This is a genomic window from Aeromicrobium alkaliterrae (genome assembly GCF_039529015.1).
GTDB lineage: Bacteria > Actinomycetota > Actinomycetes > Propionibacteriales > Nocardioidaceae > Aeromicrobium > Aeromicrobium alkaliterrae.
Window position 1 is genome coordinate 1 of record NZ_BAAAME010000005.1, and the last position, 47,959, is coordinate 47,959.

The window sequence follows — 47,959 nt, forward strand, 5'->3', positions numbered from 1 at the left end:
AGTAAGCACCTGGAGGCTCTCGGCACCTACCAGGACCGCGAATGGGGCACGGCTTAGGCATCGTTCAGGTCCGTTCAGCGTCACCTCTAGGCATCACTGATGAGGCGTCGCAAACCGGTCCGCTAGTACTGAAGAATGCACGGCAGGGCCTCGGACTCCCTACCGCTTCCGTGGGCACATTTTGGGCACACTCGCCAGTGAGATACCGGGAATCAGACAGAACCGTGTGAGCCAGAACCACTGCAAAAGCGGTCAACTCTCGCATCGTCGCACGTCACGGAAGTACCCGCGTCGAGTTCGAGTCCCACGGGCCTGCTCGCCGTCGGTGCCCGGGTCACCACTCCCAGCGGGCACCGAGTGATCCCGGGCCGAAGTCCGTCTGTCGGTAGTGAAGCCCGGTCGCACCGTCGAGCGCCGCGGGCCAGGCGTGCTGCAGGCCGTCCTCGTCGAACCACACCCATGCCCTCGCCGGCAGGCAGTCGGGGTGGAACCTGACCCAGATCATGGCCTCCTCGAGTCGCTGCTCCGCCACGAGCCCGTACTCGGTCTCCAGGTCGGGCCGACCGTCGACGACCGCCTCGCACTCGGTGACGACCGCTTCACCCTCGCTCAGCGGACGCTCGAACGTGATCGTCGTCCCGATGATCCCGTTGCCGAGACGCGTCGCGTTCTGGACCGAGCAGCCGCTGACGGCCCGCAGCACCACGTCGTTGTCCTGAGTGCCCTTGTCGGGGCCGGCGAAGATCGTGACGCCCTCGACCCCGGCTCGACGAGCGACGAAGATCTGCAGGAGGCGGGCGCGCTGGACCTCCCGCGCAGGTCCCACGTCCACGGTCATCTGGAACACCACGCGGTCGACGTCCGACTCACCGACGAGACTCTCCACGGTCGGCTCCCCCACGAGCTCGTCGAAGGGGCGCGGAAGCTGCGCGCCACCGCGGACGAGCCGGCCGCTCAAGGCTCCCTCGCCCAGGCCGAGCACCCGCTCGAGCTCGGGCACGGCCTCGAGCGAGCGCCGACGTTCCGGCTCGCGCAGACCTGCGCGCCAGTAGGACAGCGACGCCAGCGAGATCGGGTGTCCGACGGCGAGCAGCCGCTCCCGCACCTGTTGGAGCGTCATCCGCCGTCCACGGATCGCCTCGTCGAGCGCGGCCGCGAAGGTCCCCGCACCGGTGACGTCCGCCATGCACAGATTCTGTCGTTCTTTCACTTGCGCCGGGCCAGAAGTGAATTCTTCGTCCCTACCGTCCTCGCGACCCGTCCGTCAGCGAGGAGAACGACATGGCCCTGCGCACCGCACCACCCGGTCGCGCGCCCCGACGCGTGCTCGCCGCGCCGAGCGACTCCGAGCTACTCGAGCGCTGTCGCGCCGCCGACGAGGACGCGTGGAACCTCCTCGTCGCGCGGTACGAGCGCCTGGTGTTCACCGTCGCGCTGCGCAACGGCGCCAGCCGCGAGGACGCCGCCGACATCACCCAGACGACCTTCGTCGCCCTGATCGACTCGCTGCACCGGCTCGAGGACGAGAGCCGCCTCGCGTCATGGCTCATGACGGTCGCCCGGCGCCAGGCTTGGCGGGTCCGCTCCACCTCGCGCCGCGACCTCCCGCTCGAGACCGCCGCTGCGACGACCGGCGAGGACCCGTACGAGCTCTGGGACACCCAGACCGCCGTGCACGACGCCCTCGCGATGCTGGGCGGCACATGCCGCGAGCTGCTGCTCGCCCTCTACTTCGACCCCGAGGAGCCGAGCTACGCCGACATCGCCGCGGACATGGGGCGCTCGATCGGCGGCATCGGGCCACTGCGCGGCCGCTGCCTCGACCGACTTCGATCCGTCATGGCGCAGGACGGTCGGTGACGACCCCGTGTTCATCTCGACCCGGTAGGAGGGAGGCATGATCGAGGCCCTCCTGGCACAGCTGGCGACCAGCCCGTGGGCTCTGTCGATCCTGTTCGTGCTGGTGCTGGGCGACGCGTTCCTCGTCCTGATCCCGGGCGAGGCCGCCGTGGTCGCGATGGGAGCGCTGGCGAGCGCGACCGGCGTCCCACCGCTCGGGGCCGTGATCGCCGTGACTGCCGTGGCTGCCTTCCTCGGCGACGTGGGGTGCTACCTGATCGGCAGGTTGACCGGGCTCGACCGCTGGCGGTGGATGCGCGGACCTCGGATGCAGGCCGCGTTCGGATGGGCACGGGCGCGGCTGGACCAGCGCATCGGAGCGGTGCTCTTCACGGCCCGGTTCGTGCCGTTCGCGAGGCTGGCCGTCAACCTCACCGCGGGCGCCTCTCGGCTCGCGATCGGCCGCTACCTGGCCGTCGCCGCCGGGGCAGCCCTCGCCTGGGCGGCCTACCAGAGCCTCGCCGGGGCGGTCATCTCGATGCTCGTGCCCGGGGGCACCCTCGTCTCGGTGCTCACCTCGATCGTGGTCGCCCTGGCGCTCGGGCTCGCGGTCGACGCCGTGTTGTCGCGGCGCAGGAGGGATCGCCCCACCTCGTGACGGGCCGCGAGCCGGGACCATCACGAGCTCCGGGTCCACCCGGATCTCCACGACGCCCAGTGGGTCGAGCATCGCGTGAGCGGCTCCCGCACAGCACGGGATCCACGGCTGGCCCGGACCCATGACGGCGCGAAGTCGATCGAGCGTCGTGAAGGCGAGCGCGACGCGGACACCATCGGGACGGCGGGCGCAGCGGAACGAGGTGGCACAGACCGTGGTCGCGCTGACCGGGAACACCAGCGTCGTTGAGGAGGGCAGCTCCGACGTCACGACTGCATCTCCGGGGACCGCGGGCTCCGCGCCGCGAGCCGCGAGGCCTCGAGCAGGGCCAGGCTCAGGTCGTGGCACGGCCCGGCAGCACGTCCGTGCTCGCACTGGGTCCCGGCGAGGGCCTGAGCCGCAGCAGCGAGTGACCGAGACCCGTCGACGAAGGCCCGGTCGATCAGGGGCCGCACCGACGCCCGCTCGAGCGTCTCCAGCCGCCGGACCCCCACCAACCGGATCACCGCGGCCGACCTGCAGTCCCCCTCGGCCAGCAGCGGATCGGCGTGCCTGGCGATGACGGACTGGCACAGGCCCGACAGGAGCCGGTTGATGCGCGCCGCCTCGGCCAGGACGTGCAGCGGTCCGTCGACGTCGGGCGATCTCTGGGCCTGGGTCAGGGCGACCTGGATCGCCGAGCGCCTGGCCGGCGCTCCTCGCATGACGCGGCGCGCTGCGGCGGTGTCCTCGTCGAGGATCGCCAGCAGCGCGTCGTCCCACGCCGGGACGAGGTAGCCGATCGCGCGGTGCGTCGATCGAGTCGCTGCGGGAAGGGTCGAGTCGATGGTCACGCCTCCAGCCTGACCGCCACCGGGCGGGCGAGGAGCGACCTTGACGGGGCTCTGACGTGACCTTGTCGCCTTCCTGATGTCGCGGCACGGTCACTCGATTCGTCGTTCTATGTAGGGATGCCTTACCTTTGCAGTCATGCCTGACGCCTCCCCGGTCGAGCTGAGCGCCACCGGCGTGATCTCCGGCTACCGCCGCGCCACCGTCGTCCACGGCGTCGACGTGAGCCTGCGCGCGGGTCGGGTGACCGCCCTGATCGGCCCCAACGGCTCCGGCAAGTCCACCCTCCTGCGGTCGCTCGCCCACCTCCTGCCGCCGACGGACGGTCGCGTCGAGCTGCGTGACGGCACCGCGGTCGGCGACCTGTCGGGCCGCGAGCTCGCGACGCGCCTGACGCTGCTCTCGCAGTCGCGCAGCGTGCCCGGCGGCGTGTCCGTGCGCGAGGTCGTCGAGTACGGCCGCCACCCGCACCGCGGCCGCTGGGGCGGTGCCGACGTCGACGGTCCCGAGGTCGTCGACCGCGTCATGGCGATGTGCGGCGTCACCGACCTCGCGGCCCGCCCCGTCGACACCCTCTCGGGCGGGCAGCTCCAGCGCGTCTGGCTCGCGAGCTGCCTCGCCCAGGACACCCAGGTGCTCCTGCTCGACGAGCCCACGACGTTCCTCGACCTGCGCTACCAGGTCGAGCTGCTCGACACCGTGCGCGACCTGGCTGATGCTCACGGCATCGCGATCGGGGTCGTGCTGCACGACCTCGACCAGGCCGCGGCGATCGCCGACGACGTCGTCCTGCTGGTCGACGGGCGCGTCGCCGCCTCCGGCCCGCCCGCCGAGGTCCTGACCTCGGCCCGTCTCACCGCTGCCTACGGGATCCACGTCGACGTCGGCGTGGACCCGCTCACCGGTCACGTGCGCACCCGCGCCGTGGCCCGGCACCACTCCCGTGCCACCCCCTCGAAGGAGAAGATCACGTGAAGTTCATCCGCGCCCACCGCGTCGCCGCTCTCGCGGCCACGACGCTGCTGGCCACGACGCTCGCCGCCTGCGGCACGACCGAGGACGCCGCCGACGGCTCCGAGGACAACGGCCCGAAGATCACGGTGACCGACTCGCGTGACAAGAAGGTCACGCTGAACGGCCCCGCGACCCGCGTCGGCGTGACCGAGTGGAACGCCGCGGAGTACCTCGTGTCGCTCGGCGTCGACCCGGTCGGCGTCTCCGACGTCGAGGGCTTCAAGACCTGGGACAGCGCCGTCGAGCTGCCCGCCGACGTCACCGACCTCGGCACGCGCGGCGAGCCCAGCACCGACACGCTGGCGACGCTCGACCTCGACGTCCTGATCGTCACCGACAGCCTGACCGGCGACGCCGTCAAGCAGATCGAGAAGGACATCCCGGTCATCGTCATCGCCGGTGGCGAGTCGGGCGACCAGATCAACCAGATGTTCGAGAACCTCGACCTGATCGCGACCGCGACCGGCACCGAGGACAAGGCCGAGGAGCTGCGCACCGCGTTCGACGCGAAGCTCGCCGAGGCCAAGGACGCCGTCGCCGCCTCCCCGCTCGCCGGCGCGACCGTGGCCTTCAGCGACGCGTATGACACCGGAGACGCCGTGTCGGTCCGTCCGTACACGTCGGAGTCGCAGCTCGGCTCGCTGCTCGACGAGCTCGGCTTCGTCAGCGCCTGGGACGCGATCGAGGGCATCGAGCCCGACCCGGCCTACGGCCTGGCCCAGACCGACGTCGAGGGCCTGACGCAGCTGCCCGCGGACACGCACTTCTGGTACATCGCCAACGACTCCGAGACCGACCCGTACACCGAGACGCTGGCGAGCAACGCCATCTGGACGTCGCTCCCGTTCGTCACGAGCGACCGCGTCGTGCGCTTCCCCGACCGCATCTGGATGTTCGGCGGACCGGCCTCGATGACGCAGTTCCTCGACGCCGTCGTCGCCACCGTCGGCTGATCGAGCGCACCACCCGATGACGCTGACGACGGAGCGGCCCGGCACCGAGGAGCAGGTCTCCTCGGTGCCGGCCGTGCCGCCCACCTCGCCGCTGCGGGTCGCCACGGCCGCGGCAGCGCTCCTGGTGCTGATCGGCGTCGTCTCGGCCATCCACGTCATCCAGGGGACGGCCGACATCGGCGTCGGCGACCTCTGGCGCTGGATCACCGGCACGGGCTCGACCCAGGCCACGGCGGTGGTCGTCGAGTCCCGCCTGCCGCGGCTCGCAGCCGGAGCTCTGGTCGGCCTGTCGCTCGGCGTCGCCGGAGCCGTGATGCAGTCGGTGGCCCGCAACATGCTGGCCTCCCCCGACACCCTCGCGGTCAACTCCGGCGCCTACCTCGCGATCACGGTGGGCGCGACGGTCGGCCTTCCCTCGGCCCTCGGCGGCGACCTGGTGCTCGCCTTCGTCGGGGGCCTGCTCGCCGCGCTGATCGTGTTCGCCCTGGCCGGCACCGAGTACGGCACGGTCCGCCTGGTGCTGGCCGGCACCGTCATCTCGATGGGCTTCACCGCGATCTCGACGATGCTCATCATCCTCAACCCGCTGGAGTCGATCGGCCTCCAGGCGTGGGAGGCCGGCAGCCTGAGCCAGAACGGCTTCGGCACCGCCAGGCTCATGGCACCGCTCGTGGTCGTCGTGATCGCGCTCGTGATGCTCTACGCCCGCCGCCTCGACCTCCTGGGACTCGGCGACGACGAGGCCCGTTCGCTCGGCGTGCCCGTGCGCAGCACGCAGCTCACGCTGATCGTCCTGGCAGTCCTGCTGTCCGCCGCTTCGGTCACGCTCGCCGGCCCCATCGGCTTCATCGGCCTGGTCGCCCCCGCGCTCGTGCGGCTCGCCGCCTCCCGCGTCGAGGGCCTGCACCGCCACCGCGCCCTCGTGCCCCTGTCGGGCCTGGCGGGCATCGCGGTCGTGCTGCTCGCCGACGTGGTCGTGCGCGGACTCATGGGATCCCAGCGCGCCGTCCAGGTCCCGACCGGTGTCGCCACGACGCTGCTCGGCGCCGTCGTGCTGGTCGTCTTCGCCCTGCGCCTGCGGGCCTCACGGCTCGACGAGGCGGGCAACGCCCTCGACGTCCGCGGCCTCGGCGTGCGCCGTCCCGGCGCCCTGATCGTCCTCCTCCTGGCGCTGCTGGTCGTCGTCGCCGGGGCCTCGATGCTCGTCGGCGACCGCATGTTCCTCGTCGGCGACCTGCTGAACTGGGTCGTCGGGCGGGCCGGTCCCATCACGTCGAGCGTCATGGACGCACGGGCCCCCCGCATCATCGCGGCACTGCTCGCGGGCGTCGCCCTCGCGATCTCGGGTGTCCTGATCCAGGGCGTCACGCGCAACCCGCTCGCCGACCCGACCCTGCTGGGCGTCTCCGGCGGGGCCTCGGTCGGTGCCGTGATCGTGGTGACCCTCGCCCCGACGGCCACCTACTGGATGATCTCCGGTGCCGCGGTCACGGGCGCCCTCGTCGCCGCGGGACTGGTCTTCGGACTCGCCGCCCGCAGCGGCTTCGCGACCGACCGGCTGGTGCTGCTCGGCGTGGGCGTGGCGTACGCGGCCACGGCCCTCGTGACGGTCCTGATCGTCACGACCGACCCGTTCAACGCCGCCAAGGCCCTGACCTGGCTGTCGGGCTCGACCTACGGGCGCGCATACGAGCACCTGTGGCCGCTCATCGTCGCCTCGGTCGTGCTGCTGCCGCTGTCGTTCCTCGCGGCCCGCCACCTCGACCTGCTGTCGGTCGACGAGGACACGCCCCGGGTCGTCGGGATCAACCCCGCACGCGCCCGACTCGTGCTGCTCGGCAGCGGCACCCTGCTCGCCGCGTCGGCCGTGTCGGTCATCGGCGTGGTCGGCTTCGTCGGCCTGGTCGCCCCGCACGCCGCGCGAGCCCTCGTCGGTCGGCGGCACCGCCTCGTGCTGCCCGTGGCCGCTCTGCTGGGCGCGATCGTGCTGAGCCTGTCCGACCTGCTCGGCCGCACCGTCATCGCCCCGACCCAGCTCTCGGCGAGCCTGCTCACGGCCGCGATCGGCACGCCGTACTTCCTCTACCTCCTGCACCGCTCCCGCCGGGGCTGAGCGGTGCGGCTGAGGAACCCCCTTCGAGGCCGCTCGCCCCTCGCGGCACCTCAGGGGGCGGAACCCGCCGGCCTGAAGGGCGTGCGGTGACCACCGGGGAACAACGGGGGCAGCACTTCGGTTAGGGTAGGTGAAAGTTCAACCACCTAGAGGCAGGACTCCCATGCGCACCGTGCAGTTCGGCATCGACACCTTCGGCGACATCCCGGAGGACGAGAACGGCAACCTGCTCACGCCGGCCCAGGCCGTGCGCCAGGTCCTGGACGAGGCCGTCCTGGCCGACCAGGTCGGGATCGACGTGATCGCCGTCGGCGAGCACCACCGCCCCGAGTACGCGATCTCCAGCCCGGAGACCGTGCTGGCCGGCATCGCGACCCGCACCGAGAACATCACCCTGGCCTCGGGCGTCACGGTCCTGTCCTCCGACGACCCCGTGCGGGTGTTCCAGCGCTTCTCGACGGTCGACGCGCTCTCGAACGGCCGCGCCCAGGTGATCCTGGGTCGCGGCTCGTTCACGGAGTCGTTCCCGCTCTTCGGCTACGACATGGCGCAGTACGACACCCTGTTCGAGGAGAAGGTCGAGCTGTTCTCGAAGCTCCTCGACGAGACCCCGGTGACCTGGAGCGGCACGACCCGCCCCGCCCTGCAGGACGCCGACGTCCACCCCAAGACCGAGTCGGGCCACCTCGACACCTGGATCGGCGTCGGCGGCTCGCCGGAGTCGGTCGTCCGCACGGCCCGCTACGGCCTGCCCCTGATGCTCGCGATCATCGGCGGATCGCCCGCCCGGTTCGCCCCGTACGTCGACCTCTACCGCCGCGCTGCCGCGCAGTTCGGCACGACGGCCCAGCCCGTCGGCATGCACTCCCCCGGCTTCGTGGCCGAGACCGACGCCGAGGCCGCCGAGATCGTCTGGCCCCGCTACAAGGTCCTGCACGACCGGATCGGCGCCCAGCGCGGCTGGCCGCCGATCCGCCGCCGCGACTTCGAGTCCGAGATGGCCCAGGGGTCGATGTACGTCGGCTCGCCCGAGACCGTCGCCCGGCGGATCGCGGGCGCGCTCGGCCAGCTCGACGTGGGCCGGTTCGACCTGATCTACAGCCAGGGCAGCATCCCCGCGGCCGCTCGCCTGCGCGCCGTCGAGCTGTTCGGCACCGAGGTCGTCCCGCGCGTGCGCGAGCTGCTCGCCGAGAAGAGCGCGTCATGAGCACGATCGGCATCCTCGGGGCCGGCAAGGTCGGGCTGGTCCTGGCCCGCCTGGCCGTCGCCGCGGGGCACCGCGTGCTGATCGCCACCTCGCGCGAGCCCGCGAAGATCGCCCTGACGGTCGAGATCCTGGCGCCGGGCGCGGAGGTCACCGACGCCGCCACGGCCGTGGCCGACGCGGACGTCGTGATCTTGGCCCTGCCGCTCGGCAAGCACGAGCAGCTCGACGCGACCGCCCTCGCCGGACGCCTGGTGATCGACGCGATGAACTACTGGTGGGAGGTCGACGGCCTGCGCGACGACCTCCGCAGCCCCGCCACCTCGACCAGCGAGATGGTCCAAACCCACCTGGCGGGCTCGCGCGTCGTCAAGGCGTTCAACCACATGGGCTACCACGACCTCGAGGACGGGGCCCTTCCCCGCGGCGCCGCCGAGCGCAAGGCGATCGCCCTCGCCGGCGACGACCCGGCCGACGTCGCGGTCGTGGCCGCGCTGGTCGACGACCTCGGCTTCGACCCCGTCGTGCTCGCCGACCTGGCTGCCGGCAAGCACCTCGAGCCCGGCACGCCGGCCTTCGGCGCCAACGTCGACGCCGACGAGCTGCGCGCGATGATCCCGGTGGCTACGGCCGCCAGCCCTCGATGACGACGAACCAGAGCCCGGAGCCGATCAGGAACAGCAGGAAAAGCCCCGTCATGCCGCCGACGAGGGCGAGCATGAACCCCGTCTCGTCACCCGCATAGCGCTTCTCGAGGTACGTGCCAGCCAGGCCGATGACCGCGCCGATCACCAGACTCGCGACGATCACCTCGACGAACGTGCTCACCACCAGGGCCATCTCGCCGGAGGGCGATCACGGCGCAGGTACGCCCAGACCGTCAGGGCGCCGACCACGATCCAGGGAACCCCGACGACCCACAGGCTCGACTCCCCGTTCGCCGCGCCGTTCACCGTGAAGAGAGCGGCCAGGAAGATCAGGAGGGGCACGTCGCTCCACCAGCGGCGTTGGCGGGCACTTCCTCGCCCGACCCACCACGTGGAGGGTTGACGGCGTCCGCCGTCACGAAGGTCGTCATCAGGCACGTCCACCCACCTCCGTCCGCCACCGAATCTAGGACGGACGTCCCGCTCCCGCATCACGACGGCGGCTCGGCCAGTCCCGCCGGAGCCGTCACGCGCGTGAGGCCCGAGGCCACGGCGTAAACGACGGCGGCCGCACACACGGCCGCCACACCCGCGAGCGCCGTGACCGTGCCCGCGACCTCCGCCGTGGCGCCGGCGGCCAGCGCGCCGAACGGCGTGCCGCCCCAGGCCAGCATCCGGGCCGAGGTGTTGACGCGTGCCTGGAGCCGGTCCGGGGTGAGCTGCTGGCGGGTCGAGATCCCGTTGAGCACGACCAGGGTGGTGGCGAGCCCCCAGACCACGAGCGCCCCGACGGCGACGAGCCACGCCTCGGCCAGGGCGAGCACCACCAGCGCCGGCACACCCCCCGCGAGCGCCCCGACCGTCACCAGGCCCAGCCGTACCCGACGCAGCAGCCGCGGCAGACCGACGGCCGCGAGGAATCCGCCGATCGCGATCGCGGTGAGCAGGAACCCCGGGACGTCGCCGTCGGCCGACGAGCCGAGCTGCTCGACCGCCAGCACGACGACCAGCCCGGTCACGCCGCCCGCCGCGACGGAGTTCAGCGCGCCTGCCAGGGTCAGCGGGCGGATGATCGGGTGCCGCAGTACGAAGGCGAGACCCTCGACCATGTCGGCCCGCAGCCGGGTGGGCGGGCCGACGCGACGGCCCGGGCCCATCGGGGTCCCGATGCTCGCGAGCAGTGCGGCGGCTCCGAGGCAGGCGACGACGTCGATCGCCAGGGCCACCGTCGCGCCCCAGCCGGCCACGACCAGTCCCGCGAGTGCCGGGCCGCCGATGCCGACGAGCGTCGTCGCGGTCCACAGCGCGCTGTTCGCCTCGACCAGGCGGTCACGTCCGACGAGCGCCGGGAGCGCTCCGAAGGCCGCGGCGTCGAACCAGACGAACGCCGTCGGCACGACTGCGGCGACCACCAGGACGTGCGCCACCGAGGCGTCCGACCCGACGACCACCAGGCTCGCGAGCGCGACCGAGCTCACGACCTCGCCGACGACCATGAGCAGTCGCCGCGAGACCCGGTCGGCGACGGCTCCCGCGACCAGGCCGAGCAGCAGGTAGGGCAGGACCTGCAGCGCCGCGACGGCCGAGGTCAGGAGCGGAGAGCCCGAGCGCTGGTACGTCAGCACCGGCACCGCGACGGCCGTGACCGTGGCACCCGCCACCGCCAGGACCCGCGCGGCCCAGAAGAGGGCGTAGTCGCGCCCGAGCTCTCGCACCGCTCAGCCGTGCAGCGCCTCGGCGACGATGCGGGCCCCCGTGATGGCCGACAGCGTCCCGGGCTGCACGTAGGTGTTGTCGACCGCGACGAGCAGGCCGTTCCTCACGGCCGGGGTGTCGGCCAGGGTCTGCTCGAGGTAGGCACGCGTCTGTTCCTCGTGCGCGGCGTCGTTGACCGCGAAGACGAACGCGTCGGGCTGCAGGTCGACCACGACCTCCGGGTTGACCTCGGCCGCGAAGAAGTCGTCGAAGCGGGAGTCGCCGGCGAACAGGTTCTCACCGCCTCCGAGGCGCAGCACGTCGATCTCGACCGCACCACCGATCGCGTACAGCTTGCCGCCCTCGACGTACACCTGCACGGCCCGGACCGGGTCGTCGTCGCCGATGATCTCCTCGATCTCGGCCAGGTCCTGCTCCGCCTGGGTGACGAGCTCCGAGGCCCGGTCCTCGACCCCGAAGATGCGGCCGAGGTTCTCCAGGTCGGTGAACGTGTCGGCCACGGCGCCCTCCGAGCGACGGTCGATGCAGCCTGCCGTCGCGACGTACGCCGGAGCGCCGGCCTTCTCGAGGTCCTCGTACCCGGCGAAGCCCTGCTCGGCGGAGAACTCGTACTCCGTGCCGCTGATCACGAAGTCCGGCGACTGCGCGAGCAGGTCCTCGCGGGTCGGCGGCACGTCGGCACTGATCGAGGTGATCGCGTCGACCTCCGCCGCCAGCTCCGGCGACGGCTCGCCGAGCGCGTCCTGGGCCTGGGCGACGACGCGGTCACCCACGCCCAGCTGCACCAGGAGCTCGGTGAGGCTGGGGTGCATGCTGACGACCCGTTCGGGGACGCCGTCGACCGTGACGTCGCGGCCACAGCTCTCGACCGTGACGGCGTCCTCGCCGCCGCCGGACGACGCCGACGTGCTGACGGTGCCACAACCAGCGGCGAGGGCCGCGGCCGTGAGCAGAGGGGGGATGGTGCGCTTCATGATGCCTCCTGGGCAGTGGGGGAACCGTGGTCCCGCGGGGCCAGCGCGACGAGCGGCCGGCCGGTGCGCGGGTGGGTCAGCAGGTCGCACGCGACGCGGTAGGTCGCCTCGACGCGCGCCGGCGTCAGGACCTCCTCGGGGGTGCCGAGCGCCACGAGTCGGCCACCGTCGAGCAGGGCGAGCCGGTCGCAGTGGGCCGCCGCGAGCGTGAGGTCGTGCAGGGCCACGACGCACGTGACGCCCAGATCGCCGACAGCGCCGAGCAGGTCGAGCTGGTGCGTCACGTCGAGGTGGTTGGTGGGCTCGTCGAGCAGCAGCACCCGCGGGTCCTGGCAGAGCGCTCGCGCGAGCAGGACCCGCTGACGCTCCCCGCCGGACAGCGTCGGGAACGCGCGGTGGACGAGGTGGGTCGCATCGGTCCTCGCCAGCGCCTCGGAGGCCCGCCGCAGGTCGTCGTCCGCGGACCGCCGCGACGCCCCGTGCGGGATCCGGCCGAGCAGGACGACGTCGAGGACCGACAGCTCGACGTCGGTCGCGTGGTCCTGCGTCAGCACGGCGCACCGACGCGCGACGTCGCGACGCCGGGCGCTGGTCACGTCCAGGCCGTCGAGGTGCACCGTCCCGGCCGACGGACGCTGGGTGCCGTAGATCGTCCGCAGCAGCGTCGACTTGCCGCAGCCGTTCGGTCCCAGGAGGCCGAGGACCTCACCGGGGCGGACCTCGAGGCTGACGTCGTCGATCGCGAGGGTGTCACCGAGCTGGACCGAGACCCGGTCGACCACGACGGAGCTCATCGCTCGGCACCCACCGGGCGGGTCCGCAGCAGCCACAGGAAGAACGGCGCCCCCACGAGGGCCGTGACGACACCGAGCGGGATCTCCCGCGGCGAGGCAGCGGTGCGCGCCACGGTGTCGACCAGCACGACGAGCAGCGCTCCCGCGACGACCGTGAACGGCAGGAGTGCTCGGTGCCCGGCACCGACGAGCAGGCGGCAGACGTGCGGCACGACCATCCCCACGAACCCGATGCCCCCGGCCACGGCCACGACCGCGCCGGTCATCGCCGCCGTGACCACCAGCACCTCGATGCGCAGACGCGTCATGTCGACGCCGAGCGACGCCGCTGTCTCGTCGCCCGTCATGGCCGCGTCCAGGTGGCGAGCCCGGTGCAGGGCGTAGGCGGTGCCCAGGACCAGCGCCAGGGCCGGGAGCGCGAGCATCGCCCAGGTGGCCGAGCTGATGCTGCCGAGCAGGAAGAAGATCAGACCGGGCAGCCGCCCGTGGTCGGCGGTCGCCGTGATCCAGCCGGTGACGGCGCTGAACAGGTACGAGAGAGCCACGCCGGCGAGGACCATGCGCAGCGACTCGATGCGCCCGCCGCGCGAGGCGAGGACGTAGACCACCACCCCTGCGACGGCGGCTCCGGCGAACGCCGACCCCGACACGAGGAGCCCCGGAACGCTCGCGCCGAGGGCCAGGGCACCGACGGCGCCGAGCGCAGCGCCGGACGACGCGCCGAGCACGTACGGGTCGGCCAGCGGGTTGCGGACGATCGCCTGGAGCAAGGTGCCGACCACCGCGAGCGCTGCGCCGACCAGCACGGCCATCAGCACCCGCGGCAGACGGAAGGTCCAGACGATCTGGTCCTGCGCAGCCGTCCAGGTGGCGACGTGCTCACCCGGCAGGAGGTGGGCGACCAGGATCTTCGCGACCGTCGCCGGGGGGACCCCGACCGGTCCGGTGCCGATGCTCAGCACGATCGTGAGGACCAGCACGAAGGTCGTCACGAGGAGCGCGGTGCGACCCCGTCGGCGGCGGGCACGAGCCGCCGACAGCGTCGCGGGGCTCGCCGGAGTCGTCGTCATAAACGAGAACGATACTCATTAGCGTCTCGACGTCGACACTGACTCCCCTACGGCAGCGGGACGCGGATGAAGGCGGGTCGGTAGAGGAAGGGGCTTGCGGCCACCTCGGCGAGGTCGGTGTCGTTGCGGCTGTACGAGATCACGACGGTGCCGGGCTCGGGCAGGAAGTCCGGGTGCGCGAGCGGCATGTACTGCAGCGCGCCCGCCTCGAGGTCGGACGGGATCTCGGCGACGACCGGCCCCGGCGTGAACGGGCCCGTCGGTGCGGGCGCGGTCCAGATGATGACGTCGCTGCCCAGGAACTCGTCGCGCTTGCTGACCGCGTACCAGCGTCCGTCGCGCTCGAACACGCTCAGGGTCTGCGACACCCCGCCCTCGTTCTCGATCAGGACCTGTGCGGCGGCCGGGTCGGCGACCCAGTCGGAACCGTCCCAGTAGCGCCACTGCGTCGGGTCGAGGATCTCGTCGGGCCGGACGCGTGCGACCTGCAGCGAGAAACCGAAGACGAGGTCCTCCGTCGGCCCGGCGGTGCCGTAGAGGTAGACCCACCCGTCGCTCACGGCCGAGGCCGCGCCCCATGTCGGGCGGGTCGGATCGCCGGAGTCCTCGCCGATGTCGGTCACCGACACGAGCTGCGGGACCTGGCCCACGGGGGCGATGAACACCGCGACCGCCGGCCCCAGGTTCGTGAACGCCGACGGGTCGCCGGGGACCCCGTCGGCCTCGACCCGCTGCGCCCCGACCCCCACCAGGTCGTAGCCGGTGCGGTGCACGACGGCGATCGACATCGGCCAGTAGCCCACACCGTCGTCGCGGTCCGCGATCAGGGCACCGTGGTCGGCAGGGAGCACGACGTTCGCGCAGTCGCCGTCGAGCACCATCATCGAGTTGCGGACGAAGCGCTGGCCGTCGAACTCCTCCGAGCGGAGCGTGTCGCCGAACACCCACAGTCGCCTGCCGTCCTGCAGCAGGGCGTCCGCGCCGACGTCGGCGCCCTGGAACTCGGCCCCACCTCGCACCGAGTCGACCCAGGCGTTGAGGGCGTCGACGTCGGCGATCGGCGGCAGCGCGACGCACTGGGTCTCCGAGGCGAGCGCCGGCGGGTCCGCCTGCTCGGGCTGTGGCTGCGGGACGAGCGCGACGACCGCCACGACAGCGACCGCGGCCGGCGCCACGCCGAGCGCGACCCGGGCACGCCAGGACGTCCGCCACGAGATCACACCCCATTGTCGGCCCACCTAGGATCGGGCCATGTCAGGCGCTCGGCGGGTCGTCCCGCTCCTGGTGCTGGCGCTCCAGGCCGCCGTGGTGCTGACCCTCCTGCTCGCCCGGCCGACGTCCGAACCGCACGGGGCCCGCGTCGCGATCGTCGCGCCTCCCGTCGTGGCTGCCACCCTGGTCGACCGCCTCGGCGACGACACGGACGGCGACGTCCGCGCCACCGCGTCGCCCTCGACCGAGGTCGCCCTCGACGACCTCGACGACGGCCTGGTGGATGCCGTGGTCGTCGTGGACCTGACCGTCGAGCGCGACGTGCTGCACGTGTCGCCCGCCAACGGCACCCGTCTGAACGCCGCTCTCCTGCGCGAGGCCACGGCGACGACGGCCCTGTTCGGCCGGACGGTGGACGTCGTGACGGCGCAGCCGGCGCCCGTGAGCCGCGTCGTCCCGTTCCTCACGGCGGCGGCCGCCGTGGTGCTCGGGTTCGCCGTGGTGGTCGCGGCGGCGTGGCGGTCCCGGTCGCGGGTCGGTGTCGTGGCGACCTCGGGCACCGCTGTGGTCGGCGGCACCCTGCTCGGAGCGGCCGTCGCCGTCGGGTCGGGCGAGCCGTCGGCACTCGTCCCCCTCGGCCTCGCGAGCGGGCTCAGCAGCCTGACCGCCGCCGCCGTGACGCTGCTCCTGCTCCGCCTGCTCGGGGCCTGGGGTCTCGGCGTCGCGGCCGCCGTGTTCCTGCTGACCACCGCTCCCCTGATCCGCGCGACGCACCCGCTGCTCCTGGCGAGCCCGTGGCGCGAGGTCACCCCGTGGCTCCCGCACGGGGCCGCGGCCGACCTGACGAGCGACGTGCTGCTGTTCGGCAGCGCAGGCGACCCGAGGTCCTGGACCCTGCTCCTCGGCTACGTCGCCCTCGCGTTCCTGACCCTCGCCCTCGTCCGCTCCGAGGCGCCCGAGGCATGATCGACGCATGAGCGAAGACCTCACCGCCTTCTACCTCCCGGTCGACGAGCACGTGTTCGACTCGACCGAGGCCACCCAGAGCCCGTGGGACTTCTCCCTGCAGCACGGCGGCCCGCCCGCCGGCCTGCTCGCCCGCGCGGTCGACGCGGCCCGGCCCGACGACTCGATGCGCATCGCCCGCATCACGATCGACATGCTCGGTGGCATCCCCCAGGGCCGCACGCGCACCGAGGCCACGGTCGTGCGGCCGGGCCGACGCGTCGAGATGGTCGAGGCGCGGCTGTGGGTCGACGACCGGCTCGCGGTCACCGCGACGGCCTGGCGCATCCGAGTCGCTCCGGGAAGCACGACCGAGGTCGCCGCGTCCGAGGCGCCGGCCCCGCTTCCCGCCGAGCAGTCGCCGCACACGCTGACCGGGGTGGACCCGTCGTGGGGCTACGGCCGGGCCATGGAGTGGCGGTTCGTCGCGGGCGGCTACGGCACGCTCGGCCCCGCCCTGGTCTGGGGCCGGCCCCGCGTCCCGCTCGTCGCGGGCGAGACGACGTCGCACACCTCACGGCTCCTGACGATGGCGGACTCGGCCAACGGCCTGTCGGTCGAGCTGCCGATGAGCGAGTGGCTCTCGATCCCCTCCACGCTCACCGCGACGATCCAGCGCACGCCCGAGGACGAGTGGATGCTGCTCGACGCCCGCACCAGCATCGGCCCCGACGGCATCGGCCTGACCCGCGCGCAGGTGTACGACCAGCACGGGTTCAGCGCCGAGATCGCCCAGCCGCTGCTCGTCGCACGCCGCTGACGGGGACCTCTCCCCATCGCGGCAGGCGTGGCACGCACCTAGCGTCGCGCCCATGCCTGCCCAGCACCTGCGTCGCCACGAGATCGACTGGCAGGTCGTCGCGCCCTGAGGCTCAGCCCGCGAGGAAGACCGCGAGGGCGACCAGCCCGACCGCGACGATGAACACCCGCAGGGCCGTGGCCGGGAGCCTGCGCCCGTAGCGCGAGCCGATCTGGCCGCCCACCGTCGAGCCGATCGCGATCAGCAGCACGATGAGCCAGTCGACGTCGGCCACGACGACGAAGAGCAGGCCGGAGACCCCGTTGGCGACGCCCGCCAGCACGTTCTTGAGGGCGTTGAGCCGCTGCAGCTCGTCGTCGATCCCGATCCCCATGACCGCGAGCAGGATGATGCCCTGCGCGGCTCCGAAGTAGCCGCCGTAGACGCCCGTCAGGCCGACCAGGGGCTGCGTCCACCAGGCTCCCCGGTCCGGCAGGCCGCCGCGGTCGGCGTGCCGGCGTGCCACCGCCGCCGAGATGCGGGGTCCCACGACGACGAGCACGCACCCCAGCACGATCAGCACCGGGACGATGGCGCTGAACGCCTCCGACGGCAGCACCAGCAGGAGCACCGCGCCGGCGATCGCACCGATCGCCGAGGCCGGGATCAACCACAGGGCCCGCCGCTTCTGACCCGCCAGCTCGGCGCGGTAGCCGATCGCACCGGACACCGACCCCGGCACCAGGCCGATCGTGTTGGAGACGTTCGCCGTCACCGGAGGCACCCCGATCGCCAGGAGCGTCGGGAACGTGATCAGCGTGCCGGACCCGACGACGGTGTTGATCGTTCCGGCGGCGACTCCGGCCAGCACGATCGCGATGATCTCGACGGGACTCATGGCGTCCTTCCGGGCGAGATCAGGCGGGTCCGACCCGTCGACCGTACCGGCTCGGGGACTTCTCCCCCTCCGACGGGGCCCCTCGCCGCACTAGCCTCCGAGCATGTCGAGGAAAGTCCCCTACCGGCTCGCCGCCGCCGCGGCGCTGCTGAGCCTGGTGGCTTGCTCGTCCCCACCACCGGAGCCGGAGCCCGCCCTTCCCGACCCCTACGGCGGCTCGTTCCCGATCACCATGGTCTTCAGCGACAACGGCAGCGAGGCCGATGTGCAGCGCATCCGCGACATCACGACCGCACTGGAGGACGGCGCCACCGACGCGTGCCCGCTCGGCGACAGCGAAACCTTCCAGCCGCCCGGATCCCCCGACCTCGTGCCCGCCGCCGCGGTCACGACGACGGCGTCCGACACCGGCACCCTCGGCGACGTCCCGACCGCCACGTGCACCGCCGGCCTGACGGAGGTCGACGTCCACCTGGTCGAGGAGGGCACGACCGCACTCGTCGCGGCGGCGATCCTCGAGCCGACCTCGGGGATCCTGTTCTCCGAGCCCGTGCCGCTGCTCGGTGGCGAGGCCTTCGGCTACTGCGCCCCCACGGAGGACCAGCAGGTGCTCATGGCCTGCGGTGCCGTGTGGGTCCACGACGAGATCGCGATCTCCGTGCGCCCCAGCGGCTCCCCCAGCGACGCGCAGCGGGTCGCCGAGTGGTTCTCGGACGCCCTGGGACAGTGGGTCGGTGGCGACGACGGCCCGGCGCCCACCCCCTTCGGCCAGCTGCCGGCCGACCTCACCGCGTCGGGGGTGCAGCTCACGACCGGCGGCCGTTACGTCGACTTCGAGGGTTCGCCCGCCGACGCGACCATCACGGTCCACGAGCCCGTCGGCTTGACGGAGGCCGACCTCGCCGCCGTGGGACGGCTGTGCAGCGGCGGCCTCTACGACCTGACCCAGGCACTCCGCTTCTCCGACCTTCAGCTGGAGGGCGGGATCGCCCAAGCGGTCGAGATGACCGTGACGTCGCCCGACCCGAGTCGCCCGTTCCCCCTCGAGGAGCGCTACGTGTTTCCCGGCATGACCTTCACCCTCGAGCACGTCCTGCCCGGGCCGAGCGAGGCCGCGTGGACCCAGGCGTGCTCCTTCGACCGCACGCCGAGCTCGGTCAGGATCATCGGCGTCGCGGTGCTCCTACCCCCGGCCGAGGCCACCGCCGAGAACCCGGACCAGCTGGTCGCGTCGTGCCCCACCGCCCTGACGCTCACCGGGTTGCTCTCCAACCCCTCCATCACCGTCAAACCGGACACCCCCTACGGCGACTCAGGCACGGGATGGACCTTCCCCGTGCCGGCCGATTCCCTCGCAGGGCGCTGCCTGGCGTAGGCACCCGGGAACTCTCTGCATTCGCCTGAGAATGTGGGAGATCGACCTGGTGTTCGAACGTGTGTTCGAGTAAACTGGGTGCATGCCCAACGCCTCCCGCCTCGCTCACGACCTGCGTCGTGCCACGCGGGAGCGAGCCAGGGCCGAGGCGGCGGAGTGGGTGGCCACGGTCGCGTTCCGCGACGGAGCCATGAAGCGGTTGAGCCCCGACGTGACCCCGTTGCGCCGACTCACCGAGCAGTCGGCGATCCCGCTGCAGATCGCCGCCGAGACCGGGCAGTCCGAGGGGCAGGTCGTGAACCGACTCGCCTGCGCCGACCGGGCCATCGAGCACCTGCCCCAGGTCTGGGGTGCGTTCGGCAAGGGCGACGTCGACGCCGCGCAGGTCCAGGCGATCTCGCTCGCGGTCGGCAAGCTCGAGCGCGACGACTCCCGCCAGCGGCTCGACGACGAGGCCCTGGCCTACGCCCGCACCCACACGCTCGCCGAGCTGCGCCGCTGGCTCAAGCGGTTCATCGCCCGGGTCGAGGCCGACCTGTTCGCCGAGCGCGCCGAGGCCGAGCGGGCCAAGCGCCACGTGCACATCGAGCACCTCGACGACGGCATGGCCCTGCTGCAGGCGTACCTGCCCTCCCACCACGCCGCCGCGATCGGGGCCCGCCTCGAGCGGCTCGCGAAGCAGCCCGCCACCGACGACGAGGGCCAGCCCGACCGCCGCACCCGGGTCCAGCGCCAGGCTGACCTCCTGACGCATCTGCTGACCTCGGCCTCGGCCGACCACGTCCCCGGCACCCCCGGCCTCCGCTGCGACATCGCCGTCACGATCGACGCCGCCGTCCTCACGGGCGCCGTCGTCGGACAGGCCAGCGCGGCGGACGGCAGCTGGCACGTCCCGGCCACCTGGATCCTCGACTCGGCGCTCGTCGGCGAGGCGTTCTGGCACCGACTGCTCGTCGATCCCATCACCGACAACACCCTCGCCCACGACTACCGCGGCTACAGCCCACCCGACGTCCTCCGCAGAGCCGTCCAGTTCCGCGACCAGGTCTGCGTCACCCCCGGCTGCCTCGTCCCGGCAGACAGGTGCGAGCTCGACCACGACATCCCCTGGCCAGCCGGCCACACCCACGGCACCAACCTCCGTTGCCGGTGCAAACGGCACCACAACATCAAGGGGCACGGCGTCGTGCCGCATCTCGTCGACCCGCCACCGCCCTCGTTCCACGGCTTCGCCATGGACTTTGCCTTCGCCAGCTGACGCTCGGCCGTCTGGGAAGATGAGCGCGTGAACATCGTCGTCTTGTCCGGTGGGGTCGGCGGGTCCCGCTTCATCCGTGGACTGCTCGCCGCGACCACCCCCGACGACCAGGTCACGGTCGTGGCGAACACCGCCGACGACATCTGGCTGTTCGGCCTGCGCGTGTGCCCCGACCTCGACACCGTGATGTACACCCTCGGCGCGGGCATCGACACCGAGCGCGGGTGGGGTCGCACCGACGAGACCTGGAACGCCAAGGCCGAGCTCGGCGCCTACGACGTGCCGGAGGCGTGGTTCGGGCTCGGCGACCGCGACCTCGCCACCCACCTCGTGCGCACCGAGATGCTGCGCTCCGGCGCGGGCCTCGCGGCGGCCACGGAGCGACTCTGCGCCCGCTGGGCCCCGGGCACCGACCTCGAGCGCATCCGCCTGCTGCCGATGACCGAGGACGAGGTCGAGACCTGGATCTCGACGACGGTCGACGACGCCCCGGCCGAGATCCACTTCCAGGAGTTCTGGATCCGCCACCACGCAGGCGTCCCCGTGCACGCGGTCACCCAGCGCGGCATCGAGTCCTCGTCCCCCGCGCCCGGCGTGCTCCAGGCCATCGCGGACGCCGACGTCATCGTGCTGCCGCCCTCGAACCCGATCGTCTCCGTCGGTCCGATCCTGGACGTGCCGGGCATCCGCGACGCGCTCCGCTCCAGCGACGCCCCGGTCGTCGGCGTCTCCCCGGTCATCGGCGGCGGCGCCGTGCGCGGCATGGCCGACCAGCTCCTCGCGGGCCTCGGCATCGAGAACAGCGCCGCGGCCGTCGGTCTGCGGCACGGCGTGCTGGACGGCTGGCTGCTCGACACCGCCGACGCCCACCACGTCGCGCAGCTCGAGGCCGGCGGAGTCACCGCCCGGGCCGTCCCGCTCTGGATGAGCGACGACGCCACGACCCGCCAGCTCGCGGTCGACACGCTGGCCCTCGCGGCGGAGCTCTGCCGTGGCTGATCCCCTGAGCTTCACCGCGGTCGACGGCATCGGCGAGGTCGCCGCTGGCGACGACCTCGCGGCCCTGGTCGCCCCACTGGTCGACCTGGTCGACGGCGACGTCGTCGTCGTGACGTCCAAGATCGTCAGCAAGAGCCTCGGCCTCGCGACGACCCGCGACAAGGACGAGCTGCTCGCCGAGCAGACCGACCGCGTCGTCGCCCGCCGTGACGCCACCACGATCGTGCGCACCCACCACGGCCTCACGATGGCGGCGGCCGGGATCGACAACTCCAACACCGCGCCCGGCACGCTGCTGCCGCTGCCGCCCGACCCGGACGGCGAGGCCCGGAGCATTCGCGCGCGCCTGCGCGAGCTGACCGGCCGCACGGTCGGCGTCGTCGTCAGCGACACCGCCGGACGGGCGTGGCGCGTCGGGCAGACCGACATCGCGATCGGCTGCGCCGGCCTGCTCCCCGTCGAGTACTTCGCCGGGCGCGACGACACCCACGGCCAGCCGTTGGTCGTCACCGCACCGGCCGTCGCCGACGAGGTCGCCGGTGCGGCCGAGCTGGCCTCGGGCAAGCTCGGCGGCCGACCGGTCGTCGTCGTGCGTGGCCTCGCGCCCCACCTCCTGACGGTCGAGGACGGCCCCGGGGCCGCCGCGATCCTGCGCGACGAGGACGGCGACCTGTTCGGCCTGGGCTCGCGCGACGCGGTCGTGGCCGCCCTCGCCGACGCCGGCGACGTCGTGCGGGGCTTCCCGGCGACCGCAGCAACGGTCGACGACCTGGTCGAGATCGCGGACGTGCCCGAGGGTGTCGCCGTGGTCGTCGACGGCGTCGAGACCCTCACGGTCGTGGCCACACCCCGCCACGCCGTCGAGGCCGGCATGCTCGCCCAGCGGCTGGTCACCCTCGCCACGGCCCACGGCCGCGGCCTGCAGATCGGCGTCCGCATCAGCGCCTGAGGCTCAGGCGGGATGGGCAGCCAGGGCGTCGTGGGGGCGAGCGGCCTCGCGGGTGTGCGGGCCGACGCCGAGCTCCAGGGCGTCCGCGAGGTCGTCCAACGTGTCGACGTCACGGCGGACCACCAGAGGCACCTCCTCGACCCGACGCAGACCGAGCCGCTGGTGCCGGGCGGCCGAGCCGGAGCCGTACGCGGAGCGAAGGCGGCCGGCGGTCGCGGCCGACACGAGCGTGGTGCCGCCACGGGCCAGGTCCGGGACGAAGGCCCGCTCGTGGTCGCCCAGGGCGGACAGGGCCGACGCCAGGGCGAGCGGGTCGAGGCTCGGCAGGTCGGCCGGCACCACCACGACCGGGTCGCTCGGGGCGTGGGTGAAGGCCCAGCCGCGTCCGATCGTCACCGCGGTGTTGAGCCGCCCGGGGGTCCCGAGGGGCCGGTCGGCCAGGATCGCGACGTCGCGACGACGCGCCTCCGCGGCCAGCGCCGGCTCGGCCGAGACCAGGACGATCCGCCCGACGCCGTCCGTGGCAGCCACCACGTCGAGCACGTCGAGGAGGAACGCCCGAGCGAGATCGGCGCGGCGCACGGTCCGCAGCCGCGTCTTGGCCAGGTGCCAGGGCTTGGCCGGCACGACGACGGTCCAGCCGGTCATGACGCGACCAGGTGCTCGTGGAGGGTCGTGCGCTGGACGGCGGGCCGGCCGGCGAGGTGCGCCATGGCGACGAGCTCCTCGACCTCCTTGCGGCTGCCGTTGGTGGAGCCGGCCATGCGGCTGATGGTCTCCTCCATGAGGGTTCCGCCGAGGTCGTCCACGCCGCCGTTGAGCACCTGCGTGCACGTGTCCGGACCGAGCTTGACCCACGAGCACTGCACGTGGTCGATCAGACCGTGCAGGAGGATCCGCGACAGGGCGTGCACGGCGCGATTGTCACGAACAGTTGGCCCGGGACGCGCCACGCCGGCGAGGTAGATCGGGCTGCTCTGGTGCACGAACGGCAGCGGGACGAACTCGGTGAACCCACCCGTCTGCCGCTGCAGGTCGCCGATCAGACGGATGTGGTCGACCCAGTGGCCCGGATGGTCCACATGGCCGTACATCATCGTCGCGGTCGTCGGCAGGCCGACGGAGTGAGCGGTGGTGACGACGTCGATCCACTGCGCGGTCGGGAGCTTGCCCTTGGTCAGGATCCAGCGGACCTCGTCGTCGAGGATCTCGGCCGCCGTGCCCGGCAGCGAGTCGACGCCGGCCTCCTTCAGCGAGGTGAGGAACTCCGTCACCGAGAGGCCCGTGCGGGCGACACCGTTCATGACCTCCATGGGGCTGAACGCGTGCACGTGCATGTCCGGGTCGGTGGCCTTCACGGTCCGCGCGATGCGGGCGTACGTGTCGGCGGGGAGCTCGGGATCGATGCCGCCCTGGATGCAGACCTCCGTCGCACCCGCCTCACGCGCCTCGACCACCCGGGTCGCGATCTCCTCGAACGAGAGGCTGTAGGCGTCGGCATCGGTCTTGCGCTGGGCGAACGCGCAGAATCGGCAGCCGGTGTAACAGACGTTGGTGAAGTTGATGTTCCGGTTCACGACGTAGCCGACCCGGTCGCCCACCGCACTACGGCGCAGGTCGTCGGCCAATGCGCAGACCGCCTCGAGCGCCGGGCCCTCGGCCGCGGTCATCAGCGCCAGCGCCTGGTCGCGGGAGATCCCCGACGGGTCCTGCTCGGCCGCCGCGAGGGCCGCGGTGACGTCGGCGCCGAGCGCCGCGCCGAGGAGCGCGGGAGCGTTGCGGACCTTGTCGCGCAGGACCGACCAGTCGCCGTAGACCTCGTCGAAGTCACCACGCCGGTCGCCCGTGCGGCCGGTCGTGTCGATCGTGGCGTGCAGGTCGGACCGGCCCGTGGTCTCCAGGCCGCCGTCGGGCTCCTGCCACGTCATGCCGACCGGCTTAGCACCCTCGGCGAGCAGGCCATCCGGGCCGCGCAGCGCATCGACGTGGCCCCGCAGGCGTGGGTCGACCCACGGCGCATCCAGCAGCTCCGGGTGCGTCGTCAGGCGGGGCTTCAGGTCGAAGCCCGCCTCCGTGCAGACCTCACGCAGAAGGTCCAGGTCGGGCCAGGGGCGTTCGGGGTTCACGTGATCCGGCGTGACGGGGCTGATGCCGCCGAAGTCGTCCACACCTGCCGCGAGGAGGGCGCCGCACTCGTCCAGGTCGACCAGGTTCGGCGGAGCCTGCACGCGGACGCTGGGTCCGAGGACGATGCGGGCGGTGGCGACGGCGGCGAGGTACTCGTGCAGGCCGAGGTCGTCGACCGACCGCATGGCGGTGGCGTCCTTGGCGCGGAAGTTCTGGATGATGACTTCCTGGATGCTGCCGTGCTCGCGGTGGACCTGGCGGATCGCGAACAGGCTCTCGGCGCGTTCGGTCATGGTCTCGCCGATGCCGACCAGGATCCCCGTCGTGAACGGAATGCCCAGGCGGCCGGCGTCCTCCAGCACCCGCAGACGGACCGCGGGGTCCTTGTCCGGCGACCCGTAGTGGGGCTGGCCCTTCTCGGTGAACAACCGGCGGCTCGTGGTCTCGAGCATCATCCCCATGCTCGGGGCGACGGGCTTGAGCCGGTTCATCTCCGCCCAGGACATGACCCCCGGGTTCAGGTGCGGCAGCAGCCCCGTCTCCTCCAGCACCCGGATCGCCAACGCGCGCACGTACTCCAGCGTCGAGTCGTAGCCGGCCTCGGCGAGCCACTGCTTGGCCTCCGGCCAGCGATCCTCCGGACGGTCGCCGAGGGTGAACAGCGCCTCGGTGCAGCCCTGCTCAGCACCCGCACGGCAGATCTCCAGCACCTCGTCGAACGACAAGAAGAGCGACTGCCCGTCACGCTCCAGCTGCGCCGGCGTCGCGACGAACGTGCAGTAGTGACACCGGTCCCTGCACAGCCGGGTGATCGGCACGAACACCTTCGGCGAGAACGTCACCGTGCCGGGCCGCCCCACCGCCTCCAGACCCGCGTCTCGCACCCGCGCCGCGACCGCCATCAACCGCTCGAGGTGCTCGCCCCGCGCCGCCAGCAACGCCGTCACCTCGGCCAGGTCCAGCGTCTTGCCGGCCTCCGCCCGCACCACCGCACGCCGCACCTCCCGCTCGGTCGGCAGGTCGACGTCCCCCACGGGAAACGAGGGGAACGGCAGGGCGGTGGCGGTCACAGGACTACAGTCCGTGGCCGGTGATGCGGATGCCCGCATGAGTCTTGTACCGACGGTTCACCGCGATCAGGTTCGCCGTGAGCTTCTCGACCTGACCCGCGTTCGCCAGACGCCCACCGAACAGGCCCCGGACGCCCGGGATCACGTCGGCCAGCGCCTGCACCAGGTTCGTGTCGTCCCGGTCCTCACCCACCACCAGCACGTCGGTGTCGACCTCGGCCTGCGAAAGATCCGCCAGCACCACCGCCGACACGTTGTGGAAAGCGCCGATCACCCGCGAACCCGGCAGCACCGCCTGCGCCTGCTGCGCAGCGGAACCCTCCGCGACGTCCAGCGGGAAAGGCCCCGTCTTGCCGAACCCGATCGGGTTCACGCAATCGATCACGACCTTCCCGTCCAGCTCCGACGCCAACGACGCCAACAGCTCCGCGTGACCATCCCACGGGATCGCCGCCAGCACGACCGTCGCCTGCGCAGCGGTCGCAGCGTTGTCCGCACCCGACACCTGCGCGTCCGGCGTGCCCGCCTCGGCCAGCAGGTCCACGAGCTCCTTCGCCGCCACCTCAGCCCGCGCCGCGTCCCGCGACCCCAGCACCACCGGGATCCCAGCCTTCGCCCAGCGCAGCGCGAGACCGCGTCCCTGCGCACCGGTACCGCCCAGAACGCCGACGGTCACACCGTCGAGCACACCCAGATCCGTCATGTCAGTCCTCATCTCCAGGTCCAGCGTCGGGATATTTGACGTTCGCGTCAAGTATCTGTGTCACCGCTTGGGCAGCGCCCGCGGGGTCGGTGTCGAGGAATCCGTGCGTCCAGCCGGGCCGCTCGAGGATGCTCCCACTCGGCAGGTACGCCGCCGCACGCCGCGTCTGGTGGGTCAGGTCGTCGTCGAGGTTCAGGACCGTGATCGGGCGGTCGAGCCGCGCGAGGGCCGCCGGGGCGTCGTAGCGGAACGCCGCGTGATGACCCCACCAGTGGCGCGGCCCGCCTGACAGGCGCGCGAGGAAGATGCGCCCCGCGTCCTCGACGGTGTTGAACCGGCCGACGCCGAAGAAGTCGACGAACCAGCGCCACTTCGCCAGCAGGTTCTCGCCGTCCTCGGTGAAGATCGGGTCGGTGCTGTAGATCGCCAGGAAGTGGGCCAGCTCGTCGGCCGTGAAGACCGGCATCGACACCGTCACGATGCGGCGCACGAGCTCGGGGTGGCGCACCGCCAGCTCGACCGCGGTGTAGGACCCCGTGTGGTACCCCATCACGTCGACGGGCCCGCCGCCGATGGCACGGACGACCTCCGCCATGACGTCGGCGTAGTCGGCGATCTCGGGCGGCTCCGGCGTGGGATCGGACGCGCCGAACCCCGGGGTGTCCGGCGCGATGACACGGCGGGTCCGACCGATCTCGGCCATGACGTTCTCGTAGACCAGCCCCGACGCGGGGCTCATGTGCAGGCAGAGGAGGGTGGGATGCTCGCTGCGCTCGCCCGCCGCGCGCACGTGGACCTGGCCGTGCGCGACGTCGACGTACTCACGGTGGACGGTGCTCATGCCGCCCACCTCACCGCACGCGCCTGACGGCCCTGCGCCAGCAGGTGTCCGTCGGCGTCCCAGACGGTCGCGTCGTCGATGCACGTCGACCCGGACGCCCAGGACGTCGTGTGGCTGACGAACATCCACGCCGACGGGTCGACGTCCACGTCGGTGCGGAAGTGGGCCGAGAACGACAGCGTCGGCACGAAGACCGGCTTGACGTCGCGGGTGTACAGCGCCGGCGGCATGACGTCGAGCAACGTGGCCAGCACGGCTTCGCCCGAGTCGAGCGAGACGTCGGCCGGCACCTCGTTCAGACGGACCCAGGCACCGCCGGGCCGACCCTCGCGGGAGTTCTCGACGATGCGCAGGTCGAGGCGGTCGCGGAAGACGAGCTCGAGCTGCCCGTCCGCCGGGTGCGTGCCGACCGCCGGCCGCGGTGGCAGCTCACGGCGGTCGGCCCACAGGTGCGGCTCACCGGGCTGGGTGTGCTCGGCGAGGCCGTGGGCACGCGACCGGTCCTCCTGGACCAGCGCGAACCGGCTTGTGGCGGTGCGGCGACCCGCGTGGACGACCTCGAGGTCGATCTCGGCGTCGCCAGGCTTGACGGAGGCGACGAAGCAGACGGTCAGCGCAGCGAGCCGGTGCTCCACCGCCGCGACCGCGGCGTCGGCGACGCGGCCGAAGACGTGGCCACCGAAGATCCCGTCGACCCCGCTCCACCGCGGGTCGAGCCTCGTCGCCACCACGTCACGGTCCTCGGCGGACGAGCGCGTCGTCACTCGGGACCGCGGCCTGGCCACGCGCCCAGCGGGAGAGGTCGGCCGCGACGACCTCGAGCGTCGGGGACCCGCCGCCGGCGACGAGCGCCTCGCCGACCGACCACTCGGCCACGCCCGAGCCCACCAGGGCCCCAGAGGCCCCGTCCACCTGGACCGACGTGATCACGTCGGTGCACGCCTCCAGGTCCTCAGCGGCCAGGAAGTCGGCGGGACCGGCGAACCAGGCCAGCACGACACACCCCTGGGGCGAGCGCATGTCGGTGCGGAGGTACTCCGCCGGCACGACCACCAGGTCGCCACGACGGTAGGTCCCACCCTCGAGCAGGAGCTCGCCGTCGAGCACGAGCACCTCCTCCGAGGCGTGGTAGCCGCCGGGCGTGAGTCGTTCGAACCCGGCCGGGAACCGGCCGAGGATCGAGAAGTGGCCCTCGGGGGCGGCCAGCGGCACCAGCTCGATGCCGCCGTTCGAGCCGGGCATCGGCACGGACCGCCACGCCTGCGCGTCCAGGTCGGTGAGGTCGAGCTCGGTGGGGCGGGGCATCAGTGACCCGCCCGCTTCGCGAGGGCCAGGGTCCGCTGGGCGCCGACGAGGACGGCCGGGTCGACCAGGCGGCCCTGGCCGTCGAGGACGACACCGCTGCCGGCGGCCTCCGCCTCGTCGAGGAGGCGGAGCACGGTCTGCGCGTCGTCGACCTCGTCGACGCTCGGGGTGAAGACCTCGTGCACGACGGCGAGCTGGGCGGGGTGGATGCAAGCGCGACCGACGAAGCCGAGACGCTGCACGCGCTCCGTCGAGGTCCGCAGGGCCTCGGGATCGGCCGTGATGCGGGAGACGGGACCGACGGGCGGGACGATGCCGGCCGCGACACTGGCAATGACGACCATCGTGCGGGTCGTCAGCATCTCGACCTCGTCGTCGCCCGGCGTGATGCCGAGGTCGCCCGCGAGGTCGACCTCGCCGATCTGCAGCTGGTGCACGCGAGGGCCGGAGGCGATCTCGCGCACCGCGAGCACCGCGACGGCCGACTCGACCAGCGGCATCAGGAGCGACGTCTCGTCGCCCGCGGCCGACAGCTGGGCGGCCACCGCCTCGACGTCGTCACGGCTCTCGACCTTCGCCAGCGCCAGGCCGGTCAGGCCCGGCAGACCCGCCAGCGCGGCGACGTCCGCGTCGCGCAGCGGCCCGGCGTTGACCCGCACCCAGACCTGGGCCCCGAGGTCGGCCGGCAGCGACCGGATCCAGGCCACGACACCGTCACGGGCCACGTCCTTCTCCGCCAGCGGCACCGCGTCCTCGAGGTCCACGATGACGGCGTCGGCCCCGCGCCCGAGGGCACCGGCGAGCTTCGCGCCGGCGTTCCCCGGGACGTAGAGGTAGGTCCGGGGCAGGTCGCCGACCCCCGACCCCGTCATCGTGCTCGTCATCCGACGACCACGTCACCGCGCAGCAGCGACTTGGCGACCACGGTGCGGAGCACGTCGTTGGTGCCCTCGCCGATGCTCATGAGGATCGAGTCGCGGTACATCCGCTCGACCTCGAACTCGGTCGAGTAGCCGTAGCCGCCGTGGACCTTCATCGCGTCGATCGAGACCTGCAGGGCCACCTCGGAGCAGAAGATCTTCGCCATGCCGGTCTCCGCGTCGGCCCGTCCGCGGCGCACCGCGTCGGCCGACCAGTACGCCATCAGGCGCGAGGCCTGGACGCTCGTGGCCATCGAGGCGAGCTGCAGCTGGATGGCCTGGAACTCGCCGATCGTCTTGCCGAAGGCCTTGCGCTGGTTCGCGTACGAGAGCGCCTCGTCGTAGGCGCGCTGGGCGATGCCGGTCGAGCGCGCGGCCATGTTGACCCGGCCCCACTCCAGCGCCGACAGCGCCTGCTTCATGCCCACGCCCTCGACGCCGCCGAGCAGGTTCTCCTTCGGCACGCGGACGTTGTCGAGCACGATCTCGCACGACTCGGTGCCCTTGTAGCCGAGCTTCGGGATGTCCTTGGTGACCGTGAAGCCCTCGCTGGTCGAGTCGATCAGCAGGATGCTCATGCCGCGGTGGGCCGGCGAGGCGGTCGGATCGGTCTTGACCAGGACCGGCAGCGGGTTGGCGTAGCGCGCGTTGGTGATCCACATCTTCGCGCCGTTGACGACGTAGTGGTCGCCGTCGAGCTTCGCGGTGGTGCGGATGCCCTGCAGGTCGGTGCCGGCGTCCGGCTCGGTCAGGCCGACACCCGTGCGGATCTCGCCCGTGGCCAGCTTCGGCAGGTACGCCTGCTTCTGCTCCTCGGTGCCGTGCATCGCGAGCATGCGGCACGACAGCGAGTGGCTGCCCAGGATGCCGGCGATGCCCATCCAGCCGCGCGAGATCTCCTCGAAGACCAGCGCGAAGGAGACCGGGTCGAGGTCGAGTCCGCCGTACTCCTCGGGGATCGTCATGCCGAACAGGCCCATGTCGGCCATGCCCTTGACGATCTCGGTCGGGTAGCGGCCCGACTGCTCCCACTCGCGCGCGACGGGAACGATCTCCTTGTCGACGAACGTGCGGAGCAGCTTGCGGAACTGCTGGTGGTCCTCGGAGAGGTTGAAGTCCATGGTGGTGCCTTCCTCAGGTGGTGGGTCGGAAGACCGGAAGGGCCCGGCCGTCGGGGAGGTCCCACCAGGTGACCTCGACGCGATCGCCGATCGTCACCTCCTGGTGGGGGTGGATGCGGGTCAGCAGGATGGGGCCGTCGTCCAGGCGGACGCGGGCGATCGTGTACGGCGTCGGGACGTCGGCGCGCGGCGCGCGGTGCACCACGGTGAAGGAGTCGACCTCGCCGAGGCCGGAGGCGTCGACCTGGGCCAGGCCGCCGAGCGTGCTGCAGGCCAGGCAGACCGCGCGGGGCGGGTGCTGCACGGCCGCGCAGGCGCCGCAGCGCTGCACTGTCAGGCGGTGCTCCCGGGTCGCGTCCCAGAACGGGGTCGTCAGGTCGTCCCCCGCGGGGACGTCGGGCAGGTTCTCGGGCTGTGCGGTCATCGGTCGACCCCCAGGACCACCGTGGCGTGCGTGGACATGATGCCGCCCGTGCCGTGCGCGACGGCGACCTCGGCTCCCGGCACCTGGCGGGCACCGCCCTCGCCGCGCAGCTGGCGGACGGCCTCGACCAGCAGGAGCACGCCGTACTGGCCGGGGTGGCAGTACGACAGGCCACCGCCGGCCGTGTCGAGGGGCAGCGCGCCACCGGGTCGGATGCGACCGTCGGCGATGAAGTCGAGCACCTCGCCACGGCCGCAGAAGCCGAGCGCCTCGATGCTGAGCGCCGCGGTGATCGTGAAGGAGTCGTAGACCTCCAGCACGTCGACGTCGGCGGGCGTGACGCCCGCGCGGGCGAACGCGTCGGCGCCGGAGCCGACCGCGCCCGTGGTGGTGAGGTCCTGCACCGCCGTCATGGAGGTGTTCGTCGTGCGCTCGCCGTAGCCCAGCACCCGCACGGCGGGCTTCGCGAGGTCGCGCGCCCGCTCCAGGGAGGTCAGCACGACGGCGCCGCCGCCGTCGGTCACGAGGCAGCAGTCGGCGACCGTGAGCGGGCTGCTGATCATGCGCGACGACGTGACGTCCTCGGCGGTCAGCGGGCCCGCGTCGAACCGGTACGCGGCGGGGTTGAGCAGGGCCCACTCGCGGGCAGCGACGGCGATCTCGGCCAGCTGCTCGTGCGTGCCGCCGAAGCGGTGCAGGTACTGCTGGGCCGCCATCGCGTAGTACGACAGCGGGAAGAGCGGGTCGTAGGGCGTCTCGAGCTGGGCCTCGGGCGTGTGGTCCTCGGTGACGCCACCGAGCCTGCGCGAGGCAGCCGACCGCTGGTTCGAGGCGAAGCTGATGACGATCGTCTCGGCCTGGCCGGCCTCGATCGCCTGGGTCGCACGGGCGACCATCATCTCGTAGGCGGAGCCGCCGGCGAAGGTCGAGTCGGTCCAGCGGGGCTGGAGGCCGAGGTGGTCGGCGACCTGCGTGGCCGAGAAGCGGGAGACCCCCGTCGTGGCGATGCCGTCGACGTCGGCGAGCGTGAGGCCCGCGTCGGCCAGGGCCCGCGTGATCGCCTGCGTCTGCAGGGTCAGGATCGACAGGTTCGTGACGCCCAGGTCGGACTCGGCGGCGCCGACGATCGCAGCTCCGGTGGTCATGGGCGCCCCACGCCGTCGGCGCGGCCCAGGAGGACGCGGGCGCTCGCCGGCTTCACCGCGAAGCGGTCCGGACGTCCGTCGGTGCCGAGCGTCGTGACGGTCATCGTGACGTCGACGTGCGCGTCGGTCACCGCGACCACCTCGCCCTCGCACCGCACGGACTCCCCCGCGAACATCAGGTTGCGGAACGTGAAGTCGATGCTCTGAACGAAGCACTGCGGGCCCAGCCAGTCCTGCAGCATCTCGACGAGCAGCGCACCGAAGACCTGGCCGTCGACGATGGGACCGGGCAGCTTCTTGGCCGCCACGTAGTCGGGGTCGTAGTGGCTCTGGTACCAGTCCCACGTGGCACCCGCGTACGCCACCATGTCGGGCAGCCGGATCGTGCGCTCGAGCGGCGGGATCGTGTCACCGACCTGGGGCTGAGCCGTCATGACTGGCCTCCCAGGTCGATGAAGATGATCGTCTCGGTGTTCTCGGCGAGGAACTCGTCGCGCTGGTCGGTGTACGTCGCGCGCGAGGTGACGATGAGCATCGCGGCGCCGGAGCCGCTCGTCTTCTCGACCGCGTCGGTGATCTCCCACGTCGCCGTCACGACGTCCTCGGGCCGCAGGCGCCGGCCGAAGACGTAGGCGTTGCCGCCCCGGACCTCCCGGGTGTTCTCGATCTGGATGCCCCACCGGTGACCGGCGTAGCCCTCGGCGTCCATCGGCAGGCCGGAGTACTGGTTCGTCTCGCAGATCAGGGTCGGTGGCGCCGTGACCCCGGCGAGTCCCTGCTCCTGCGCGAACGCGGGGTCGCGGTACAGCGGGTTGTCGTCGCCGATCGCCAGGCCGAAGTAGCGGCCCGACGCGGCGCCGAACGGCTCCGGGGCGGTGTAGACCCGCTGCTGCCCGACCAGGGCGCGGATCTCGTCGGTCAGCACGGGTACAGCGCCATCGGGAAGACCTCCAACAGGAACTCGTCGCGCAGCAGGGCCTTGCAGATCGCCCCGGTCGAGGCCGGCCACGGCTCGGACAGCAGCTTCTCGCGCACCGGCGCGACGGCGCGGTACTCCGGGATGGCCGACTCGACGCAGTACTCGACGGTCTCCAGCAGGTCGGTGGGACCCAGGCCGGCGTGCGCCAGGAGCTCCAGGATCGAGCCGAACGTCACCTCGGCCTGGGCGCCGATGTCACCGGGGTGCAGGGCCTCCTGCGTCTCCATGTCGAGGGCCGCGAAGCCGGACATGAAGAGCGTGCGACCGGCCTTGACGCCCGGGGAGTAGGTCAGCGTGTCGTAGCGCGACCAGCCCGGGTTGACGAGCTCGAGCGGGTGGCGCGAGGCGGTGACGTCCATCGCGACCAGCACGCCCGGCGCGTGCAGGCGGCTCATGAGGATGCCGCCTGCACCTGGGTAGACGCCGGCGCCGCCCAGGCGCTCCTTGCGCACGCGGTGCGAGCGTCGGTACTCGTCGCGCGTCTCGGGCGTCGAGTAGTCGTAGGTCGTGACGGCGTTGTCGAGCGAGAGGCCGGTCTCGCGCAGCAGCGCGTCGGCGCGGTCGAGGCAGTAGGCGTACTGGCCGACGAAGTCGCCCGGCGCCACGACGTCGCCACGCTCGTCGAGCGGGACGACGGTCGGCAGGTAGACCGTGCCGTCGTGGCCCTCGCGGATCGGCGAGGCCGCCCACGTGCCGGCGTCGCGGGCCTCGCTGGCGGCGCGCAGCTCCGTGCCGCCTCCCTTGACGGCGTGCAGCTCGACCTCGAGGAACGCGGTGCGGCGCACGAGGCGCTCGACCACGACGGTGCGGACGACGGGCTCGTGCGCGCCGAAGAGCTCACGCCGGACGGACGCGGCGGCCTCGTAGTCGGCCAGGCCGGACAGCGTGACGTTCTCGGTGATGCGGGTGACGTCCTCGGGGCCGAGACCGGCGCCCGCGAGGATCGTGAGCACCTTCTCGTAGGCGATGCGTGCCTGCTGCTCCATCGTGCCGCCGACCGTCATCTTGCCGACCTCGGCGTCGAACGCCGCGGACGTGTGCCCCGAGGTCCAGACGTGGTCGCCCTCGGAGAGCCCCAGGCAGAACGTGAAGCCCTCGTAGGGGAACCACGGGAACTCTGCGGGGCGGATGGCGTTGAGCGTCATGACGGACCTCCGGTGAGGGGGTGGACAGCGGCGTGGAGAGCGGAGACGAGCGCGTCCAGGGACGGCGCGTCCTCGAGCTGGGCGACGAGGTCGGCGACGGCCTGGCCCGCGGGCCCGGTGTTGCCGAGGAACTTCTCGTGGAGCTGGGCGTCGGTGAACGGGTGGGCGGTCGTGCCGGCGCTGCCGGTCACCGAACCCACGACGTCGCGTCCGTCCTTCAGGCGGACGACGACACGGCCGGCCGCGGCGGCCGCGGCACCCACGGGCTCGGTCAGGTTCCAGGAGATCCGCGCGGCGACGTCGGAGACCTCGAGCCGGTCCAGCGACGTCGGCTCGTACGTGTCCAGGCCCACGGTGCCGTCGACCAGCATCGCCGCCGTGCTCCACGGGAGCGAGAACTTGGCCGCGTACGGCGTGCTCGGGTGCACGAGGTCGCGGCCCGGTGGGCACACGGTCGGGGCGGAGTCGGGGTGCACGTCGGCGACGATCGACACGACGTCGGCCGCGCCGAACGACTCACGCAGCGCCACCTCCCGGACCGCGTCGAGCGTGACGTGCATGAGCTGGCAGGCGGGGTAGGGCTTGATGCCGATGCGGGTCGTCTCCCACACGTCCCCGAGCCCCTCGACGACGCTGTCCGGGTCGGCCGGGACGGCCGAGAGCGCGTCGTACAGCCCGTTCGGGCCGTCGAGCACCGTGGCGGGACCGCTGGCGCCCGCTGCGGCGAGCCGCGCGGCGAGGATCCCGGAGTGCGAGGCCAGACCGGGGTGCAGCTGCTTCGTGGAGGCGCCGGTCCCGAGGAAGGCGAGCAGGCCGCCGGCCTGGCTGCCCGCGATGCCGAGCGCGTCGGTCGCGGTCGCCGCGTCCTGCCCGGTGAGCCGTGCCGTCACGAGAGCGGAGGAGAACACTCCGGCCACCATCGTCGCGTGCAGGCCGCGCGTGTGGAACCCGTGCGGGGCGGCGGCCGCGATGCGGCACACCGTCTCGTACCCGACGATCGCGGCGTCGAGCGCCTGGCGCCCGGTCGCCCCGACCTGCTGACCGACCGCGAGCACCGCCGGGAGGACGACGGCCGTCGCGTGCACGAGGCCGCCGGCGTGGGTGTCGTCGAAGTCGAGCGCGTGGACGAGCGCGCCCGTCGCGAGCGCCGCCGCCGGAGCCCCGATCCTGCGGTCGTCGCCGAGGGCTGCGGCCTCCGGCGGACCTCCGAGGCCGGCGGCGACCTCGAGCACCGGGTCGACCGTGCCCGACCGGTGGCCGGCGATCGCCGTGCCGAACCCGTCGAGCAGGTGCCGCTTCGCGGCGGCGTCGACCTCGGCGGGCACGTCCAGCGGGGACGTGCCCCAGTGGGCGAGCCTGCGCGCCGTGGTCATCGGGCAGCGGCCTCCGTCTCGGCCGTGTCGGGCTCGACGGGCTTCACGACGCCGAAGGCACCGCGGCTCCGCAGCGCCTCGACCGCGGCCGCGTCGAGCTTCAGGATCTCGGCCGCGACCTCCTCGAGGTGCTCACCGCGCTGCGGGGCCCGGCGGTACTCCGGGGTCTCCGAGCCCACGCGCACCGGCGAGCCCAGCTGCTGCAGCGTGCCGTAGTGCGGGTGCTCGGTCTCGACGATCAGGCCGCGGGCCGCGGTGTGCGGATCGGTGAGGGCTGCCTCGACGTCGTTGATCGGCCCGCACGGGATCGAGGCCGCGTAGAGCTCCGGCAGCCAGTCCGCCACGTTCCGCTCGCGGAAGATGTCCTCGAGCATGCCGATCAGCTCGGTCTGGTTCTCCCGGCGCGACGTGAACGACGCGAACGGCGAGTCCTGCTCGGCCCACTCCGGGTGTCCGACGACCTTGGCCAGCCGCTGCCAGAACTTTTCCTTGGCGCAGCCGACGACCATCCACCCGTCCTTGGCCTCGAAGGCCTGGAACGGCACGAGCGAGGGGTGGGCGGAGTGGCTCGTGCGCACCGGCTCGAAGTCGGCGTTGAGCTTCCAGGTGGCGAGGTAGGCCAGCATCGTCACGGCCGTGTCGTAGAGGCTGACGTCGCAGTCCATGCCGACGCCGTCGCGGCGAGCGGCGTGGACGCCGGCGAGCAGCGACATCGCGGCGACGAAGCCGCCGGAGTAGTCGACGAGCGACAGGCCGCTCTTGGTCGGCGGGCCCTCGGGCTCGCCCGTCAGCTCCATCCAGCCGGCCAGGCCCTGCAGGATGTAGTCGTAACCGGGCTCCTTGGAGCGCGGGCCCGTCATGCCGAAGCCCGTCAGCGAGACGCAGACGATGGCCGGGTTGAGGTGCTTGAGGTCGTCGTACATCAGGCGCATCTTCGCCGGCACGTCACCGCGCAGGTTCGAGTAGACGACGTCGGAGACCTTCACGAGCTCCTCGAAGACCTCGCGGCCCGCCTCGCTCGTGAGGTCCAGCGAGATGCTCCGCTTGTTGCGGTTGAACGTCTCGAAGAAGAGCGAGTCCTCGCCCTCGAAGTACGGCGGCACGTAGCGGCCGACGTCGCCACCGACGTTGGGGTCCTCGACCTTGATGACCTCGGCTCCGAGGTCGGCCAGGTGGACCGTGCCGAAGGGGCCGGCACCGTACTGCTCGACCGCGATGATGCGGATGTCTGCCAGCGGCTTCATCGGTGTGCTCCCGTGAACTCGGCGATCATGTCGATGATCGCGTCCTGGGCGACGCGGGTGTCCTGCGCCGCAATGCCGTGCGTGGGTGGGCTGAGCTTGATCGAGTCGGCGACGCCGTCGTAGGCGGAGACCCGCTCGACGACCTCGTCGCGCGTGCCGCTCAGGGTCAGGGCGTCGACCATCTCGTCGCCGACGACGTCGGCCAGGTAGTCGGCGCCGGTACCGGCGCGGAAGGTCTCGATGACCTTCTGCTGCGCCTCGCCGAGCCCGTGGAACTCGAACATCTCGACGTACGAGCGGACCGTGGCGTAGAAGCCGACCAGGCCCGCGGCGCGGCGGCGGGCCACCGAGCCGTCGGCGTCGATCGAGCAGCAGGCCGAGACGACGACGTCGAAGTCGGCGCGCGTCTTGCCGTCGGTCTTCTCGATGCCGGCCAGCAGGTCGGGCAGCAGGCGCTCGGACAGGTAGCCGGGCGAGCAGAGCTCGTGACTGATCCAGCCGTCACCGACCTGACCGGCGAGGCGCATCATGTAGGGCCCCATCGCGGCGAGGTAGATCGGGATCTCGGAGCGGCGGACCGGGAACGGTCGCTCGTAGCCGCGGATGTGCATGGGCTCCCAGTCGCCCTCGGTCTGCATCGTCTCGCCGGTCGTGGCGGTGGACCAGAACAGCCGGACGTTGCGGACCGTCTCGCGCATGTGCGGGACGGGCTTGCCGAACTCGACGTTGTGCCAGTCCTCGTTGAGGCGCTGCACGCCCGAGCCCAGCCCCAGCACGAAGCGGCCGTCGCTCATCTCGTCGAGATCGAGCGACTCCAGGGCCGTGACCATCGGGCTGCGCGTGAACGCGAGCAGGATCGAGGTGCCGACCTTGGCGGTGCTGGTGCCGGCAGCCAGGGCGGCCGCGGTGATCGTGGCGCTGCGGTGGAGCTCGGAGGTCCAGAGGATCTCCGCGCCGGCGGCCTCGGCGCGCCGGCCGGCGTCGACGAGCTCGGCGAGGGTCTCCCCCCAGGGCTGGTACGTGATGCGCAGGCTCATCGGCCCGAGCCGTTCCGATCGGCCTCGGACTCCAGCGACAGCGGGACCTCGGCCTCGGGGAAGATGCCCTCGAGCTGCTCGGCGCCCGTCTTGTAGACGTAGAACGTGCGCTTGAACGAGCAGACCTCGACGGCGTCCTGGTTCAGCGTGCGGGTGCGCACCGTGACGATGCCGGCGTGCGGGCGCGAGCCCGACTCGCGCTTCTCGAGCACGAGCGACTCGCTGTAGAGCGTGTCACCGGAGAAGACGGGCTTGGTCATCTTGATGTCGTCCCAGCCGAGGTTCGAGAACGCGTTCTGCGTGAGGTCGGTGACGCTCTGACCGACCGCGATCGCGAGCGTCAGGGTCGAGACGACGAGCGGCTTGCCGAACTCCGACTTCGCGGCCCACTCGGTGTTGAAGTGCATCTGCGCCGTGTTCATCGTCAGCAGCGTGAACCAGGTGTTGTCGGTCTCGGTGACGGTGCGTCCGAGCGGGTGGCGGTAGACGTCCCCGACCTCGAAGTCCTCGTAGAACCGTCCGATCCAACCCTGCTTCTGCCCCATGATCTGCCCTCTTCCGTCCGAACTGGTGCCACCAGCATAAATGTCGGACGTATGGCCGTCAAGGGTTCTCGTGCCCCGTCATACGCTGTTAATGAGCGAGAAACAGGGGTTCGTCAAATGACAGACGTTTACGAATTCGCGTCTGCCGTGCCGTCGTCCAGGTACGTCTCGCGCAGCCGCGTGAGGTGGTCGTGCATCGCCGAGGCGGCCGCGTCGGCGTCCTGGTCGGTGATGGCCTCGAGGATCGTCTCGTGGTCGTGGTCGACGCTGCGCCACACCCGCGGATCGACGTCCGGGTTGAGGAACTTGGTCTGCAGGACCCGGAACAACGGCTCCGTCATGATCTCGAGCAGCGGGTTCGCCGAGCTCTGCAGGATGATGCCGTGGAAGTTGCGGTGCTCCTGGAAGCGCAAGCCACGGCCACGCGTGAGCTTCTCGCGGTCGACGGCCTCGCGCATCGCCTCCAGGTGCTGCTCGTGGCGGCGCTCGGCCGCGAGTCGCGCCGCCGGCACCTCGAGGACCTCGCGGGCCTCGAGCATCTGCGTCACGGTGATGTCGTCCGACCCGGACATCAGACCCAGGCTCGTCTCCAGGTAGTCGCTGACCTGCCCCTGCTCGACGCGGCGGACGAACGTGCCGCCGGTCGTGCCGCGCGCGGTCTCGACCAGGTCGCGCGACGCGAGCGCACGCAGGGCCTCACGCACCGTGCTGCGACTGACCCCGAAGATCGAGGAGAGCTCGGTCTCCGACGGCAGACGGTCGCCGGCCGCGAGCGAGCCGTCCAGGATGCGCGCCAGCAGCTGGTCGGCGACCTGCTGGTAGGCAGGACGCACTCGGCTCACCGTCAGCGCCTCGGCGCTGCGGTCGTCGGCTGATCGTCGCAGCGGGACTGCTGCCGAGATCGCGTCCTTGGTCATGCTGCCTCCTGGTCGTCCCGCGTCACGGCGCGGATGCCGCGACGTGCGCGATGTGCTGGTCCCTGATGTCTCGCTTGAGAATCTTCCCACTGGGATTCCGCGGAAGTTCGTCCACGACATGCCACTCGCGCGGAACCTTGAACTTCGCGACGCCACCCTTGACGTGCTCCTCGACCCCGGCGACGTCCAGGCTGACGCCCCGGCGGGCGACCACGAAGGCGGCGATCCGCTCACCGTAGACGTCATCGGGCAACCCCACCACCGCCACGTCGTCGACGTGCGGGTGCTGCGCCACGACCTCCTCGATCTCGCGCGGGTAGATGTTGACCCCGCCGGCGATGATCATGTCCTTCTTGCGGTCGACGATCGAGATGAACCCCTCCTCGTCGCGGACCGCGATGTCGCCGACCGAGAAGAACCCGTCGGCGTCGGTGCCCTCGCGGGTCGCCTCCTCGTTCTTGAGGTAGCCCTTCATCAGCATGGGCGACTTGGCGTACAGCTCGCCCGGCTCGTTCGGGCCGACCTCCTGGCCGTCCTCGCCGACGAGGCGGACCTGCTGGAAGAACCACGGGTGGCCGACGCTGCCGGCCTTGCGCAGCGACTCCTCGGGCCGCAGCGTCGTCACGACGGCGCACTCGGTCGAGCCGTAGAGCTCGTGGATGCCGACGCCCGGGAAGGCCTCGTGGACCCACTTCTTGAGGTCGATCGGCAGCGCCGCGGCGTTGAAGTAGAGGGTCTTGAGGGCCGACAGGTCGTACTTCACCATCGGGTCCTCGACGAAGCGCCGGATCTGCTGCGCGTGCGTCGGCACCAGGAACACCGTGCTGACGCGGTCGCGCACGAGGCCCTCGAGGAACTGCTCGGGGTTCCAGGAGCGCAGCACCGCCGTGGTGCCGCCCGTCTGGGGCCCCGCGTACGCGAAGGCGAAGCCGGCGCCGTGGTACATCGGCGCGACGGCCATCGTGGAGCTCGACGGACCGAGGCCCCACTCGAGCGCCGAGAGGTAGTTGTTGATGACGCGGGCGCGGTGGGTCAGCACGACGCCCTTGGGCAGGCCCGTCGTGCCCGACGTGTACGTGATGCAGAACGCGTCGTCGTCCCTGACGTCCACGAACGGATCGACGGCGCGCGACGTGGCCAGGAAGGTCTCGTAGTCGCGACCCACCTCGCCCGTCAGCGAGACCACGGTCGACAGGCCGTCGAGCGTCCCCTCGACGCCGGCGGCGAGCGTGTCGTCGACGATGATCGCGCGGGCCTCGGAGTGGCCCAGGATGTAGGCGTTGTCCGATGCCTGGTTCTTCGGGTTCAAGGGCACCATCGGCAGGCCCGCCTTGGCCAGGCCAGCGGCGATCTCGAAGTACTCCATCCGGTTGCCCGAGAGCACCGCGACGGGCTCGCCCGGCGTGAGGCCCTGGTCCAGCAGGCCCGCCGCGAGGCGGCTCGAGCGGTCGTCGAGCCCCGCGAAGGACAGGCGCCGGTCGCCGTCGACGACGGCGTCGCGGTTCGGGCTGGACCTCCCGAACTCGCGGATGCCGGCCGCCATGTGCAGCGGAACGTTCATGTGGAGGCTCATGCACTCTCTTCCTTCGTCGTCTCGAGCAGCATCAGGACCTCGGCCACGGCGAGGGTGTCGCCCTCGCCGTCCACCGCGGTCCACGTCCAGTCCTGCAGGGTCTTGCCCGAGCTCGTCGTGCGGCTCTCGCCGGGCTCCAGTCTCACCTGCACGCTCGTTCCCGCGACGACCATCTTCCGGAACGAGACGCGGGTGACCTCGACCATCGCGATCGCGTGGTCCAGGACGCCCGACTGCTCGACGAGGCCGCCCATCAGGAGGAACAGGCCCTGCCCGGGCAGGGGGCGACCGGCATCGGTGCGCTGGAAGAGCGGGTGCGTGTAGCCGCCGGTCTCGACCAGGGTCGCGATGGTCTCCGCGGTGACCTCGACGGCCGTGGTCTCAGCGGTACGTGTCGACATCGGCGTCCCCCCAGTACGGATCGCGCTTCTCGACGAACGCCCGGAAGCCCTCACCGGCGTGCTCGTCGTGGGCGAACTTCGTGAACAGGACGATCTCGTGGTCGAGGGCACCGTCGACGCCGTACGTGCGCACCCCGTTGATGAGGCGCTTCGTGATCGCCATCGCCGGACGCGACTGGCCGACCATCGAGCCGACGAAGGAGGCGACCGCGGCGTCGAGCTCCTCGTACGGGTGGCTCTGGAGCGCGAGGCCCCACTCCACCATCTGCGGGCCGTTCAGCCAGGTCGGGGTCAGCATCAGCGCCTTGGCGCGCTGGTCGCCCAGCTTGTGGGCCGCCCGCGCGCTCGCGCCACCGCCCGAGGGGACGCCGAACGAGACGTGCACGTCGCCGACCTTGGCGTCGTCGGCCGCGATCACGATGTCGCACGCGAGGATCAGCTCGAAGCCGCCGGCCCGCGCCAGCCCGTCGACCTGCGCGATGACGGGGATGCCGAGCGCCTCGATGCGCTTGAGCGTCGCGTGGTAGCTCGTGATGAACGGCACGAACACCCCGTCGGGATCGCCGAAGCAGCTCTCGAGGAACGTGATGTCCATGCCGACGCAGAAGGCCTTGCGGCCGGCGCCGCGGATGACCACGGCGCGCAGCGAGAGGTCGGCCTCGGCGGCGTCGATCATGGCGTCGAGCTGCTCGACGGTCGTGGGCGTGAGGCTGTTCAGCGTGTCCTCGCCGTCGAGGAGCACGTGCATCACCCGGTCGCGGACCTCGTAGGTCACGTCGGTCATCAGGGGGTCACTTTCTGGCTGGAGGCGCACTCGGTCGCGAACGCGACGAGGTGGTCGGCGTAGGTCTCGGGGACGCGCAGGTGGGGCTGGCCCGGCAGTCCGGGCAGGATCTCGAGCCGCCCGTCCTGCGCCAGCTCCAGCGCCTCGGCGTCGGCGAACGCGAGCATGTCGTGCTCGGCGTCCAGGAGCAGAACGGGGCACGTGGCGGTCCGCAGCAGCTCACGGGGGTCGTGGCGGAACGCGGCCTGGTAGCCCCAGTGGTAGCGGTCCTTGACCCGCAGCAGCTGCATCGCCGCGACGTGCAGCAGCTCGGGCGTGAGCTCGGGCCAGATGCGGCGGTAGCGCTCGACGGCCCAGTCGAACTGGGCGCCCTCGGTGTCGGTCGGCACCGGCGGGGTCCAGCCGGCGATGAACTCGTCGCGCTGCTCGGGGCTGAACAGCGAGATGCCGCTCAGGACGATCCCGGCCGTGCCGGGCACCAGGTGGGCGAGCTCGACCGCGAGGGCGGCACCGGTGTGCACGCCGGCGAAGATCGGCGCCTCCATCTCGAGGGCGGCGCACGCCTCGGCGATGACCGCGGCGTAGTCACCGAGCTCGAGGCCCTCGCGTGGGGGCGGCGCCGAGGCGCCGTAGCCCGGGGTGTCGAACGCGACCACCCGGGCGCGCCCCGCGAGGGCACGGGCAACGTCGAGCCAGACCTCGGACGACAGCGGCGACTCGTGCAGCAGGCCGATCCATGGCCCACCGTCTCCCGCCGTGACGGCGTGGACCTGGCCCCAGGAGGTGTCGACGTAGGTGCGCCGGAGGACGTCGGTCATGCGGTGACCTCCCGGTCGCCCTCGAACGCGCGGTAGGCGTGCTTCTCCCGCGGGTCCGCAGAGAGTCGCGCCGACAGGAGGGTGCGCGTGTAGGCGTGCTGCGGTGAGCGGAACAGGTCGAGCGTGGGCGCGGTCTCCACGATCTCGCCGAGGTACATCACCGCGATGCGGTCGCTCACCTTCTCGACCGTGTGCATGTCGTGCGACACGAACAGGTAGGCCAGGCCGAGGTCCTGCTGGATCTCCGCGAGCAGCGCGAGGATCTGCGCGCGGATCGAGAGGTCGAGCGAGGACGTCGGCTCGTCGAGCACGACGAACCGCGGCTCGGAGATGATCGCGCGGGCCACGCCGACGCGCTGCTGCTGGCCGCCGGAGAGCTCGCCGGGCAGGCGCGACGCGGTGTTGCCGGACAGGCCGACGCGCTCGAGCGCCGCCTTGACCCGCGTGCGGATCTCGCTCGAGCCGAGCTCGCTGCGGTGGATCTGGAGCGGCTCGGCCACGATCGCGCCGATCGACATCCGGGGGTTCAGCGACTCGTACGGCTCCTGGAACACGATCTGCATGTCGGCCCGCTTGGCCCGCAGCTCCTTGGGCGACAGACCCGCGAGGTCGACGCCGTCGAGGCGCACCGCCCCGGAGTCCAGGTCGAGCAGCCGCAGCACGGCGCGACCCAGCGTGGACTTGCCGGAACCGCTCTCGCCGATGACCGCGAGCGTCTCGCCCGCCTCGACCCGCAGGCTCACGCCGCGCAGGGCGTGGACGGGGTCGCCGCCTCGCTGGCGGGACGCGAACGTCTTGCTGGCCTGGTCGACCTCAACCAATGACATCGTGGAGCTCCTCGCGCTTGGGCACCGAGCTGATCAGCTTCTGGGTGTACTCGTGCTGGGGGTCGACCATGACGTCGGTGACGGAGCCGTGCTCGACGACCTTGCCCTCGAGCATCACGACGACGCGGTCGGCGTACTGGGCGATCACGCCGAGGTCGTGGGTCACGAGGAGCACCGAGCGCTGCTCGCTGCGCACGAGACCCGAGATGAGGTCCATGATCTGCGCCTGGACCGTGACGTCGAGCCCGGTCGTGGGCTCGTCGGCGATCAGCAGCTGTGGGCTGAGGGTCGTGGCCAGCGCGATGACGACGCGCTGCGCCATGCCGCCGGAGAGCTGGTGGGCGTAGCCGTCCAGCACGCGGGCCGGGTTGACGATGCCGACCCCCGCGAGCATCCCGAGCGCGATCTCCCGCGACTCCTTCTTGCTCACCTTGGTGCCGTGGGCCTTCTGGAGCTCGTGGAACTGGCGCTCGATCGAGTAGATCGGGTTGAGCGAGCCGAACGGGTTCTGGGCGACGAAGCCGATCCGCCGGCCGCGCACGTGCCGCATCTTCTTGGCCGGCGTGCGCAGGAGGTCACCGTGGCCGGCGAGCTCGATGTGGTCGGCACCCACCGTCGAGTTCGGGCCGAGCAGGCCCAGGATGCCCTTGATGGTCGTGGACTTGCCGCAGCCGGACTCCCCCACGACGCCGAGGATCTCGCCCCGGCCGACCTGGAGGTCGATCCCGCGCACGGCGTGGACGACGCCGTCGGGCGTCGCGATGTCGACGGTCAGGCCCTTCACGTCGAGGACGGTTTCGGTCATCGGTAGCCCCTCATCGGTAGGAACGTGCGGTTCGGTCGCCGATGGCGTCGGCGATCTGGTTGAAGGCGAGCACGCACAGCAGCACGGCGACGCCGGGGAAGGCCGCGATCCACCACTGGCCGGACGACATGTTGCCGGCGCCCTCGCGGATCATCGAGCCCCAGGACGGGGTCGGAGGACTGACGCCGACGCCGAGGAACGACAGCGACGACAGGACCACGATGGAGTTGGCGATCGTCAGCGACGTCTGGACGAGGATCACGCCCCAGACGTTCGGCAGCAGGTGCCGGAAGATCAGGCGAGGGGTGGTGGCCCCCATCGCGGTGGCCGCCTCCATGAAGCGGCTCTCGCGCAGCGCCAGCACCTCGCTGCGCAGCAGCCGCATGTAGCGCGGGATGTTCTGCAGCGAGATCGCGACGACGACCATGTAGAGCTTGTTGCCCGACAGGGTCACCAGCGCGAGGGCCAGGATCAGGAGGGGGAAGGCCTGGAAGGCGTCCAGCGCACGCACGATCCGCTGGCTGCCACGCCCCTTGGTGCTGGCCGCCAGCCCCAGCGGCACGCCGATGACCAGCGCGACCGCAGCGCCCGCGAGTGCGAGCGACAGGTCGATGCGGGCGGCGTCGATCGTGCGGGAGAAGACGTCGCCGCCGATGCCGTCGGTGCCGAACCAGTGGGTCGCGTTCGGCGACTGGCGGGACGCGGACCCGTCGGTCGCGGCCGAGTCGTAGGGCAGCGGGCCGAAGAGGCTCCAGAGCACCAGGACGACGATGAAGGTCCCGCCGAGGGTCGCCGCCTTGTGCTCCTTGGCGACCCGCCAGAGCACGGCGGCGCGGGACGGGGCGAGCTGCGTGTCAGCCATGGGTGATCCTCGGGTCCAGGAGCCCGACGATGATGTCGAGCACGGTGTAGGTGATCAGGGTGATGGCACCGGAGACGAGCACCATGCCCTGGACGACCGGGATGTCGAGGCGCAGGATTCCTTGCACCGCCCACGAGCCCAGCCCGTCCCAGGCGAAGACCTGCTCGACGATCGCCTCGCCGCCGATCAGCGCCGCGAAGATGACGCCGGCGTAGGTCACGATCGTGCCGCGGGCCTCGACGAAGGAGTACCGCAGCACGGTGCGCTCCGGCAGGCCCATCGCGCGGGCGAACTGCGCCTGCTGCGAGTTGAGCGCCTTGCCCACCGTCGACCTCGACGTCTTGGCGAAGTACGCGGCGTAGACCAGGCCCAGGGTCATGACCGGCAGCACCAGGTGGCTGACGGCCGACCAGAAGGTCGCCATCTCACCGCGGAGCAGGGCATCGATCGTGACGAAGCCGGTGATCTTCTCGGGTCTCATCTCGCCGATCCCGATCTGACCGGTGGGTGCCGGGGCGAGCCCCAGCACGAAGAACACGACGTAGATCAGGATCAGGCCCAGGAAGAAGTCGGGCACCGACTGGAAGACGCTGGTGCCGAAGCGCCCGGCCTTGTCCTGCCAGCGGCCCCGGAAGTAGGCACCGGCAGAGCCGACGCCGATCCCGACCACCGCGGCGAAGGTGACCGAGAGGACGATCAGGGTCAGCGACGCCGGCAGTCGGTTGCCGATCTCGGAGGAGACCGAGAGGTTCGTGTAGTAGGAGGTGCCCAGGTCGCCCTGGAGCAGCCCCCCGATGTAGTCGCCGTAGCGGGTCAGCAGCGGCTGGTCCAGCCCCAGATCGGCGCGGATCGCGTCGATCTGGGACTGGCTCGCCACGGGTCCGGCGATGACCTGCGCGGGATCTCCGGGGGTGACGCTGACCAGGAGGAAGGACAGCGTCACCACACCGAAGAGCGCGGTCACCAGGAAGACGAGCCGAGACGCGACCAGCCGCAGTGCGCCGGTTCCGCGTCGGGGCCGGGACAGCTCCTGCGACGAGGTGGTCGTGCTCAGCGTCATCTTCTACTCCGAGGTCAGCTGGTCGAACAGGAACCCGCCGGAGACCAGCGGCTTGAAGCCACCGACCGTGTCCGACAGACCGACGAAGCTGGGCATCTCGACCAGCGAGGCGATCGGGACGTTGTCCGCGATGATCTGCAGACCCTCCTCGGTCAGGGCGTCACGCTCCGGGCCCGGCGCCGTCTTGAGGACCTCGACCGAGATCTCGTCCAGACGGGGCAGGTTGATGCCCGAGGTGTTCAGCGCCGACTTGGAGTTCAGGTACAGGTAGAGACCGAAGCCGATGTCGGGCTGCGACGGCCGCTCCGTGTACAGGAACGTCTGGTACTGCTTCTTCGACACGCCCGCCTGGAAGTCGGCGACCGAGGCCACGCCGTTGAGCGTGACGTTGACGCCGATCTCGCTGAGGTCGCTCTGGATCAGACGCGCGATGTTCTCGGCGTACGGTCCGGGGCGCTCGGCGCTGAACGCGATCTGGATGTCGAAGCCGTCGGCGTAGCCGGCCTGCTCCAGCAGGTCCTTCGCGAGCTCGGGATCGTACGTGCCGATCTCGGGCTGGTCGTCGAACAGCGTCGACGGCTGCGGGTAGAGCGCCGGCTCGGCGCGGCCCTGGTAGATCGACTCCACCAGCGCCTCACGGTCGACCGCGTGGTTCAGCGCCTGGCGGACCAGGGGGTCGCTGAGGATCGGGTCGGTCGTGTTGAACGTCCAGTTGTGACGGAAGACGTCCGGGTTGCTGACGAGCGAGGCGTTCGACGCGCCGTCGATCGTGTCGAACTGGTCGATCGGGGGCTCGGAGATCATGTCGACCTCGCCCGAGACGAGCAGCTGCGCGCGCGAGGATCCGTCCGGCACGGCGCGGATGATGATCTCGGTGTAGTCCGGCTCGTCGCCGTACCAGGTGTCGCTGGCCTCGAGGCGGACCTCGGTACCGGGCTCGAACGAGGTGATGTTGTAGGGGCCGAAGCTGGCCGAGTTCGTGGCGAGCCACTCCGCCGCCCACGGATCGGCGTCCGTCGTGTGCTTGGCGATCTCGGTCGAGTCCAGGATGCCGAGGTTCGGGTAGGCCATCAGCGAGAGGGCCTGCGCCGACGGCGCCGTCAGGTTGAGCGAGAAGGTGTAGTCGTCGATCACGGTGACCGGCTCGGCCGGGTCGACGTTGGTGGTGGGCATCGAGATGCTCGCCTGCAGCGTCGTGGCGCTCGAGGTCATGCGGTCGAACGTGTACTGGACGTCGGCGGTCGTGAGCTCGTTGCCGTACTGGCTCGTGACGCCCTCGCGGAGCTTGAACGTGTAGGTCAGGCCGTCCTCGCTGGTCTCCCACGACTCGGCCAGGCCGGGCTTGATGTCCTCGAGGCCGACGATCTCGTCCGCCGGCACGTCGAGGTCGTAGGTCGTGATCGTGCCCATGTGGGCGTGGGCGAGGTAGACGTCGGGGTTGCCGCCGTACAAGTTCTGGTCGAGCTCCGAGGGCGTGGAGGTCCACGCAATCGTGAGGGTGGAGTCGCCGCCCCCGGAACTCGAACCACCCCCGCCGCAGGCCGCCAGCGCGAGCAGCGAGAGCACGCCAGCGGCGACCCCGGCCTTCCGCGTGAAAGTCGAACGCATGATTGCTCCGATCGATGTGATGAGCGCCACAGGTGGCTTATGTCAGACATAAACATATGCAGCGAACCCGAGTCGCG

General features: G+C 71.8%; 50 protein-coding genes and 1 pseudogene. 13 read left to right on the forward strand and 38 right to left on the reverse strand.

What is annotated here, in order from left to right; all coding sequences use genetic code 11:
• Nucleotides 1-334: 334 nt before the first annotated feature.
• The gene (locus tag ABD127_RS14005) at nucleotides 335-1,186 is read right to left on the reverse strand and encodes a hypothetical protein (protein ID WP_344202648.1); all 852 of its coding nucleotides are present in this window, start codon (nucleotides 1,184-1,186) and stop codon (nucleotides 335-337) included.
• A gap of 95 nt (nucleotides 1,187-1,281) precedes the next feature.
• Here ABD127_RS14005 and ABD127_RS14010 point away from each other — a divergent pair, with 95 nt between their 5' ends.
• Together ABD127_RS14010 and ABD127_RS14015 are read left to right on the forward strand one after the other, a co-directional pair.
• Nucleotides 1,282-1,860, forward strand: a complete 579-nt coding sequence (locus ABD127_RS14010; protein WP_344202650.1) for an RNA polymerase sigma factor — start codon at nucleotides 1,282-1,284, stop codon at nucleotides 1,858-1,860.
• A 37-nt stretch (nucleotides 1,861-1,897) separates the two neighbouring features.
• Nucleotides 1,898-2,497 carry a DedA family protein gene (locus ABD127_RS14015; protein WP_344202652.1) on the forward strand — a complete coding sequence of 200 codons (600 nt, stop codon included), beginning with the start codon at nucleotides 1,898-1,900 and terminating at the stop codon, nucleotides 2,495-2,497.
• A gap of 36 nt (nucleotides 2,498-2,533) precedes the next feature.
• On the opposite strand, the pseudogene ABD127_RS19100 reads toward ABD127_RS14015, so the two are convergent.
• Both ABD127_RS19100 and ABD127_RS14020 read right to left on the reverse strand, forming a co-directional pair.
• Nucleotides 2,534-2,872: pseudogene (locus tag ABD127_RS19100) on the reverse strand (SAV_915 family protein); the annotation flags it as partial.
• Nucleotides 2,764-3,330, reverse strand: coding sequence for a hypothetical protein (locus tag ABD127_RS14020; RefSeq protein ID WP_344202654.1), 567 nt, complete (start codon nucleotides 3,328-3,330; stop codon nucleotides 2,764-2,766). The gene ABD127_RS14020 and the pseudogene ABD127_RS19100, both read right to left, overlap by 109 nt.
• 136 nt (nucleotides 3,331-3,466) lie before the next feature.
• Between ABD127_RS14020 and ABD127_RS14025 the strand changes: the two genes are divergently transcribed.
• The 5 genes from ABD127_RS14025 to ABD127_RS14045 all read left to right on the forward strand — a co-directional run bounded on the left by ABD127_RS14025 (nucleotide 3,467) and on the right by ABD127_RS14045 (nucleotide 9,259).
• Entirely contained in the window at nucleotides 3,467-4,303 is an 837-nt protein-coding gene (locus ABD127_RS14025; RefSeq protein WP_344202656.1) for an ABC transporter ATP-binding protein, read from the forward strand.
• Complete coding sequence (locus ABD127_RS14030; RefSeq protein WP_344202658.1) at nucleotides 4,300-5,295, forward strand: iron-siderophore ABC transporter substrate-binding protein; 996 nt, start codon at nucleotides 4,300-4,302, stop codon at nucleotides 5,293-5,295. Before ABD127_RS14025 ends, ABD127_RS14030 begins: the two co-directional genes overlap by 4 nt.
• 16 nt (nucleotides 5,296-5,311) lie before the next feature.
• Nucleotides 5,312-7,408 carry an iron ABC transporter permease gene (locus ABD127_RS14035; protein ID WP_344202660.1) on the forward strand — a complete coding sequence of 699 codons (2,097 nt, stop codon included), beginning with the start codon at nucleotides 5,312-5,314 and terminating at the stop codon, nucleotides 7,406-7,408.
• 163 nt (nucleotides 7,409-7,571) lie between these two features.
• Nucleotides 7,572-8,615: an LLM class flavin-dependent oxidoreductase gene (locus ABD127_RS14040; protein ID WP_344202661.1), complete on the forward strand. Its 1,044-nt coding sequence runs from the start codon at nucleotides 7,572-7,574 to the stop codon at nucleotides 8,613-8,615.
• On the forward strand, nucleotides 8,612-9,259 hold the full coding sequence (locus ABD127_RS14045) for an NADPH-dependent F420 reductase (protein WP_344202662.1): 648 nt from the start codon (nucleotides 8,612-8,614) through the stop codon (nucleotides 9,257-9,259). Before ABD127_RS14040 ends, ABD127_RS14045 begins: the two co-directional genes overlap by 4 nt.
• Here ABD127_RS14045 and ABD127_RS14050 read toward each other — a convergent pair.
• From ABD127_RS14050 to ABD127_RS14080, 7 genes are all read right to left on the reverse strand, one after another.
• Complete coding sequence (locus ABD127_RS14050) at nucleotides 9,237-9,443, reverse strand: hypothetical protein (protein ID WP_344202664.1); 207 nt, start codon at nucleotides 9,441-9,443, stop codon at nucleotides 9,237-9,239. The two genes, ABD127_RS14045 and ABD127_RS14050, sit on opposite strands and share 23 nt — an antisense overlap.
• Nucleotides 9,437-9,601 (reverse strand): hypothetical protein, encoded by a 165-nt coding sequence (locus ABD127_RS14055; protein WP_344202665.1) that lies wholly within the window; start codon nucleotides 9,599-9,601, stop codon nucleotides 9,437-9,439. Before ABD127_RS14055 ends, ABD127_RS14050 begins: the two co-directional genes overlap by 7 nt.
• A 149-nt stretch (nucleotides 9,602-9,750) precedes the next feature.
• Nucleotides 9,751-10,974 (reverse strand): MFS transporter, encoded by a 1,224-nt coding sequence (locus ABD127_RS14060; protein ID WP_344202667.1) that lies wholly within the window; start codon nucleotides 10,972-10,974, stop codon nucleotides 9,751-9,753.
• A gap of 3 nt (nucleotides 10,975-10,977) precedes the next feature.
• The gene (locus ABD127_RS14065) at nucleotides 10,978-11,949 is read right to left on the reverse strand and encodes an ABC transporter substrate-binding protein (protein ID WP_344202669.1); all 972 of its coding nucleotides are present in this window, start codon (nucleotides 11,947-11,949) and stop codon (nucleotides 10,978-10,980) included.
• The gene (locus tag ABD127_RS14070) at nucleotides 11,946-12,743 is read right to left on the reverse strand and encodes an ABC transporter ATP-binding protein (RefSeq protein WP_344202671.1); all 798 of its coding nucleotides are present in this window, start codon (nucleotides 12,741-12,743) and stop codon (nucleotides 11,946-11,948) included. Before ABD127_RS14070 ends, ABD127_RS14065 begins: the two co-directional genes overlap by 4 nt.
• Nucleotides 12,740-13,813, reverse strand: a complete 1,074-nt coding sequence (locus ABD127_RS14075) for a FecCD family ABC transporter permease (protein WP_344202673.1) — start codon at nucleotides 13,811-13,813, stop codon at nucleotides 12,740-12,742. The genes ABD127_RS14070 and ABD127_RS14075 overlap by 4 nt, the downstream gene beginning before the upstream one ends.
• 47 nt (nucleotides 13,814-13,860) lie before the next feature.
• Nucleotides 13,861-15,033, reverse strand: a complete 1,173-nt coding sequence (locus ABD127_RS14080) for a DUF4185 domain-containing protein (protein WP_344202675.1) — start codon at nucleotides 15,031-15,033, stop codon at nucleotides 13,861-13,863.
• 31 nt (nucleotides 15,034-15,064) lie between these two features.
• On the opposite strand from ABD127_RS14080, the gene ABD127_RS14085 reads away from it, so the two are divergent.
• Nucleotides 15,065-15,991, forward strand: coding sequence for a hypothetical protein (locus ABD127_RS14085; protein ID WP_344202676.1), 927 nt, complete (start codon nucleotides 15,065-15,067; stop codon nucleotides 15,989-15,991).
• Nucleotides 15,992-15,998: 7 nt separating this feature from the next.
• The gene (locus ABD127_RS14090) at nucleotides 15,999-16,790 is read left to right on the forward strand and encodes a thioesterase family protein (RefSeq protein WP_344202678.1); all 792 of its coding nucleotides are present in this window, start codon (nucleotides 15,999-16,001) and stop codon (nucleotides 16,788-16,790) included.
• 112 nt (nucleotides 16,791-16,902) lie between these two features.
• Here ABD127_RS14090 and ABD127_RS14095 read toward each other — a convergent pair whose 3' ends face one another.
• Nucleotides 16,903-17,667, reverse strand: coding sequence for a sulfite exporter TauE/SafE family protein (locus ABD127_RS14095; protein ID WP_344202680.1), 765 nt, complete (start codon nucleotides 17,665-17,667; stop codon nucleotides 16,903-16,905).
• Nucleotides 17,668-17,770: 103 nt separating this feature from the next.
• On the opposite strand from ABD127_RS14095, the gene ABD127_RS14100 reads away from it, so the two are divergent.
• The 4 genes from ABD127_RS14100 (at nucleotide 17,771) to ABD127_RS14115 (ending at nucleotide 22,248) form a co-directional block, all read left to right on the forward strand.
• Complete coding sequence (locus ABD127_RS14100; protein ID WP_344202682.1) at nucleotides 17,771-19,042, forward strand: hypothetical protein; 1,272 nt, start codon at nucleotides 17,771-17,773, stop codon at nucleotides 19,040-19,042.
• An 82-nt stretch (nucleotides 19,043-19,124) separates the two neighbouring features.
• The gene (locus ABD127_RS14105) at nucleotides 19,125-20,300 is read left to right on the forward strand and encodes an HNH endonuclease signature motif containing protein (RefSeq protein ID WP_344202684.1); all 1,176 of its coding nucleotides are present in this window, start codon (nucleotides 19,125-19,127) and stop codon (nucleotides 20,298-20,300) included.
• A 27-nt stretch (nucleotides 20,301-20,327) separates the two neighbouring features.
• On the forward strand, nucleotides 20,328-21,299 hold the full coding sequence (cofD, locus tag ABD127_RS14110; RefSeq protein WP_344202686.1) for a 2-phospho-L-lactate transferase: 972 nt from the start codon (nucleotides 20,328-20,330) through the stop codon (nucleotides 21,297-21,299).
• On the forward strand, nucleotides 21,292-22,248 hold the full coding sequence (locus ABD127_RS14115) for a coenzyme F420-0:L-glutamate ligase (RefSeq protein ID WP_344202687.1): 957 nt from the start codon (nucleotides 21,292-21,294) through the stop codon (nucleotides 22,246-22,248). Before cofD ends, ABD127_RS14115 begins: the two co-directional genes overlap by 8 nt.
• Before the next feature lie 3 nt (nucleotides 22,249-22,251).
• Here ABD127_RS14115 and cofC read toward each other — a convergent pair whose 3' ends face one another.
• The 27 genes from cofC to ABD127_RS14250 all read right to left on the reverse strand — a co-directional run bounded on the left by cofC (nucleotide 22,252) and on the right by ABD127_RS14250 (nucleotide 47,882).
• Nucleotides 22,252-22,896 (reverse strand): 2-phospho-L-lactate guanylyltransferase, encoded by a 645-nt coding sequence (cofC, locus tag ABD127_RS14120; RefSeq protein WP_344202688.1) that lies wholly within the window; start codon nucleotides 22,894-22,896, stop codon nucleotides 22,252-22,254.
• Entirely contained in the window at nucleotides 22,893-25,445 is a 2,553-nt protein-coding gene (locus ABD127_RS14125) for a bifunctional FO biosynthesis protein CofGH (protein WP_425545828.1), read from the reverse strand. Before ABD127_RS14125 ends, cofC begins: the two co-directional genes overlap by 4 nt.
• Before the next feature lie 4 nt (nucleotides 25,446-25,449).
• The gene (gene npdG, locus ABD127_RS14130; protein WP_344202689.1) at nucleotides 25,450-26,148 is read right to left on the reverse strand and encodes an NADPH-dependent F420 reductase; all 699 of its coding nucleotides are present in this window, start codon (nucleotides 26,146-26,148) and stop codon (nucleotides 25,450-25,452) included.
• A gap of 1 nt (nucleotide 26,149) precedes the next feature.
• Entirely contained in the window at nucleotides 26,150-26,989 is an 840-nt protein-coding gene (locus tag ABD127_RS14135) for an alpha/beta fold hydrolase (protein WP_344202691.1), read from the reverse strand.
• On the reverse strand, nucleotides 26,986-27,720 hold the full coding sequence (locus ABD127_RS14140) for an acyl-CoA thioesterase (protein WP_344202692.1): 735 nt from the start codon (nucleotides 27,718-27,720) through the stop codon (nucleotides 26,986-26,988). Before ABD127_RS14140 ends, ABD127_RS14135 begins: the two co-directional genes overlap by 4 nt.
• A 1-nt stretch (nucleotide 27,721) precedes the next feature.
• The gene (locus tag ABD127_RS14145; protein WP_344202694.1) at nucleotides 27,722-28,294 is read right to left on the reverse strand and encodes a cupin domain-containing protein; all 573 of its coding nucleotides are present in this window, start codon (nucleotides 28,292-28,294) and stop codon (nucleotides 27,722-27,724) included.
• The gene (locus tag ABD127_RS14150) at nucleotides 28,294-29,178 is read right to left on the reverse strand and encodes an HpcH/HpaI aldolase/citrate lyase family protein (RefSeq protein ID WP_344202696.1); all 885 of its coding nucleotides are present in this window, start codon (nucleotides 29,176-29,178) and stop codon (nucleotides 28,294-28,296) included. Before ABD127_RS14150 ends, ABD127_RS14145 begins: the two co-directional genes overlap by 1 nt.
• The gene (locus ABD127_RS14155) at nucleotides 29,175-30,335 is read right to left on the reverse strand and encodes an acyl-CoA dehydrogenase family protein (protein WP_344202698.1); all 1,161 of its coding nucleotides are present in this window, start codon (nucleotides 30,333-30,335) and stop codon (nucleotides 29,175-29,177) included. The genes ABD127_RS14150 and ABD127_RS14155 overlap by 4 nt, the downstream gene beginning before the upstream one ends.
• A 13-nt stretch (nucleotides 30,336-30,348) precedes the next feature.
• Complete coding sequence (locus tag ABD127_RS14160) at nucleotides 30,349-30,759, reverse strand: Zn-ribbon domain-containing OB-fold protein (protein ID WP_344202699.1); 411 nt, start codon at nucleotides 30,757-30,759, stop codon at nucleotides 30,349-30,351.
• Nucleotides 30,756-31,904 (reverse strand): acetyl-CoA acetyltransferase, encoded by a 1,149-nt coding sequence (locus ABD127_RS14165; protein ID WP_344202700.1) that lies wholly within the window; start codon nucleotides 31,902-31,904, stop codon nucleotides 30,756-30,758. The genes ABD127_RS14160 and ABD127_RS14165 overlap by 4 nt, the downstream gene beginning before the upstream one ends.
• Entirely contained in the window at nucleotides 31,901-32,338 is a 438-nt protein-coding gene (locus ABD127_RS14170) for a MaoC/PaaZ C-terminal domain-containing protein (RefSeq protein ID WP_344202702.1), read from the reverse strand. Before ABD127_RS14170 ends, ABD127_RS14165 begins: the two co-directional genes overlap by 4 nt.
• Nucleotides 32,335-32,829: an FAS1-like dehydratase domain-containing protein gene (locus tag ABD127_RS14175; protein WP_344202704.1), complete on the reverse strand. Its 495-nt coding sequence runs from the start codon at nucleotides 32,827-32,829 to the stop codon at nucleotides 32,335-32,337. The genes ABD127_RS14170 and ABD127_RS14175 overlap by 4 nt, the downstream gene beginning before the upstream one ends.
• Nucleotides 32,823-34,028, reverse strand: a complete 1,206-nt coding sequence (locus ABD127_RS14180; RefSeq protein ID WP_344202705.1) for a Rid family hydrolase — start codon at nucleotides 34,026-34,028, stop codon at nucleotides 32,823-32,825. Before ABD127_RS14180 ends, ABD127_RS14175 begins: the two co-directional genes overlap by 7 nt.
• The gene (locus tag ABD127_RS14185) at nucleotides 34,025-35,401 is read right to left on the reverse strand and encodes an MmgE/PrpD family protein (protein WP_344202706.1); all 1,377 of its coding nucleotides are present in this window, start codon (nucleotides 35,399-35,401) and stop codon (nucleotides 34,025-34,027) included. Before ABD127_RS14185 ends, ABD127_RS14180 begins: the two co-directional genes overlap by 4 nt.
• Nucleotides 35,398-36,645: a CaiB/BaiF CoA transferase family protein gene (locus ABD127_RS14190; protein ID WP_344202708.1), complete on the reverse strand. Its 1,248-nt coding sequence runs from the start codon at nucleotides 36,643-36,645 to the stop codon at nucleotides 35,398-35,400. Before ABD127_RS14190 ends, ABD127_RS14185 begins: the two co-directional genes overlap by 4 nt.
• Nucleotides 36,642-37,682, reverse strand: a complete 1,041-nt coding sequence (locus ABD127_RS14195) for an LLM class flavin-dependent oxidoreductase (protein WP_344202710.1) — start codon at nucleotides 37,680-37,682, stop codon at nucleotides 36,642-36,644. The genes ABD127_RS14190 and ABD127_RS14195 overlap by 4 nt, the downstream gene beginning before the upstream one ends.
• Nucleotides 37,679-38,227 carry a MaoC family dehydratase gene (locus tag ABD127_RS14200; protein WP_344202712.1) on the reverse strand — a complete coding sequence of 183 codons (549 nt, stop codon included), beginning with the start codon at nucleotides 38,225-38,227 and terminating at the stop codon, nucleotides 37,679-37,681. Before ABD127_RS14200 ends, ABD127_RS14195 begins: the two co-directional genes overlap by 4 nt.
• 128 nt (nucleotides 38,228-38,355) lie before the next feature.
• Entirely contained in the window at nucleotides 38,356-39,144 is a 789-nt protein-coding gene (locus tag ABD127_RS14205; protein ID WP_344202713.1) for a FadR/GntR family transcriptional regulator, read from the reverse strand.
• A 22-nt stretch (nucleotides 39,145-39,166) separates the two neighbouring features.
• Nucleotides 39,167-40,717: a class I adenylate-forming enzyme family protein gene (locus ABD127_RS14210; protein ID WP_344202715.1), complete on the reverse strand. Its 1,551-nt coding sequence runs from the start codon at nucleotides 40,715-40,717 to the stop codon at nucleotides 39,167-39,169.
• Nucleotides 40,714-41,118 (reverse strand): hypothetical protein, encoded by a 405-nt coding sequence (locus tag ABD127_RS14215; RefSeq protein ID WP_344202717.1) that lies wholly within the window; start codon nucleotides 41,116-41,118, stop codon nucleotides 40,714-40,716. Before ABD127_RS14215 ends, ABD127_RS14210 begins: the two co-directional genes overlap by 4 nt.
• Entirely contained in the window at nucleotides 41,099-41,902 is an 804-nt protein-coding gene (locus ABD127_RS14220) for an enoyl-CoA hydratase/isomerase family protein (RefSeq protein WP_344202719.1), read from the reverse strand. Before ABD127_RS14220 ends, ABD127_RS14215 begins: the two co-directional genes overlap by 20 nt.
• The gene (locus tag ABD127_RS14225) at nucleotides 41,902-42,720 is read right to left on the reverse strand and encodes an alpha/beta fold hydrolase (protein WP_344202721.1); all 819 of its coding nucleotides are present in this window, start codon (nucleotides 42,718-42,720) and stop codon (nucleotides 41,902-41,904) included. The genes ABD127_RS14220 and ABD127_RS14225 overlap by 1 nt, the downstream gene beginning before the upstream one ends.
• Entirely contained in the window at nucleotides 42,717-43,547 is an 831-nt protein-coding gene (locus ABD127_RS14230; RefSeq protein ID WP_344202722.1) for an ATP-binding cassette domain-containing protein, read from the reverse strand. Before ABD127_RS14230 ends, ABD127_RS14225 begins: the two co-directional genes overlap by 4 nt.
• On the reverse strand, nucleotides 43,534-44,352 hold the full coding sequence (locus tag ABD127_RS14235; RefSeq protein ID WP_344202724.1) for an ABC transporter ATP-binding protein: 819 nt from the start codon (nucleotides 44,350-44,352) through the stop codon (nucleotides 43,534-43,536). The genes ABD127_RS14230 and ABD127_RS14235 overlap by 14 nt, the downstream gene beginning before the upstream one ends.
• Before the next feature lie 10 nt (nucleotides 44,353-44,362).
• Nucleotides 44,363-45,214: an ABC transporter permease gene (locus ABD127_RS14240; protein WP_344202726.1), complete on the reverse strand. Its 852-nt coding sequence runs from the start codon at nucleotides 45,212-45,214 to the stop codon at nucleotides 44,363-44,365.
• Complete coding sequence (locus ABD127_RS14245; RefSeq protein WP_344202728.1) at nucleotides 45,207-46,274, reverse strand: ABC transporter permease; 1,068 nt, start codon at nucleotides 46,272-46,274, stop codon at nucleotides 45,207-45,209. The genes ABD127_RS14240 and ABD127_RS14245 overlap by 8 nt, the downstream gene beginning before the upstream one ends.
• Before the next feature lie 3 nt (nucleotides 46,275-46,277).
• Complete coding sequence (locus tag ABD127_RS14250) at nucleotides 46,278-47,882, reverse strand: ABC transporter substrate-binding protein (RefSeq protein ID WP_344202730.1); 1,605 nt, start codon at nucleotides 47,880-47,882, stop codon at nucleotides 46,278-46,280.
• Nucleotides 47,883-47,959 lie beyond the last annotated feature (77 nt).

Excerpts from the sequence above, each read along its gene's own strand:
- ABD127_RS14145 (WP_344202694.1), bottom strand. The coding sequence starts at position 28,294 with ATGCCCCGCCCCACCGAGCTCGACCTCACCGACCTGGACGCGCAGGCG.
- ABD127_RS14200 (WP_344202712.1), bottom strand. The coding sequence starts at position 38,227 with ATGGGGCAGAAGCAGGGTTGGATCGGACGGTTCTACGAGGACTTCGAG.
- ABD127_RS14150 (WP_344202696.1), bottom strand. The coding sequence starts at position 29,178 with ATGACGAGCACGATGACGGGGTCGGGGGTCGGCGACCTGCCCCGGACC.
- ABD127_RS14070 (WP_344202671.1), bottom strand. The coding sequence starts at position 12,743 with ATGAGCTCCGTCGTGGTCGACCGGGTCTCGGTCCAGCTCGGTGACACC.
- ABD127_RS14095 (WP_344202680.1), bottom strand. The coding sequence starts at position 17,667 with ATGAGTCCCGTCGAGATCATCGCGATCGTGCTGGCCGGAGTCGCCGCC.
- ABD127_RS14215 (WP_344202717.1), bottom strand. The coding sequence starts at position 41,118 with ATGTCGACACGTACCGCTGAGACCACGGCCGTCGAGGTCACCGCGGAG.
- ABD127_RS14235 (WP_344202724.1), bottom strand. The coding sequence starts at position 44,352 with ATGACCGAAACCGTCCTCGACGTGAAGGGCCTGACCGTCGACATCGCG.
- ABD127_RS14005 (WP_344202648.1), bottom strand. The coding sequence starts at position 1,186 with ATGGCGGACGTCACCGGTGCGGGGACCTTCGCGGCCGCGCTCGACGAG.
- ABD127_RS14075 (WP_344202673.1), bottom strand. The coding sequence starts at position 13,813 with ATGACGACGACTCCGGCGAGCCCCGCGACGCTGTCGGCGGCTCGTGCC.
- ABD127_RS14210 (WP_344202715.1), bottom strand. The coding sequence starts at position 40,717 with ATGAGCCTCCACATGAACGTTCCGCTGCACATGGCGGCCGGCATCCGC.
- ABD127_RS14015 (WP_344202652.1), top strand. The coding sequence starts at position 1,898 with ATGATCGAGGCCCTCCTGGCACAGCTGGCGACCAGCCCGTGGGCTCTG.
- ABD127_RS14065 (WP_344202669.1), bottom strand. The coding sequence starts at position 11,949 with ATGAAGCGCACCATCCCCCCTCTGCTCACGGCCGCGGCCCTCGCCGCT.
- ABD127_RS14025 (WP_344202656.1), top strand. The coding sequence starts at position 3,467 with ATGCCTGACGCCTCCCCGGTCGAGCTGAGCGCCACCGGCGTGATCTCC.
- ABD127_RS14250 (WP_344202730.1), bottom strand. The coding sequence starts at position 47,882 with ATGCGTTCGACTTTCACGCGGAAGGCCGGGGTCGCCGCTGGCGTGCTC.
- ABD127_RS14195 (WP_344202710.1), bottom strand. The coding sequence starts at position 37,682 with ATGAGCCTGCGCATCACGTACCAGCCCTGGGGGGAGACCCTCGCCGAG.
- ABD127_RS14165 (WP_344202700.1), bottom strand. The coding sequence starts at position 31,904 with ATGACCACCGGAGCTGCGATCGTCGGCGCCGCCGAGTCCGACCTGGGC.
- ABD127_RS14185 (WP_344202706.1), bottom strand. The coding sequence starts at position 35,401 with ATGACCACGGCGCGCAGGCTCGCCCACTGGGGCACGTCCCCGCTGGAC.
- ABD127_RS14240 (WP_344202726.1), bottom strand. The coding sequence starts at position 45,214 with ATGGCTGACACGCAGCTCGCCCCGTCCCGCGCCGCCGTGCTCTGGCGG.
- ABD127_RS14230 (WP_344202722.1), bottom strand. The coding sequence starts at position 43,547 with ATGTCATTGGTTGAGGTCGACCAGGCCAGCAAGACGTTCGCGTCCCGC.
- ABD127_RS14045 (WP_344202662.1), top strand. The coding sequence starts at position 8,612 with ATGAGCACGATCGGCATCCTCGGGGCCGGCAAGGTCGGGCTGGTCCTG.
- ABD127_RS14205 (WP_344202713.1), bottom strand. The coding sequence starts at position 39,144 with ATGACCAAGGACGCGATCTCGGCAGCAGTCCCGCTGCGACGATCAGCC.
- ABD127_RS14160 (WP_344202699.1), bottom strand. The coding sequence starts at position 30,759 with ATGACCGCACAGCCCGAGAACCTGCCCGACGTCCCCGCGGGGGACGAC.
- ABD127_RS14190 (WP_344202708.1), bottom strand. The coding sequence starts at position 36,645 with ATGAAGCCGCTGGCAGACATCCGCATCATCGCGGTCGAGCAGTACGGT.
- cofC (WP_344202688.1), bottom strand. The coding sequence starts at position 22,896 with ATGACCGGCTGGACCGTCGTCGTGCCGGCCAAGCCCTGGCACCTGGCC.
- npdG (WP_344202689.1), bottom strand. The coding sequence starts at position 26,148 with ATGACGGATCTGGGTGTGCTCGACGGTGTGACCGTCGGCGTTCTGGGC.
- ABD127_RS14105 (WP_344202684.1), top strand. The coding sequence starts at position 19,125 with ATGCCCAACGCCTCCCGCCTCGCTCACGACCTGCGTCGTGCCACGCGG.
- ABD127_RS14090 (WP_344202678.1), top strand. The coding sequence starts at position 15,999 with ATGAGCGAAGACCTCACCGCCTTCTACCTCCCGGTCGACGAGCACGTG.
- ABD127_RS14100 (WP_344202682.1), top strand. The coding sequence starts at position 17,771 with ATGTCGAGGAAAGTCCCCTACCGGCTCGCCGCCGCCGCGGCGCTGCTG.
- ABD127_RS14245 (WP_344202728.1), bottom strand. The coding sequence starts at position 46,274 with ATGACGCTGAGCACGACCACCTCGTCGCAGGAGCTGTCCCGGCCCCGA.
- ABD127_RS14135 (WP_344202691.1), bottom strand. The coding sequence starts at position 26,989 with ATGAGCACCGTCCACCGTGAGTACGTCGACGTCGCGCACGGCCAGGTC.
- ABD127_RS14220 (WP_344202719.1), bottom strand. The coding sequence starts at position 41,902 with ATGACCGACGTGACCTACGAGGTCCGCGACCGGGTGATGCACGTGCTC.
- ABD127_RS14170 (WP_344202702.1), bottom strand. The coding sequence starts at position 32,338 with ATGACGGCTCAGCCCCAGGTCGGTGACACGATCCCGCCGCTCGAGCGC.
- ABD127_RS14155 (WP_344202698.1), bottom strand. The coding sequence starts at position 30,335 with ATGGACTTCAACCTCTCCGAGGACCACCAGCAGTTCCGCAAGCTGCTC.
- ABD127_RS14010 (WP_344202650.1), top strand. The coding sequence starts at position 1,282 with ATGGCCCTGCGCACCGCACCACCCGGTCGCGCGCCCCGACGCGTGCTC.
- ABD127_RS14180 (WP_344202705.1), bottom strand. The coding sequence starts at position 34,028 with ATGACGCTCAACGCCATCCGCCCCGCAGAGTTCCCGTGGTTCCCCTAC.
- ABD127_RS14040 (WP_344202661.1), top strand. The coding sequence starts at position 7,572 with ATGCGCACCGTGCAGTTCGGCATCGACACCTTCGGCGACATCCCGGAG.
- ABD127_RS14035 (WP_344202660.1), top strand. The coding sequence starts at position 5,312 with ATGACGCTGACGACGGAGCGGCCCGGCACCGAGGAGCAGGTCTCCTCG.
- ABD127_RS14085 (WP_344202676.1), top strand. The coding sequence starts at position 15,065 with ATGTCAGGCGCTCGGCGGGTCGTCCCGCTCCTGGTGCTGGCGCTCCAG.
- ABD127_RS14225 (WP_344202721.1), bottom strand. The coding sequence starts at position 42,720 with ATGACCGACGTCCTCCGGCGCACCTACGTCGACACCTCCTGGGGCCAG.